The organism is Streptomyces sp. NPDC046915, assembly GCF_040644935.1.
Taxonomy (GTDB): Bacteria; Actinomycetota; Actinomycetes; order Streptomycetales; family Streptomycetaceae; genus Streptomyces.
Genome location: NZ_JBEYXB010000017.1, coordinates 141,033 through 198,703, shown reverse-complemented (window position 1 = coordinate 198,703; position 57,671 = coordinate 141,033). Strand labels below are relative to the sequence as shown.

General features: G+C 72.4%; 40 protein-coding genes and 2 pseudogenes (1 of these 42 only partly in view). 15 read left to right on the top strand and 27 right to left on the bottom strand.

Annotated features, from left to right (window positions below):
• From ABZ915_RS35715 to ABZ915_RS35700, 4 genes are all read right to left on the bottom strand, one after another.
• On the bottom strand, positions 1–1,032 hold the 5' portion of the coding sequence (locus ABZ915_RS35715) for a 1,4-beta-glucanase (protein WP_361812003.1). 1,161 nt of this gene lie to the left of the window's left edge; 1,032 of the gene's 2,193 nt are visible here — the first part of the coding sequence; it begins with the start codon at positions 1,030–1,032; its stop codon lies off the left edge, out of view.
• A 273-nt stretch (positions 1,033–1,305) separates the two neighbouring features.
• On the bottom strand, positions 1,306–2,241 hold the full coding sequence (locus tag ABZ915_RS35710; RefSeq protein WP_361812000.1) for a carbohydrate ABC transporter permease: 936 nt from the start codon (positions 2,239–2,241) through the stop codon (positions 1,306–1,308).
• Complete coding sequence (locus ABZ915_RS35705) at positions 2,238–3,272, bottom strand: ABC transporter permease subunit (RefSeq protein ID WP_361811998.1); 1,035 nt, start codon at positions 3,270–3,272, stop codon at positions 2,238–2,240. Before ABZ915_RS35705 ends, ABZ915_RS35710 begins: the two co-directional genes overlap by 4 nt.
• Before the next feature lie 27 nt (positions 3,273–3,299).
• Positions 3,300–4,985: an extracellular solute-binding protein gene (locus tag ABZ915_RS35700; protein ID WP_361811995.1), complete on the bottom strand. Its 1,686-nt coding sequence runs from the start codon at positions 4,983–4,985 to the stop codon at positions 3,300–3,302.
• A gap of 344 nt (positions 4,986–5,329) precedes the next feature.
• On the opposite strand from ABZ915_RS35700, the gene ABZ915_RS35695 reads away from it, so the two are divergent.
• Positions 5,330–8,179 carry a glycoside hydrolase family 3 C-terminal domain-containing protein gene (locus ABZ915_RS35695; protein WP_361811992.1) on the top strand — a complete coding sequence of 950 codons (2,850 nt, stop codon included), beginning with the start codon at positions 5,330–5,332 and terminating at the stop codon, positions 8,177–8,179.
• 82 nt (positions 8,180–8,261) lie between these two features.
• Here ABZ915_RS35695 and ABZ915_RS35690 read toward each other — a convergent pair whose 3' ends face one another.
• The 3 genes from ABZ915_RS35690 to ABZ915_RS35680 all read right to left on the bottom strand — a co-directional run bounded on the left by ABZ915_RS35690 (position 8,262) and on the right by ABZ915_RS35680 (position 14,361).
• Positions 8,262–9,707 carry an aldehyde dehydrogenase family protein gene (locus ABZ915_RS35690; RefSeq protein ID WP_361811989.1) on the bottom strand — a complete coding sequence of 482 codons (1,446 nt, stop codon included), beginning with the start codon at positions 9,705–9,707 and terminating at the stop codon, positions 8,262–8,264.
• A 522-nt stretch (positions 9,708–10,229) separates the two neighbouring features.
• The gene (locus tag ABZ915_RS35685; protein WP_361811986.1) at positions 10,230–11,816 is read right to left on the bottom strand and encodes a PucR family transcriptional regulator; all 1,587 of its coding nucleotides are present in this window, start codon (positions 11,814–11,816) and stop codon (positions 10,230–10,232) included.
• A gap of 139 nt (positions 11,817–11,955) precedes the next feature.
• Positions 11,956–14,361, bottom strand: coding sequence for an ATP/GTP-binding protein (locus tag ABZ915_RS35680; RefSeq protein ID WP_361811983.1), 2,406 nt, complete (start codon positions 14,359–14,361; stop codon positions 11,956–11,958).
• Between the two features lie 282 nt (positions 14,362–14,643).
• On the opposite strand from ABZ915_RS35680, the gene gabT reads away from it, so the two are divergent.
• A complete protein-coding gene (gene gabT / locus ABZ915_RS35675; RefSeq protein ID WP_361811980.1) occupies positions 14,644–15,978 on the top strand; it encodes a 4-aminobutyrate--2-oxoglutarate transaminase in 1,335 nt (444 codons plus the stop codon).
• 474 nt (positions 15,979–16,452) lie between these two features.
• A pseudogene (locus ABZ915_RS35670) lies at positions 16,453–16,968 on the top strand (hypothetical protein); the annotation flags it as partial.
• Between the two features lie 82 nt (positions 16,969–17,050).
• Here ABZ915_RS35670 and ABZ915_RS35665 read toward each other — a convergent pair.
• The 8 genes from ABZ915_RS35665 to ABZ915_RS35630 form a co-directional block, all read right to left on the bottom strand.
• The gene (locus tag ABZ915_RS35665; protein WP_361811977.1) at positions 17,051–18,865 is read right to left on the bottom strand and encodes a glycoside hydrolase family 18 protein; all 1,815 of its coding nucleotides are present in this window, start codon (positions 18,863–18,865) and stop codon (positions 17,051–17,053) included.
• A 114-nt stretch (positions 18,866–18,979) separates the two neighbouring features.
• Positions 18,980–19,438 (bottom strand): hypothetical protein, encoded by a 459-nt coding sequence (locus ABZ915_RS35660; RefSeq protein WP_361811974.1) that lies wholly within the window; start codon positions 19,436–19,438, stop codon positions 18,980–18,982.
• Positions 19,439–19,559: 121 nt separating this feature from the next.
• Positions 19,560–20,978, bottom strand: a complete 1,419-nt coding sequence (locus tag ABZ915_RS35655; RefSeq protein ID WP_361811971.1) for an FAD-dependent oxidoreductase — start codon at positions 20,976–20,978, stop codon at positions 19,560–19,562.
• A gap of 58 nt (positions 20,979–21,036) precedes the next feature.
• Complete coding sequence (locus ABZ915_RS35650; protein ID WP_361811968.1) at positions 21,037–21,837, bottom strand: ABC transporter permease; 801 nt, start codon at positions 21,835–21,837, stop codon at positions 21,037–21,039.
• Positions 21,838–22,767, bottom strand: a complete 930-nt coding sequence (locus tag ABZ915_RS35645; RefSeq protein ID WP_361811965.1) for an ABC transporter permease — start codon at positions 22,765–22,767, stop codon at positions 21,838–21,840.
• A complete protein-coding gene (locus ABZ915_RS35640) occupies positions 22,767–23,933 on the bottom strand; it encodes an ABC transporter ATP-binding protein (protein ID WP_361811962.1) in 1,167 nt (388 codons plus the stop codon). Before ABZ915_RS35640 ends, ABZ915_RS35645 begins: the two co-directional genes overlap by 1 nt.
• 5 nt (positions 23,934–23,938) lie before the next feature.
• Complete coding sequence (locus ABZ915_RS35635) at positions 23,939–25,186, bottom strand: spermidine/putrescine ABC transporter substrate-binding protein (RefSeq protein WP_361811959.1); 1,248 nt, start codon at positions 25,184–25,186, stop codon at positions 23,939–23,941.
• A gap of 65 nt (positions 25,187–25,251) precedes the next feature.
• On the bottom strand, positions 25,252–26,787 hold the full coding sequence (locus ABZ915_RS35630) for a gamma-aminobutyraldehyde dehydrogenase (RefSeq protein ID WP_361811956.1): 1,536 nt from the start codon (positions 26,785–26,787) through the stop codon (positions 25,252–25,254).
• A gap of 208 nt (positions 26,788–26,995) precedes the next feature.
• Between ABZ915_RS35630 and ABZ915_RS35625 the strand changes: the two genes are divergently transcribed.
• A complete protein-coding gene (locus tag ABZ915_RS35625) occupies positions 26,996–27,556 on the top strand; it encodes an NADAR family protein (RefSeq protein WP_361811954.1) in 561 nt (186 codons plus the stop codon).
• 20 nt (positions 27,557–27,576) lie between these two features.
• Here the strand turns inward: ABZ915_RS35625 and ABZ915_RS35620 are convergent, their stop codons facing one another.
• Positions 27,577–28,338: a DUF4190 domain-containing protein gene (locus ABZ915_RS35620; RefSeq protein ID WP_361811951.1), complete on the bottom strand. Its 762-nt coding sequence runs from the start codon at positions 28,336–28,338 to the stop codon at positions 27,577–27,579.
• A gap of 99 nt (positions 28,339–28,437) precedes the next feature.
• On the opposite strand from ABZ915_RS35620, the pseudogene ABZ915_RS35615 reads away from it, so the two are divergent.
• Positions 28,438–29,558, top strand: a pseudogene (locus ABZ915_RS35615) (adenosine deaminase).
• A gap of 20 nt (positions 29,559–29,578) precedes the next feature.
• A complete protein-coding gene (locus ABZ915_RS35610; RefSeq protein ID WP_361811948.1) occupies positions 29,579–30,286 on the top strand; it encodes a glycerophosphodiester phosphodiesterase in 708 nt (235 codons plus the stop codon).
• Here ABZ915_RS35610 and ABZ915_RS35605 read toward each other — a convergent pair.
• Entirely contained in the window at positions 30,268–31,971 is a 1,704-nt protein-coding gene (locus ABZ915_RS35605; protein WP_361811945.1) for a sigma-70 family RNA polymerase sigma factor, read from the bottom strand. The genes ABZ915_RS35610 and ABZ915_RS35605 overlap by 19 nt on opposite strands.
• A gap of 287 nt (positions 31,972–32,258) precedes the next feature.
• On the opposite strand from ABZ915_RS35605, the gene ABZ915_RS35600 reads away from it, so the two are divergent.
• A complete protein-coding gene (locus tag ABZ915_RS35600) occupies positions 32,259–33,419 on the top strand; it encodes a serine hydrolase domain-containing protein (RefSeq protein ID WP_361811942.1) in 1,161 nt (386 codons plus the stop codon).
• Here ABZ915_RS35600 and ABZ915_RS35595 read toward each other — a convergent pair.
• From ABZ915_RS35595 to ABZ915_RS35575, 5 genes are all read right to left on the bottom strand, one after another.
• Complete coding sequence (locus ABZ915_RS35595) at positions 33,412–33,936, bottom strand: hypothetical protein (protein WP_361811939.1); 525 nt, start codon at positions 33,934–33,936, stop codon at positions 33,412–33,414. The two genes, ABZ915_RS35600 and ABZ915_RS35595, sit on opposite strands and share 8 nt — an antisense overlap.
• Positions 33,937–33,967: 31 nt before the next feature.
• Positions 33,968–34,480, bottom strand: coding sequence for a hypothetical protein (locus ABZ915_RS35590; protein WP_361811936.1), 513 nt, complete (start codon positions 34,478–34,480; stop codon positions 33,968–33,970).
• Positions 34,464–34,955, bottom strand: a complete 492-nt coding sequence (locus tag ABZ915_RS35585; RefSeq protein ID WP_361811933.1) for an RNA polymerase sigma factor — start codon at positions 34,953–34,955, stop codon at positions 34,464–34,466. Before ABZ915_RS35585 ends, ABZ915_RS35590 begins: the two co-directional genes overlap by 17 nt.
• 97 nt (positions 34,956–35,052) lie before the next feature.
• A complete protein-coding gene (locus ABZ915_RS35580) occupies positions 35,053–35,676 on the bottom strand; it encodes a class F sortase (RefSeq protein ID WP_361811930.1) in 624 nt (207 codons plus the stop codon).
• On the bottom strand, positions 35,673–36,050 hold the full coding sequence (locus ABZ915_RS35575) for a sortase-dependent protein (protein ID WP_361811927.1): 378 nt from the start codon (positions 36,048–36,050) through the stop codon (positions 35,673–35,675). The genes ABZ915_RS35580 and ABZ915_RS35575 overlap by 4 nt, the downstream gene beginning before the upstream one ends.
• Before the next feature lie 238 nt (positions 36,051–36,288).
• Here ABZ915_RS35575 and ABZ915_RS35570 point away from each other — a divergent pair, with 238 nt between their 5' ends.
• Entirely contained in the window at positions 36,289–41,334 is a 5,046-nt protein-coding gene (locus ABZ915_RS35570; RefSeq protein WP_361811924.1) for a hypothetical protein, read from the top strand.
• Here ABZ915_RS35570 and ABZ915_RS35565 read toward each other — a convergent pair.
• Positions 41,331–44,138: a LuxR C-terminal-related transcriptional regulator gene (locus tag ABZ915_RS35565; protein ID WP_361811921.1), complete on the bottom strand. Its 2,808-nt coding sequence runs from the start codon at positions 44,136–44,138 to the stop codon at positions 41,331–41,333. The genes ABZ915_RS35570 and ABZ915_RS35565 overlap by 4 nt on opposite strands.
• A gap of 245 nt (positions 44,139–44,383) precedes the next feature.
• Between ABZ915_RS35565 and ABZ915_RS35560 the strand changes: the two genes are divergently transcribed.
• The 3 genes from ABZ915_RS35560 (at position 44,384) to ABZ915_RS35550 (ending at position 47,941) form a co-directional block, all read left to right on the top strand.
• The gene (locus ABZ915_RS35560) at positions 44,384–45,046 is read left to right on the top strand and encodes a response regulator transcription factor (protein WP_361811918.1); all 663 of its coding nucleotides are present in this window, start codon (positions 44,384–44,386) and stop codon (positions 45,044–45,046) included.
• A 154-nt stretch (positions 45,047–45,200) separates the two neighbouring features.
• On the top strand, positions 45,201–45,884 hold the full coding sequence (locus tag ABZ915_RS35555) for a DUF4255 domain-containing protein (protein WP_361811915.1): 684 nt from the start codon (positions 45,201–45,203) through the stop codon (positions 45,882–45,884).
• Positions 45,881–47,941 carry an ATP-binding protein gene (locus ABZ915_RS35550; protein WP_361811912.1) on the top strand — a complete coding sequence of 687 codons (2,061 nt, stop codon included), beginning with the start codon at positions 45,881–45,883 and terminating at the stop codon, positions 47,939–47,941. The genes ABZ915_RS35555 and ABZ915_RS35550 overlap by 4 nt, the downstream gene beginning before the upstream one ends.
• On the opposite strand, the gene ABZ915_RS35545 is transcribed toward ABZ915_RS35550, so the two are convergent.
• From ABZ915_RS35545 to ABZ915_RS35535, 3 genes are all read right to left on the bottom strand, one after another.
• Positions 47,942–49,387, bottom strand: a complete 1,446-nt coding sequence (locus ABZ915_RS35545; RefSeq protein WP_361811909.1) for an RICIN domain-containing protein — start codon at positions 49,385–49,387, stop codon at positions 47,942–47,944.
• Between the two features lie 4 nt (positions 49,388–49,391).
• A complete protein-coding gene (locus tag ABZ915_RS35540) occupies positions 49,392–50,825 on the bottom strand; it encodes a hydrolase (protein ID WP_361811907.1) in 1,434 nt (477 codons plus the stop codon).
• A 110-nt stretch (positions 50,826–50,935) separates the two neighbouring features.
• Positions 50,936–52,603 carry a DUF4157 domain-containing protein gene (locus ABZ915_RS35535; RefSeq protein ID WP_361811905.1) on the bottom strand — a complete coding sequence of 556 codons (1,668 nt, stop codon included), beginning with the start codon at positions 52,601–52,603 and terminating at the stop codon, positions 50,936–50,938.
• Positions 52,604–52,836: 233 nt separating this feature from the next.
• Here ABZ915_RS35535 and ABZ915_RS35530 point away from each other — a divergent pair, with 233 nt between their 5' ends.
• From ABZ915_RS35530 to ABZ915_RS35515, 4 genes are all read left to right on the top strand, one after another.
• Complete coding sequence (locus ABZ915_RS35530; protein WP_361811902.1) at positions 52,837–54,447, top strand: phage tail sheath subtilisin-like domain-containing protein; 1,611 nt, start codon at positions 52,837–52,839, stop codon at positions 54,445–54,447.
• A gap of 68 nt (positions 54,448–54,515) precedes the next feature.
• Positions 54,516–54,959 (top strand): phage tail protein, encoded by a 444-nt coding sequence (locus tag ABZ915_RS35525; RefSeq protein WP_132856017.1) that lies wholly within the window; start codon positions 54,516–54,518, stop codon positions 54,957–54,959.
• Positions 54,959–55,492: a hypothetical protein gene (locus tag ABZ915_RS35520; protein ID WP_361811898.1), complete on the top strand. Its 534-nt coding sequence runs from the start codon at positions 54,959–54,961 to the stop codon at positions 55,490–55,492. The genes ABZ915_RS35525 and ABZ915_RS35520 overlap by 1 nt, the downstream gene beginning before the upstream one ends.
• Positions 55,489–55,647, top strand: coding sequence for a DUF6760 family protein (locus tag ABZ915_RS35515; RefSeq protein WP_165955685.1), 159 nt, complete (start codon positions 55,489–55,491; stop codon positions 55,645–55,647). Before ABZ915_RS35520 ends, ABZ915_RS35515 begins: the two co-directional genes overlap by 4 nt.
• On the opposite strand, the gene ABZ915_RS35510 is transcribed toward ABZ915_RS35515, so the two are convergent.
• Positions 55,596–56,447, bottom strand: a complete 852-nt coding sequence (locus tag ABZ915_RS35510; RefSeq protein WP_361811894.1) for a hypothetical protein — start codon at positions 56,445–56,447, stop codon at positions 55,596–55,598. The two genes, ABZ915_RS35515 and ABZ915_RS35510, sit on opposite strands and share 52 nt — an antisense overlap.
• Between the last annotated feature and the right edge of the window lie 1,224 nt (positions 56,448–57,671).

Genomic DNA, 57,671 nt, shown 5'->3' with positions numbered 1-57,671 from the left:
CCGGAACAGGGTGTCCACGGCCGCCCAGCGGTTGTTGGTGGAGACGACGACGGTGCCGGGGCGGCGGGCGTCGACGGCGGCCCCGCCGTAGCCGAAGGTGTCCGTGCCTCCCGGCTTCACCGGGGTGACCTCGGCCCATGTCCCGGTGACGGTGGCGAGCTTGTGCACACTGCCGTCGGACTGCCCGTTGGGCCCGGGTGCGTCGGCGTACGTCACGTACAGCTCGCGAGTGTGCCGGTCGTACGCGGCCCGGACCGGCACCTTGGCGGCGGTGCCGGCGGGCTGCCCGGGGACGGCCTCCCAACTGGTGCCGTCGGTCGTGCGGTACAGGTTGGCGGAGGTGCCGCCGCCGTCGCCCCAGCCCGCGTACACGGCGCGTCCGGCGGCGACGAGGAGGGTGACGCCCTGCCCGGAGGGGCTGGGCTGCGCCGGGAAGTCGCTGACGGCTGCCCAACTCGCCCCTCGGTCCGCGGACTTGAGTAGTCCGTCGTGGCGGGTGCCCAGCCAGAGGGTGTCGCAGTCGCGCGGGTCCACCAGGAGCCGCTCCCCGGTCCCCCGCCCGTCCTCGTTACCGCCCAGCTTCACGCTCAGGTCGGTGCGCTTCCAGGTGGCCCCCCGGTCCTCGGAGCGCAGCACGGCGCCGTTGCCTGCCCAGGACTGGGCGTAGGTGCCGAGCGCCAGGTACAGCCGGTCCGGGTGCGCCGGGTCGACCGCCAGGGCCTCCACCCCCAGGAGGTTCCAGTCGTCCCAGCCGAGCTGGTCCGTCAGCGGGATCCAGCGGGCCGCACGCCCGTCCCAGCGGTAGGCGCCGCCGATGTCGGTACGGGCGTAGGCGAGGCCGCGTACGGTCGGGTGGAACAGCACACCGGTGACGAAGCCGGTGCCGCCGATCACCGCGTTGCGCCAGCGGTACGCGGGGGGCGTGGCTTCGGCGGCGCGGGCGCTGCCCGGGAGTGCGGGGACCGTCGCCGCGGCGGCCGCGGCCGCCGTTCCGGCGAGGACGGTTCGACGGCTCAGGGGGGAGGCGTGCATGGGGTACCTCGCTGGGTCGGGGTCGGGATCCGGGTTCGGGAGGTGGCCGGGGTGGGTGCTGAGTGGGGCGGTCCGCTTGCCCACGCCGGCGGGGTGCCGCTGCGCCCACCCGTGCCGCCCAAGCGGCACGACTGCACGCAGCTACGCAGGCCGCGCTGCCCGGCGGGCGCCAACCGCACCGACCAAGGGGCGCGGGGAACTGCGCGACCAGCCACGACGGAGCCGCAGACGAAACGCGACCGGCACCCCGACGGCGCCCAACCCGCTCGGGCTTCAGCCCTTCACGGCACCGGTGAGCATGCCCTTCTTGAAGTGCTTCTGGACGAAGGGGGACAGGAAGGCGACGGGAAGCAGGGCCATCACCATGACCGCCATCTGGATGGCCAACCCCGACAACTGACCGGTCCTGATGGCCTGGCCCAGACCGACCGGCTGCTGCTGCCTCTGCACGAGCTGGATCATGACGTTCTGCAACGGCACCTTGTCCTGGTCGTTCAGGTAGATCGAGGCGTTGAACCAGGCGCTCCAGTACCCGACGGCGTAGAACAGCGTGATCACCGCGAGGACGGCCCGCGACAGCGGCATGACGATCTGCCAGAGGATCCGGAATTCACCGGCGCCGTCGATGCGCGCGCTGTCGATGAGTTCCTGGGAGATCCCCGTGAAGAAGCCGCGCAGCACCAGTATGTTGAAGACGCTCACCGCACTCGGCAGGATCAGCGCGAGGTAGGAGTCCATCAGGCCGAGGGACTGCACCAGCAGATAGGTGGGGATGAGGCCGGCGCTGAAGAACATGGTCGCCAGCAGCGTCATCAGGATCCAGCGGTGCCCGAGCGAGCCGCTGCGCGACAGACCGTAGGCACACAGGACGGACACCGTCATCGAGAACAGCGTGCCGACCAGCGTGATGAGGATGCTGATGACCGTGGCCCGGGTGACCTGGCCGCCGCTGAGCAACTCCTTGTAGGCGATGAAGGTGATGCCCTTGGGCACGATCACCAGGCCGCCCGCCTCGTCGATGGTCTTCCGCGAGGAGAGGCTGGTGACGACCACGATCCACAGCGGGAAGAGGACCGCCAGGCAGGCGAACGACAGGACCAGGCCCTTGCCCGCGAGGCCGGCCTTGGACGGCTCCTCCTCCCACGCAGGGCGCTCGGGCGCGGCCCACCGGTTCGGCCTGCTCGCCGGTTTGTCGATGACGGTGGTCACTTCTTGTACACCCCCTGCTCGCCCATGAGATGGGCCACCTTGTTCGCGGCGAGGACCAGGCCGATGCTGACCACGCCCTTGACCAGACCGGCGGCGGCCGCGTAGCCGAAGTTCTGGTTGTGCACGCCGTTCCACCACACGAAGGTGTCGAGGATCTCCCCGGCGTCCGGTCCGACGGCATCGCGTTGCAGCAGGATCTGTTCGAACCCGACGGTCAGGGCGTCGCCGACGCGCAACACGAGGAGCAGGGCGATCACCGGGCGCAGGGCGGGGAGCGTGACGTGCCACATGCGGCGCCAGCGTCCGGCGCCGTCCATCGCGGCGGCCTCGTACAGGTCCTGGGAAACCGAGGCCAGCGCGGCGAGGAAGACGATGATCCCCCACCCGGCGTCCTTCCACACGCTCTGCGCGGTGACCAGGAAGGGGAAGGTGTTCGGGTCGGTCATGATGTCGAGACCGTTGTACCCGTGCTGTCGCAGCAGCTGGGAGAGCATGCCCGCGCCGCCGAACATCTGCTGGAAGACGGCGATGACCAGCACCCAGGAGAAGAAGTGCGGCAGATAGAGAACGGCCTGCGCGACCGCCCGTACCCGGGGCCGGACCACGCTGTTGATGAGCAGCGCGAGGACGATCGGGATCGGGAAGAACAGCACGAGCTGAACGAAGAACAGCACCAGCGTGTTCTGGACGGCGCTCCAGAAGGCGGAATCCCCGAAGATCTCCTGGAAGTTCTGCAGGCCCACGAAGGGGCTGTGCAGGATGGAGACGATGCCATTGTCGCTGATGTAGGGGTCGTAGTCCTGGAAGGCGACGACGTTACCGAGGATCGGCAGGTAGTTGAAGACCAGGAGCAGCACGACGGCCGGCAGTGTCATGAGGATCAGCACGCGGTCGCGTCTGAACCTGAGCCGGAAGCTCAGCTTGCCGGAGCCTTGTTTCTCCCGGATGCCGGTGGCGTCGGCGGACGTCCCCGGGGTCTTCTCGAGCATGCTGGCCTCGGCACCGCTGCGAGGCACCGTGCTGTGGGACACGGCTGTTCTCCTTGCCTCGGAGCCTGATCAGCTCGCCGCCGAGCCGTTCTCGTCGAGCAGCTTCTTGTACCAGTCGCGCAGCTTGTCGCCGCCCCTGCTCTTCCAGTCGGAGATGGCCTGCTGCATGTCGCTGATCTTCTTGTGGCCGCGGACGATGTCGTCCTCGAGCTGCTCGAAGTTGTCCATGAGGTTGGTGTACCGGGAGGGCTCGGTGACCTGTAGGCCCCAGAAGGACGACTTCCTGGTGAAGGAGCCGACCCGCTGCTGCCACTCCACCATGCCCTTGGTGTAGTTGGGGAGGTCGGGGTGCGCGATGGTCGCGGCGGGGCTCGCGACCATGACGAAGGCGTTGAGGACCTCGTTGTTGCCCTTGTCGTTCTTGACGGGCAGACCGTCCTTGACCGTGTAGTGCGTGCCTTCGACGCCGTAGTTGGTCATCATCCATTCCTTGGTGCCGTACGGCGCCGCGGTGATGTTGGCGACCGCCAGCACGTCGTGGATGACGGACTCGGAGGCCTTCTTGTTGACGAAGGCGAAGATGGAGGCCGGGTTCGCGGCCCAGAACTTCGGGTCACCGCCGTCGTGGGCCCAGAGGTCCATGCCCCAGACCTTGAAGTCGGGGTGTTGGGTGATCTGGGAGGCCTGCCGCCCGTACCAGTTGGAGATGTCGTCGTTCCAGATCAGGAACTCGCCGGCGGCGAACAGGGGTGCCGGGTCGCCGATCTGGCTCTTGCCCAGCTTGAACTGGGGATGGACGTAGCCGGCGGCCATCAGCTTGCGCGCCCACTCCAGCGCTTCAAGGTACTCGGGGGTCTCGATCCGGTTGATCATCTTGCCGTCGACCACGGTCCAGCCGAGCGTCTTCTCCCCGCCGCTGATCACGCCGAAGGTGTTGAACGCGGTCCACTTCATGTCACCGCAGGCCCACCGCTTGGCCTTGGGAGCGTTGATCTCCTTGCACAGGGCCGTGAACTCGTCGGCGGACTTCGGGACCTCGTAGCCCTCCTTGTCGAAGATGTCCTGACGGTAGAGGGGCACGATGTTCTGGACATACGGGGCGGGCATCGGCAGGCCCAGCAGCTTGCCGCCGAAGATGGAGCGCTGCCAGGCGTCGCTGGGGATCGCCGCGAGGTTCGCGTACTCCTTGACCTTGTCCCCCGACAGGTAGGGGCCGAGGTCGGCGAACTTGCCGATGATGGCGCTGGGTATCCGGCCGGTCATGTTCCAGCCGGGGATCACCACCACGTCCGGGATGTCGCTGGAGGCGAGCACCGCGCCGAGCTTCTGGTCGTAGGTGTTGCCGTCCTGGTTGCGCCACTGGACGTCGACACCGGTCAGCGCGTTCATCGACGTGTAGTAGGGGTTGTCCTGCTTGGGCGGGGAGCCCCAGAACGGCGACATGATGGTGACCTTGCCGCCCTTGCCGAGCTTCTTCGACACCGAGGTCTTGAGGGTGTCGACGTCGAGCTTGGTGGTGAAGCCCATCGCCGAGCCGTTCTTGGACGGGATGTCCGGCTTCACCACGCTGCTGGCCACGTAGGCGGGCAGGATCTTCTTGGCAGCCTTGCCCGAAGTGGTCCCGTCCCGCGACCCGCTGTCCGACCCTCCGCAGGCCGTCAGCAGCGGCATCCCTCCCGCCACCGCTGCGGCGGCGACCGCCGTGGAGGCGAGGAAGCTTCTCCGGCTGGGAGCGGAGGCGGCGTTCGGCGTCATTGCGTCAACCCTTCATGGCACACCAGGACACCCGGCGGGAGGCCGTCGGCTGCGGTGTCTCGAGTGGAACTGGCTGAGCTGAAGCGGTTCGCAGCTGCTCTGGCGAGTCGTCGAAGCGCTTCGATGTTGCTGCGAGGTTAAGTGAACACCTGGGGGTGCACAAGGGTCGATTCCAAGATTCCTCCGGGGTGCCCGCCGATCCGCACGGCCTCATATGCGGCTTGAAATGTCAGTGAGAAGTCCGAGTTGTTGTCCCAGGGAGTCTTGACACCCACCCGGTTGTCGAATGAGCATCGAAGCGCTTCGAAAGCGCCTTGTCGTTCCATCCCAAGGGGAACCCGCCCGTGACCGAACACCTGCCGCCCGCGCCGCCATTCCGCGATCCGCAACTGCCGTTCGCGAAGCGCATCGACGACCTGCTGGCGCGGCTCACACTGGACGAGAAGGTCGCCTTCCTGCACCAGTTCGCGCCCGCCGTGGAACGGCTCGGCATCGCCGCGTTCCGCACCGGTCAGGAGGCGCTGCACGGTGTGGCGTGGATGGGCCCGGCGACGGTGTTCCCGCAGGCGGTGGGTCTCGGCGCGACCTGGAACCCGGACCTCGTCCGCCGGGTCGGCGAGGCGGTGTCCAAGGAGGTGCGGGCGATGCGCGCCCGCGACGACCGGGTCGGCCTCAACGTCTGGTCCCCGACCGTCAATCTGCTGCGCCACCCGTTGTGGGGCCGCAACGAGGAGGGCTACTCGGAGGACCCGAAGCTGACCTCGGCGATCGCCACGGCGTACACGCACGGCCTGCGCGGGGATCATCCGACCTACTGGCGCACCGCGCCGGTCCTCAAGCACTGGCTCGCCCACAACAACGAGACCGACCGGGCCACCTCCTCGGCCTCCGTCCGCCCGCGCGTGCTGCGCGAGTACGACCTGCGGGCCTTCGAGGAGACGGTCAGGGCGGGCGCGGTGGCCGGGGTGATGCCCGCCTACAACCTGGTCAACGGGCGTCCCAACCACCTCTCCCCGCAACTGCGCGAGCAGCTGCGCGCCTGGACCGACGAGGACCTCCTGGTCTGCTCGGACGCGGGCGCGCCCTCGAACCTGGTCGACGCCGAGCACTACTTCGACACCCACGAGGAGGCCACCGCGGCCGCCCTGCTGGCCGGCGTCGACAGCTTCACCGACCACGGCACGGACAGCTCGCGGATCGTCGCGCGGGTGCGCGGGGCCCTCGGCCGGGGCCTGCTGACGGAGTCCGACATCGACACCGCCGTCCGCCGTCAGTTGTCGGTCCGTTTCCGGCTCGGCGAGTTCGACCCGCACTACGATCCCCACCTGGGCACCGGCGAGTTCGACACCCCGGGACACCGCGCACTCGCCCGGGAGGCGGCCGAGCAGGCGGTGGTACTGCTCAAGAACGACGACGACCTGCTGCCCCTCGCCCCGGACACCCGGGTCGCCGTGGTCGGTCTGCTCGCCGACGAGTGCAAGCTGGACTGGTACAGCGGCACGCTCCTGCACCGGTCCACTCCTCTGGAGGGCCTGTACGAGCGGTTCGGCGCGGAGCGGGTGGAGTTCGCGGAGGGCGTGGACCGGGTCCTGCTCAAGACCGCCGCCGGTACGTTCCTGCACGTACCGCCCGCTCCGGAGACCTCGGACGAGGTGCGCGGCGCCGCGGGCGCCCTGGACCCGGCCCTGCTCGCCGGCCGCACCGACCTGCCCGCGCTCACCACCGACGCCACCGGCACCGAGTTCGCGCTCGTCGACTGGGGCGAGGGCGTGCTGACGCTGCGCGCACCCGACGGCCGCTGTCTGTCGGTCGCCGAGGACGGCCATGTCCGCGCGTCGGCCGACCAGCCGGGCGGCTGGGTCGTGCAGGAGACGTTCCGTCTGGAACCCCACCGGGACGGTCACCTCCTGAAGCACATCGGTACGGGTCGCCAGGTGTGTGTCGCCGCCGACGGCGTGAAGGTTGCCGACACGGCCGGCTCGGCCGGCGAGGTCTTCGAGGTCGTCTTCGCCGAGCGGGGCGAGGAGGCGGTGACCCGGGTGGCCGGCGAGGCCGACGTGGTCGTGGTGGTGGCGGGCAACGACCCGCACATCAACGGCCGCGAGACCGAGGACCGTACGACTCTGAACCTGCCCGCCCACCAGGAGCGGCTGCTGCGCGCGGCGCGGGCCGCGAACCCGAACACGGTGCTGGTGCTGGTCTCGGCGTACCCGTACGCGGTGGACGTCGCGCGGCTGCCCGCCGTGCTGTGGACCGCGCACGGCGGGCAGGCGGCCGGCACCGCCCTGGCCCGGGTCCTGGCCGGTGACGTCTCCCCCGCGGGCCGTCTCCCGCAGACCTGGTACGCGGCCGACGCCGACCTGCCCGACCTGCTCGACTACGACGTCATCGGCGCCCGGCAGACGTACCTGTACTTCGAGGGAACGCCCCTCTTCCCCTTCGGCCACGGCCTGTCGTACGCGTCCTTCACCCATGCCGACCTGGCGGTCCGGGTGGCGGACGACGCGGTGCGCGTGTCGTTCACGGTCACGAACACCGGTGACGTCCCGGCGGACGAGGTCGCCCAGCTCTACACCCGCGCGGTGGACCCGTCGTCCGTCCGCCCGCGCCGTGAGCTGGCCGCCCACCGCCGGGTCACCCTGGCCCCGGGCGAGCGGGCGGAGCTGAGCTTCGAGGTGCCCCTGTCCGCCTTCGAGTTCTGGGACGTGGCGCAGGGCCGGTGGCGCCGGGAGCAGGGCCCGTACGACCTCCTCGTCGGCGCCTCCAGCACGGACGTCCGGCTGCGCACGACCGTTCTCCTGGACGGCGAGCCCGCCGCCCCGCGCGCGGTGCTCCGGCGCGGCCTGGAGGCGGCCGACTTCGACGAGCAGTCCGGCGTCGCTCTGGTGGACCGTACGAAGGTGTCGGGTGACGCGGTGACGCCGGCGGACGGAGGCACCGGCGAACTGGTCTACCGCGACTGCGACTTCGGCGACGGCGTGACGGAGGTGACGGTCCAGGTGGCGGGTGAGGGCGTGGTCGAGCTGTCGCTGGACGGCGGCCCGGCGCTGGCGGCCCTGACGCTCGAGGAGCCCACGCCCGGCCCGTACGACTACATCTCGCTCGGCGCCGGGATCGTCGCCGAGGGCGTGCACGACGTGCACATCGGACTGCGCGGCCCGGTGCGGCTCGCGCGCGTCGGCTTCTCCGGTTGAGGGTCCGGACGAAGCCGGCACAAAGAAGGGGCCCGGCACCGGAAGGCATCGGTGCCGGGCCCCTTCGGGGCGCTCGGGGCGACTAGAGGGCGAGCCCGGTGAGGACCAGCACGCGCTCGTACGTGTAGTCGTCCATCGCGAACCTCACGCCCTCGCGGCCCACGCCGGACTGCTTGACGCCGCCGTACGGCATCTGGTCGGCGCGGTAGGACGGGACGTCGCCGACGACCACGCCGCCGACCTCGAGGGCGCGGTGGGCGCGGAAGGCGGTCTGGAGGTCGTGCGTGAACACGCCCGCCTGGAGGCCGTACTTGGAGCCGTTGACGGCGGCGAAGGCCGCGGCCTCGCCGTCCACCTTCTGCACGGTGAGGACGGGCCCGAAGACCTCCTCGCAGGAGATGGTCACACCGGCCGGTACGTCGGTGAGCACGGTCGGCGCGTAGGAGGCGCCGTCGCGGTCACCACCGGTGAGGAGGGTGGCGCCGGCCTCGACCGCTTCCTTCACCCACGACTCCACACGCTTGGCGGCGTCCTCGCTGACCAGCGGGCCGACGTCGGTCTTGTCGTCGGCCGGGTCGCCGGTGACCTGGGCCTCGACGGCGGCGACGATGCGCGGGAGGAGACGGTCGTGGACGGAGGCGTCGACGATCACGCGCTGCACCGAGATGCAGGACTGGCCGCCCTGGTAGTTGGAGAAGGTGGCGATGCGGGTGGCGGCCCAGTCGAGGTCCGCGTCGGAGGCGTAGTCGCCGAGGACGACCGCTGCGCCGTTGCCGCCCAGCTCCAGGGTGCAGTGCTTGCGCGGCACCGAGTCCATGATCGCGTAGCCGACCTTCTCGGAACCGGTGAAGGAGATCACCGGCAGCCGCTCGTCCTGGACGAGGGCGGGCATGCGGTCGTTGGAGACCGGGAGGATGCTCCAGGAACCGGCCGGCAGGTCGGTCTCGGCGAGCAGGTCGCCGATGATCAGGCCGGAGAGCGGGGTGGCGGGCGCCGGCTTGAGGATGATCGGGGCGCCGGCGGCGATGGCCGGGGCGACCTTGTGGGCGCACAGGTTCAGCGGGAAGTTGAACGGCGCGATGCCGAGGACGACGCCCTTGGGGAAGCGGCGGGTGAGCGCGAGGCGGCCCTGGCCGCCGGCGTCGGTGTCGAGGCGCTGGGCCTCGCCGCCGTTGAAGCGGCGGGCCTCCTCGGCGGCGAACCGGAAGACGGAGACGGCGCGGCCGACCTCGCCCCGAGCCCACTTGATGGGCTTGCCGTTCTCGGCGGAGATCAGCTGGGCGATCTCCTCGGTGCGCTCGGCGAGGCGCTTGCTGACGTGGTCGAGGGCGGCGGCGCGGATGTGGGCCGGGGTGGCGGCGAAGTCCTCGCGGACGGCGTGGGCGGCGGCGACGGCCTCTTCGACCTGGGCGTCCGTGGGCAGGCTGACCTTGCCGACCAGTCGGCCGTCCCAGGGGGAGGTGACGTCGAAGGTGTCCTCGCCGGTGACCTGGCGGCCGGCGAGCCAGAAGGCGTGGGTGGAAGTCATGTGCGTGTTCCGGCCCTTCCGTTTCGGGGGTGTGGCTGGGGTGCTCGGGTCCACGGTAGGGCGGGGGCGGCGGGAGAGCGCTTGTCCGAGTCGTACGGGTGCGGGTTGGCTGTACGCCGGTTTGGCGGGGTCGAGGCCGAGGCCGCGTTTTCCTCGCCCCCGCCGCCCCTGCCCTTCCCGTCCCCAGGGGCTCCGCCCCTTCGACCCCGCCGGGGGCTGCGCCCCCTGGACCCCCGCGGGGCTCCGCCCCTGGACCCCCGCGGGGCTCCGCCCCTGCACCCCGCCCGGGGCTCCGCCCCGGACCCCGTCGGCCTGAGCGGCCTCCTCCTCAAACGCCGGACAGGCTGATAAGAGCGGGCCGCGGTGGGAGAGGGGAGCCGCGCCTTCCAGCCCACTCGCACGGGTGGTGTGTGGGCATAGGCCGGGGGTCCGGGGGCGGTGCCCCCAGCGAAGTGGACCGCCTCGGCGTCGGGCGCCGGACGGGCTGAGAGGGGAGCCGCGCCACCCAGCCCCCCGCACGGCTCACTCCGTCGACGTGGCCTTGAGGGCCAGCCACAGTTCCATGCGGACGTCCGGGTCGTCCAGGGAGCGGCCGAGGATTTCCTCGACGCGGCGCATCCGGTAGCGGAGCGTGTGGCGGTGGACGCCGAGGTCGGCCGCCGCCGCGTCCCACTGGCCGTGCCGGGAGAGCCAGGCGCGGAGGGAGGCGACCAGGTCGCCGCGGCCCGTCGCGTCGTGTTCGTGCAGCGCGCGCAGCAACCCGTCCGCGAAGGCCTTCACCGCGTCGTCGGCCAGCAGCGGCAGTACCGAGCCGGCCGCCAGCTGTTCGTGCTCGACCAGCACCCGGCCCCGCCGGCGGGCGACGGACAGTGCCTGCTCGGCCTGCTTGTAGGCGGCCGCGGCGGCGATCGGCCCGGCGGGGGCGGACAGCCCCACGACCAGCTCGCCGCCGTCGTCGGCGCCGCCCTGTTCCGGCGCGGTCCGCGCCGTCTCCAGGGCGGCCGCGTACTCCGCGCAGGCCGCCACCGCGGCGCCGCCGTCCGCGGCGAGCACCACCAGCCGCTCGCCCTCCGGCACGATCAGCACGGCCTCCCCGGAACGGGCCGCGGCGGACTCCAACGTCTCGGCCAGCCCGCCCAGCGGGTCCCGGCCCGCGTCGGCGGCGGTGAGCGTGGTGGCGACGATCATCCGGAACGGGGCGTCGAGGAGCCCGCCGTACAGGTCGCCTGCGACGGCCCGCGCATGGTCCGGCTCCCCGGCGAGCAGCATGCGCAGCACGGCCGCGCCGACCCGCTGCTCGGCCGCGTGCAGCGACCGGGAACGTTCGGTGGTGAGGGTGAGCAGGGCGATGGCGGAGTGGACGGCGTACCGCTCGGCCGTGCCGAGGGCGGCGGCCGTGCCCACGGCGAGCGCCGCGCGCGGTCGCCGCCCGGTGCCGAGGGTGTGCAGCTCGACCCGGTCGTCGTGGTCCGGGAGGCCGACCACCGAGGAGGCGGGCGCGGGCCGGTCCCGCAGCCGCTCCACGTCCGCGGTGAGCCGGGTGGCCCGCCGCCCGGCCCACTCCGGCGCGGTGGCGACGACGGCGCCCGAGGCGTCGTACAGCGCGGCCCAGCCGTCGACCTGTGTGGCGAGCGCGCCGAGCAGCCCCTCGGGGCCGGCGTTGAGCGTTTGCCTCGTCAGTTCCCGCTGGGCGGCGAATCCGGCGGTCACCGCCCGGTACTGGTCGGCGGCGATGGCGGCGGACACCGCCTTGCTGATCGCGAGGAAGGGGGTGCGGCGGGGCACCTCCAGCAGCGGCAGCCCTTCCTCTTCGGCGGCGTCGACGAGGGCCTTGGGGATCTCGTCGTAGTTCACGCCGACGGCGAAGCCGAGCCCGACGACGCCCGCGTCGGCCAGCCGCTTCACATATCGCCGCATCGTGTCCGGGTCCTCGGCGTCCAGCTTGAGCGCGGTGATCAGCAGCAGCTCCCCGCCCTCCATGTAGGGCACGGGGTCGGCGAGCTCGCTGACGTGGGCCCAGCGGACGGGCACGTCCAGGCGGTCCTCGCCCGCGCGCACGGTGAGCTTGAGCGCGGAGTGGTGGACGAGCGAGGCGAGCGTCGGGGGCATGAGGCCTTCAGGTCTGGGGAGATCGGGTGATCGTTGTGATCTTTTGGCCGTGACGTATGAACGGCCTATGCCGATTCTGCCTCACCGTACGGTCACCCGCTGACCTTATGTACGTACCTCTGGCGCCTCTGGACGGACGTCAACCACGCAGATCCACCAGCAGCGGCGGGGCGTGCTCGCCCCTCACGTCGGTCAGCGACAGCACCGCGTGGCCCGGGGGCACCTCGTGGGCCAGTTGGGAGGCCGACCAGCGCTCCCGCTCCACCTGCTTCACGGTCACGGCGTCCGTGGTCACGGCCTTTCCGGTGACGAGCTTGCGCAGCGAGTGAAGAGCCCGGGTCATCGGCTGGTCGGCGAAGACGGTGTGCTTGGCGACCTCCTTCGTCTCCACCCATTCGGTTCCCCAGGAGTGCGCGAAACGGCTGCCGTCCCAGGTGGTCACGCCGGAGAAGGCCATGCGGCAGCCGACGGCACCCAGCAGCGGGCCGTGCAGCGCCTCGGGCACGTCGGCGATGGTGCGCAGGGACAGGACGACTCCGGCGTTCAGGGAGCGCAGGCGCTGGATGCGGCGCACCGACTCGCCGGTGATCGTCCCGGTGGCGTCGTCCAGGACGAGACAGGCGAAGTGGGCCGGCCGGGTCTCCCGTACGACGGTGCTGAACTGGGCGAGGACGAGCCGGGTGATCAGGCGGGCGGCCTCCTCGTGACCGCGCTCGGGCAGGTCGATGCGGACGCGCAGCGGGTGGTGGGCCACCGCGCGCAGGGAGAAGGGACGGATCTGGTCCCCGGCGCCGAAGAACTCGGCGAAGACGGGCCGGTCCAGCAGCGCGAGCCGGTCGGCGAGGACCGGGCCGACGTCGACCGCGCCGCCGGTCTGCCGCATCCGGGCGTCGAGTTCGCGGCGCATCGCGGCGTGCCCGTCGCCCATGAGCGCGTCGCGCAGGGCCGACAGTGCCGGCTGGTCGCCCTCCAGCAGGTCGCGCAGGACCGGCAGCGGCGGGAAGTGCCCGTGCACGGCGCGGTAGGGGCCGATCAGCTGGGCCAGCGCGGTGGCGGCGCTCTGGCTGCTGACGGTGTCGAGGTCTCCGACCAGTGCCTCGGCGAGGAACGCGGCGGCTTCGTCCGGGTCGTCGGCCTCCGCGTAGGGGTCGAGGTCGTGGAAGGAGGTGGGGTCGCCGATCCGGACGACGACGTCGAAGGCCGCGTCCGGGGCGAGCGGGGAGCCGGTGGCGGAGACCGCGACCATCGCGCACCGGCCGGTGAGCGCCTGGAGCGCCAGCGCCTCGGTCACCGGTTCGATCACATGCCGGGTCTTGCCCGCTCCCGGCGGCCCCACCAGCAGGAGGGAGGTGCCGAGGACGTCCGGGCCGACGGCCGCGCCGGCTCCGTGGTAGGCACGTGGCGTCCGCTCTCCGGGCGCCCATCGTCCGATGCGCACCTGGCCTTCGAGCAGGTCGTGCCGTGCGGTGCGGCCGGGCAGGTCGCGGGCCCCGGAGGGGTGGGTCCAGGCCGCGGCGCCCTGCCGGAGCACGGTGTCCGTGAAGTGCGCGAGGCGCGCCCCGCTCCTGGACCCGGCCCAGACGCGTTCGATACGGGCGCAGTCCACGTCGTTCATCCGGCCGTCGGCCGCTTCGGCGGTCAGCACGTCGGCCGCCTGGTGCTGTCCGGCGTCGCGCAGCTCGGGCCACTGCGACCGCGGCAGGTCCGGGGGCGGTGGGGCCGTCGGGTCCGCCGCGGCCCGGCGGCGCGCCGCGCGCTCCTTCGCGTACGCCCACCAGCCGCCCACACGGGCGAACGGCCACAGGACCAGCAGGGTGATGAGCGCGTACAGCCCGTCGGTGAGGAGCTGCGAGGTGAACACCTCGTAGCCGCCCGCGATCAGGACGATGAGGGAGAACACCGGGTCGACGACCGGCACGGCGTCCCAGCCGGCGCCGAAGGCTCCGGGGAAGACCAGACTCAGCGCACCGAGCGCGCCGAGGGCGGCGAGCAGGGCCCGCACGGGCTGCGGACGCCGGCCGACGACGTGCCGTACGACCTCGGGCCAGCCGCCCAGCCGGCCGACCGCGTAGACGAGCAGGGCGAAGAAGACGCCGTCGTAGACCACGATGGCCTCGTGGCCCTGCATCCCCTTGGGGGAGGTGGTGCCGCCCCACCACCAGTCGGACGGAGTGAACAGCCGGAGCACGGCCCACTGGTAGGGAATCCCGCTGTGCCGCCACAGCGACCACACGAGCAGGGCGACGACCAGCGGGATCAGCAGGCCGACGACCGTGATCGGCGGAAGCCGGTCGGGTGACCGCGCGCCCTTCGGGGGGCGGAAGCCGAACCGCCAGATGCCGAGTCCGGTGGCCGGGCGCGGCTCGTCGAGCCAGTCGGCGACGGCCGAACGCTGCGGCGCCGGCTGCTCGAAGCCGTGCGGGCCCGTTGCCCGCGGGGGCCCCGCGGGCCGCGGCGGCACGGCGGGGCCGTCTTGCGGTCCCGCCGGACGCGGCACAGGATTCGCATGCGTACCCCGCGCGTCCTGCGTCCCGTCGCTGTCCATCTCCCCTGCCCCCTGAGCAGCCGTTCCGTCCACCATCAGCGATGTCAATCTAACGCCCCGGCCTGGGGAGTTCACCGCTTACGCGGCCGAGAGAAGGCCAAGATTGAGGGGTGGATGCCCCTGGGGCGCCTCGCGGGCGGGCCCGGACCGCCATGTCCACCACGGACAACACCATCCCCTGACAACGCCCACATGGAGCATGCCGACCCCCCTCTCACCGACCTAGCCTGCGAGAAGAGAAGGCAAGAGTCGTCAAGGCCGTAGAACCACCAGGAGCCCCCCATGAGCGCACTTCCGCAGGAGCGCCGCGTCGTCACCGCCATCCCCGGTCCGAAGTCGCAGGAGCTGCAGGCCCGCCGTACCGCCGTGGTCGCGCAGGGCGTGGGCTCCGTGCTGCCCGTGTTCACCGCGCGCGCGGGTGGCGGGATCATCGAGGACGTCGACGGCAACCGTCTGATCGACTTCGGTTCCGGTATCGCGGTGACGAGCGTCGGCGCGTCCGCCGAGGCCGTCGTACGCCGGGCCTCCGCCCAGCTCGCCGACTTCACCCACACCTGTTTCATGGTCACCCCGTACGAGGGCTACGTCGAGGTCGCCGAGGCCCTCGCCGAGCTCACCCCGGGTGACCACGCCAAGAAGTCCGCCCTGTTCAACTCCGGCGCCGAGGCCGTCGAGAACGCCGTCAAGATCGCCCGTGCGTACACCAAGCGCCAGGCGGTCGTCGTGTTCGACCACGGCTACCACGGCCGTACCAACCTGACGATGGCGCTGACGGCGAAGAACATGCCGTACAAGCACGGTTTCGGCCCCTTCGCGCCCGAGGTCTACCGGGTGCCGGTCGCCTACGCCTACCGCTGGCCGACCGGCCCGGACAACGCCGGCCCCGAGGCCGCCGCGCAGGCCATCGACCAGATCACCAAGCAGGTCGGCCCGGACAACGTGGCCGCGATCATCATCGAGCCGGTGCTCGGCGAGGGCGGCTTCATCGAGCCGGCCAAGGGCTTCCTGCCCGCGATCCGCAAGTTCGCCTCGGACAACGGCATCGTGTTCGTCGCCGACGAGATCCAGTCCGGCTTCTGCCGCACGGGCCAGTGGTTCGCGTGCGAGGACGAGGGCATCGTCCCCGACCTGATCACCACCGCCAAGGGCATCGCGGGCGGCCTGCCGCTCGCCGCCGTCACCGGCCGCGCCGAGATCATGGACGCCGCGCACGCGGGTGGCCTGGGCGGCACCTACGGCGGCAACCCGGTCGCCTGCGCCGGTGCGCTCGGCGCCATCGAGACGATGAAGGAGCTCGACCTCAACGCCAGGGCGAAGAACATCGAGGCGATCATGAAGGGCCGCCTGACCGCCATGGCCGACAAGTTCGACGTCATCGGTGACGTCCGCGGGCGCGGCGCCATGATCGCGATCGAGCTGGTCAAGGACCGCGCCACCAAGGAGCCGAACCCGGAGGCGACCGCCGCGCTCGCCAAGGCCTGCCACCAGGAGGGCCTGCTGGTCCTGACCTGTGGCACCTACGGCAACGTGCTCCGCTTCCTGCCCCCGCTGGTCATCGGCGAGGACCTCCTGAACGAGGGCCTCGACATCATCGAGCAGGCCATCGCGCGGATCTGAAGCCGCTGGTCCGTACCTGTGACGGACAGCGGACGCACAGCTACGGCAGGCGGTGTGAAGAACGTGTGCGAGGTGGATGACGGGACGCGATTGGACCTGTCCTGGTGCCACCCGCTGCCGTAGGTTCTAACCAGATGAGAGATACACCCCGCCCACAGGGGACTGTGGGCGACATCAGGCCGGGGCCTCCCCAGCTTCGACCTGGTCGTGCCCTCGCGCACACAACCGGGGCCTTTGGTTCCGGATCTCCTCACCGATCGGACAGTCGCCCGCCCCAAACCCCCCGGGGCGCGCGACGTTCCGGTCCGGACGGCCGCCCCGGAACTACCCCCCCTGTTCCGGGGCGGCCGACCTCCTTCCTTTCTTGCTGCCAGAGCTGACGCAGCACGTACCGGCGCCGGAGCGCCTCCGTGAATCGTCCGGTGGAATCATCCGGTGGCCACATGGTCCGCCCGTGCTGGCAGGCTGTCCCCCATGCCCCTCCTGTTCGGCCTTCCCGTCGTGCTCTTCGCGCTCATCACCTGGCAGGTGCTGGTCGACGGTCCGCTGATCGGGGTGGACGAGCGCCTGAGTGCGGCTCTCGTCCATCCGGACAGGTTCTCCGCGGCCCTGGCCGACCTGGGCAACGTCCAGGTCGCCGTCCCGGTGCTCGTCGCCGCCGTGGCGTACACGGCCTGGCGGGGGCGCGCCACCGGTATGGACCGGTGGTGGCTGCCGCCCCTGGCCGCGGCGGTCCTCATGGCGCTGGTCCCGGCGATCGTCGTACCGCTGAAGGACTGGACCGCGCGGCCCGGGACGCCCGTGGTGCTCCCGGGGGTCGGCTACTTCCCTTCCGGTCATACGGCGACGGCGGGGATCGCGTACGGTTCCGCGACCCTGCTCCTCCGCCCCTGGCTCGGCTCCCCCGCCGCCCGCCGGATCCTCGTCGGCGGCTGCGCGGCCCTCGTCCTGGGCGTCTCCTTCGGCCTGGTCCGCCGGGGCTGGCACTGGCCGCTGGACGTGGTGGCCAGCTGGTGCCTGTGCGCGGTGCTGCTGGCCGCCCTGTCCCTCGTGCTCGGCCGATACGGCCCCCTCAGCCGAAGTAGGCGTCGAAGTTCTTCTGGAACTCCCAGTTCGAGTAGCGGTCCCAGTTCACCGACCACGTCATCAGGCCGCGCAGGGACGGCCAGGTCCCGTGGGTCGCGTACGAGCCGCAGTTCGTCCTCTTCGTCAGGCAGTCCAGGGTCTTCGTGACCTCGGACGGGGAGACGTAGCCGTTGCCCGCGTTCGTCGAGGCGGGCATGCCGATCGCGACCTGGTCGGGGCGCAGGGGCGGGAAGACGTTGTTCGGGTCGCCGGCGACCGGGAAGCCGGTGAGCAGCATGTCGGTCATGGCGATGTGGAAGTCGGCGCCGCCCATGGAGTGGTACTGGTTGTCCAGTCCCATGACCGGGCCGGAGTTGTAGTCCTGGACGTGGAGCAGGGTCAGGTCGTCGCGCAGGGCGTGGATGACCGGGAGGTACGCGCCGCAACGCGGGTCCTGGCCGCCCCATTTGCCGGTGCCGTAGAACTGGTAGCCGTTCTGCACGAAGAAGGTCTCCGGCGCCATCGTCAGCACGAACCTGGAGCCGTACCTGGCCTTCAGGGTCTTCAGGGCCGAGATCAGGTTCACGATCACGGGGGTCGTGGGATTCTTGAAGTCCGTGTCGTTCGCGTTCAGGGACAGCGAGTGGCCCTCGAAGTCGATGTCGAGGCCGTCGAGGCCGTAGTCGTCGATGATCTTCGAGACGGAGGAGACGAAGGTGTCCCTGGCGGCCGCCGTCGTGAGCTGGACCTGGCCGTTCTGGCCGCCGATCGAGATCAGCACCTTCTTGCCGGCCGCCTGCTTGGCCTTGATCGCCGCCTTGAAGTCGGCGTCGCTCTCGACGTTCGGGCACTCGGTGACCGGGCAGCGGTTGAAGCGGATGTCGCCGGAGGTGACCGAGGTCGGCTCCCCGAAGGCGAGGTCGATGACGTCCCAGCTGTCGGGTACGTCGGCCAGGCGGGTGTAGCCGGAGCCGTTGGCGAAGCTCGCGTGGAGGTAACCGACCAGGGCGTGGCCGGGCAGACCGCCCGAGCCGCCGCCGGTGCCGGCCGTGGTCGTCGCGGTCACGGCGGCCGATCGGGCGGACTCGCCGGCGTCGTTGGTCGCGGTGACCTGGAAGCTGTACGCGGTGGAGGGGGAGAGCCCGGTGACGGTGGCCGAAGCGCCGGTCACCGTCTGCACCTTGGCTCCGTCACGGTAGACCGCGTAGCCGGTCGCGCCCGTCACCGCCGACCAGGACAGGGCGACGGAGGACGAGGTGACCGTGCCGGCCTTCAGGCCGGTGGGCGCGGCGGGCGGCTGCCCGGTGCTCGCGCCCGGGCCGGTCAGGGAGATGTCGTCGGCGTAGTAGGCGCCGGTGCCGTACCAGCCGTGCGTGTAGACGGTCACCTTCGTCGTGGCGGCGCCGGTGGTGAAGCTGGTGGTCAGCTTCTGCCAGTCGGGGGCCGACTGGGTCCAGGTGGAGACGTCGGTGGTGCCGGTGCCGTTCGCACCGAGGTAGACGTAGGAGCCGCGGACATACCCGGACAGCGTGTACTTCGAGTTCGGCAGAACGGATACCGTCTGCGCGCACTGGGCGTTGTCACTGCCGGCCGGGGTCGCCTGGAGTGCGGAACTCCCGCTGTGCACGGGTGAGCCGACGGTCGTGCCGGCCGTACAGGCCCACCCGTCGAGACCGGATTCAAAACCGCCGTTCCTCGCGAGATCCGCGTCAGCCGCTCGGGCGGCCGACGCGAGCGTGGTGATGCCGGGTACGGCCAGCAGCGCGGCCGTGAGCAGGGCGAGAACGGATCTGGGACGTCGGTCGGGTCTGGCGCGGTCCACAAGGGCCTCCGGAGGTGGGGGTGTTGGAGGGTGGAGCGCACTCAACTTGGTCCAGACCAATCCTGTTGTCAAGGTTTTGGTCCAGACCAATCTTGTTGTCAGGGTGCCAGGCCGCTACCTGCCCCCTTCCTCGCCCCTGGCCAGCTCTGCCGCCGCCTCGTGCATCGCCAGTTCCAGCAGCGTGGGGTCGGTCAGCGTGCCGGAGCCGTCCGGTGGCACCAGCCAGCGCACGGTCCGCGGCGCCCGGCCCGGGTGCGGCACGACGATCCAGGTGCCGGGCCCGGCGGTGCGGATGCCGGTGCCGAGCCAGCGCGCCGCGGTGCCGGGCGGCACCAGGAAGCCCACCCGTGAGTCCCCGAAATCGGCGAGCACCGGGCCGAGTCGGTCGAGGAGGCGAGTGAGCACGTCCAGCGTCGGGTAGCCGAGCCCACCCGGCAGTATGAGCACGTCCCAGGCCTTGCCCGCGGGCAGCAGGGCGACCCCCAGCGGGTTGCGCTCCCATTCCCGGCGGCAGGCCTCGGGATCCGGTGCGACGGATGCCAGCCACTCGACCGCCGTCTTGGCCCCAGTCATCAGAAGACCTCCCTCTCGTCCGTGGTTCACGAGGGAGAGGGAGGTCTTCTGGGAGCATTACGCGGGTTCCGGCACCCCGTTGGAGTGAACCGGGCCACACCCGCCCGCCGACCGCCGGCGGTCAGCTGTCGAAGCCCAGCCCCAGTCGGTCCATCGTCCTCAGCCAGAGGTTGCGACGGCCTCCGTGGGCGTCCGCGCGGGCCAGGGACCACTTGGTGAGGGCGATGCCGGTCCAGGCGAAGGGCTCGGGCGGGAAGGGCAGCGGCTTCTTGCGGACCATCTCCAGCTCCGTCCGCTCGGTGCGCTCCCCGTCCAGCAGGTCCAGCATCACATCGGCGCCGAAGCGGGTGGCGCCGACGCCGAGGCCCGTGTAGCCCGCCGCGTACGCCACCTTCCCCTGGTGGGCGGTGCCGAAGAACGCCGAGAAGCGCGAGCAGGTGTCGATCGCGCCGCCCCACGCGTGCGTGAAGCGGACGCCGTCCAGCTGCGGGAAGCAGGTGAAGAAGTGCCCGGCGAGCTTGGCGTAGGTCTCCGGGCGGTCGTCGTACTCGGCGCGGACCCGGCCGCCGTAGTGGTGGATCGCGTCGTAACCGCCCCACAGGATCCGGTTGTCGGCGGACAGCCGGAAGTAGTGGAACTGGTTCGCCGAGTCGCCGAGGCCCTGTCTGTTCTTCCAGCCGATCGACGCCAGCTGGTCGGCGGACAGGGGCTCCGTCATCAGCGCGTAGTCGTAGACGGGAACCGTGTAGGAGCGCACGCGCCGCAGCAGGCTGGGGAAGATGTTCGTGCCGAGCGCGACCCGGCGGGCGCGGACCGTGCCGTACGGGGTGCCCACGGCCATGCCGCTGCCGTACGGCTTCAGGGTCAGGGCGGGTGTGTGCTCGTAGACCCGCACGCCCAGCCGGAGGCAGGCCTGCTTGAGGCCCCAGGCGAGCTTGGCCGGGTGCAGCATGGCCACGCCCCGGCGGTCGTGGAGGCCCGCCTCGAAGGTGGGCGAGTTCACCTGCTCGCGCACGGCGTCGGCGTCGAGGAACTCGAGGCCGTCGGCGAGGCCTTTGTCCTGGAGCTCCTTGTACCAGTCGCGCAGTTCCCACGCCTGGTAGGTCTCGGTGGCGACGTCGATCTCGCCGGTGCGTTCGAAGTCGCAGTCGATCCCGTGCCGGGCGACCGCCGCCTCGATCTCGTCGAGGTTGCGCTCGCCCAGCTTCTGGAGCGTGTGGATCTCGTCCGGCCAGCGGGTGAGGCCGTTGGGCAGTCCGTGCGTGAGCGAGGCGGCGCAGAAGCCGCCGTTGCGGCCCGAGGCGGCCCAGCCCACCTCACGGCCCTCCAGCAGTACCACGTCCCGCTGCGGGTCACGCTCCTTGGCGTTGAGCGCGGCCCACAGTCCGCTGTACCCGCCGCCGACGACCAGCAGATCGCAGGTCTCGGTGCCGGTGAGAGCGGGCTCGGGGTGGGGCTTGCCGGGGTCTTCGAGCCAGTACGGGACCGGCTGTGCTTCGGAAAGAGACTTGATCCAACGGGTCATGGCGCTTGGGGCCATGATTTTCAACTCCCTACAGAGTTATTCCGATTCTACCGGCACAACCGGTTTCTTCCGGTTATGCCTTTTGCCGGTTACGGCGGTTGTTGATGAGCATCGAGGTCAGGACGAGCAGCACGGCGACCAGGAACATGGCCGTGCCGATGACATTGATCTGGACGGGCGTGCCGCGCTGCGCCGAACCCCACACGAACATGGGGAAGGTGACGGTCGAGCCCGCGTTGAAATTGGTGATGATGAAATCGTCGAAGGAGAGCGCGAAGGACAGCAGCGCGCCCGCGGCGATTCCGGGTGCCGCGATGGGCAGGGTGACCCGCAGGAAGGTCTGCGCCGGCCCGGCGTAGAGGTCGCGGGCGGCCTCCTCCAGGCGCGGGTCCATCGACATCACGCGCGCCTTGACCGCGACGACGACGAAGCTGAGGCAGAACATGATGTGCGCGATCAGGATCGTCCAGAAGCCCAGCTGAGCGCCCATGTTGAGGAACAGGGTGAGCAGCGAGGCCGCCATGACGACCTCCGGCATGGCCATCGGCAGGAAGATCAGCGAGTTCACGGCCGACCGCGCGCGGAAGCGGTAGCGGACCAGCGCGAAGGCGATCATGGTGCCGAGAAGCGTGGCGCCGACCGTCGCCCACACGGCGATCTGGAGGCTGAGGGACAGCGAGCCGCACATGTCGGCGACACCGCACGGGTCCTTCCAGGCGTCCGTGGAGAACTGCTGCCATTCGTAGTTGAAGCGGCCCTTCGGTTTGTTGAAGGAGAACACCGTGACGATGACGTTGGGCAGCAGCAGATAGGCGAGGGTCAGCAGTCCCGCGATGACGACGAGATGGCGCTTGAGCCAGGTGACGAGTGGCATTTAAAGCAGATCCTCCGTCCCGGACCGGCGAATGTAGATCGTGACCATGAGGAGAATCGCGGCCATGAGGATGAAGGAGAGGGCGGCGGCCGTCGGGTAGTCCAGAATGCGCAGGAACTGCGTCTGGATGACGTTGCCGATCATGCGGGTGTCGGTGGAGCCGAGGAGTTCGGCGTTGACGTAGTCACCGGCCGCCGGGATGAAGGTCAGCAGCGTGCCGGAGACCACGCCCGGCATCGACAGCGGGAAGGTGACCTTGCGGAAGGTGGTCCAGGGCCTGGCGTACAGATCGCCGGCCGCCTCGTGCAGCCGCCCGTCGATCCGTTCGAGGGAGGTGTACAGCGGCAGGATCATGAAGGGCAGGAAGTTGTACGTCAGACCGCACACCACCGCCAGCGGTGTGGCCAGGACGCGGTCGCCCGCCGTCCAGCCGAGCCAGTCGGTGAGGTCGAGGATGTGCAGCGTGTTGAGGGCGCCGACGACCGGGCCGCTGTCCGCGAGGATCGTCTTCCAGGCGAGGGTGCGGATCAGGAAGCTGGTGAAGAACGGCGCGATCACCAGGATCATGATCAGGTTCCGCCAGCGGCCCGCACGGAAGGCGATCAGGTAGGCCAGCGGGTAGCCGAGGAGCAGGCACAGGATCGTCGCGGCGGCCGCGTAGAAGACCGAACGCAGGAACTGCGGCCAGTACTCGGAGAGCGCGTCCCAGTAGGTCGCAAAGTGCCAGGTGACCTTGTACCCCTCCTCCAGGGAGCCCGTCTGCACGGACGTGGAGGCCTGGTAGATCATCGGCAGGGCGAAGAAGACGATCAGCCAGAGGAGGCCGGGCAGCAGCAGCCAGTACGGGGTGAACCGGCCGCGCTTGCGCGGGGGCTTCTGCTCGGGGGTGGCGGGGGCGAGAGGCGGGGGCGCCTCGGTGAGCGTCGACATCAGGCGGCGACCTCTTCCTCGGTGCCCGCGGAGCCCACCGTCCCAGCAAGCAGGGACTGCGCCGCATCGAGGCCGAAGGTGTGCGCCGGGCTCCAGTGCAGAACCACGTCGGCGCCCGGGACGAGCCGCCCGTCGCGCTCGACGTTCTGCACGTACACCGCGAACTCGTCGCAGATCGGGGTGTCGATGACGTACTGCGTGGAGACACCGATGAAGCTGGCGTCGGCGATCTTGCCCGTGATGCGGTTGCGGCCCTCGGGGATCTCCCCCGCGTCGTCGGCGTGCGTGAGCGAGATCTTCTCCGGGCGGATGCCGACGAGCATCTTGCCGCCGGCCGTCGCCGGGGCGGAACACCGCGCCTGGGGCAGCACGAGCTTGCCGCCGCCCGCCTTGAGGACGATGTCGTCGCCGTTCTTGGTGTCGACCTCGGCCTCGATCAGGTTGGAGGTGCCGAGGAAGTTCGCGACGAAGGTGGTCTGCGGGTTCTCGTACAGGTCGGCGGGCGAGCCGAGCTGCTCCACGCGGCCCGCGTTCATCACGGCGACCCTGTCGGCCATCGTCATGGCCTCCTCCTGGTCGTGCGTGACGTGGACGAAGGTGATCCCGACCTCGGTCTGGATGCGCTTGAGCTCCAGCTGCATCTGGCGGCGCAGTTTGAGGTCGAGGGCGCCGAGGGGCTCGTCGAGGAGGAGCACCTTCGGGTGGTTGATGAGCGCGCGGGCCACGGCGACGCGCTGCTGCTGGCCGCCGGAGAGCTGGTGCGGCTTCTTGCGCGCCTGCTCGCCCAGCTGGACGAGGTCCAGCATGTCCTCGACCTGCTTCTTCACGCTCTTGATGCCGCGCCGGCGCAGGCCGAAGGCGACGTTCTCGAAGATGTCGAGGTGCGGGAAGAGGGCGTAGGACTGGAAGACGGTGTTCACCGGCCGCTTGTACGGCGGCAGGTGGGTGACGTCCTGGTCGCCGAGGTGCACGGTGCCGGAGGAAGGTTCCTCCAGACCGGCGATCATGCGCAGGGTGGTGGTCTTGCCGCAGCCGGAGGCGCCGAGCAGGGCGAAGAAGGAGCCCTGCGGGACGGTCAGGTCCAGCGGGTGGACGGCGGTGAAGGAGCCGTAGTTCTTGCCTATCCCGGAGAGGCGGACGTCGCCGCTGCTGTCAGTCGTCTTCATCGTCGTCACGCCCCTGTGAGCTTCGCGAACTTCTCTTCATAGGCCGTCTCTTCCTTCTGGCTCAGCGAGCGGAAGGAATGGGACCTGGCCTGCATGGCCTTGTCGGGAACGATCAGCGGGTTGTTCGCCGCGTCCTTGTCGATCTTCGCAAGATAGGGCTTCACGCCGTCGACGGGCGTTGCGTAGTTGATGTACGCGGCGAGCGCGGCGGCCTGCTCCGGCTCGTAGTAGAAGTCGATCAGCCGCTCGGCGTTCGTCTTGTGCCGCGCCTTGTTGGGCACCAGCATGTTGTCGGTCGACGTCATGTAGCCGCTGTCCGGGATGACGAAGTCGATGTCCGGGCTGTCCGCTTTGAGCTGCACCACGTCGCCGGCCCAGGCGACGCAGGCCGCGATGTCGCCCTTGGTCAGGTCCGAGGTGTAGTCGTTGCCGGTGAAGCGGCGGATCTGGCCCTTGTCGACGGCCTTCTGGAGCCGGGCTATGACCGCGTCGAAGTCGTCGTCGGTGAACTTCGCCGGGTCCTTGCCCATGTCGAGCAGGGTCATGCCGATGCTGTCACGCATCTCCGACAGGAACGAGACGCGGCCCTTGAGCCTGGGGTTGTCGAGCAGGTCGGAGACCGACTTCACCTCGATGCCGTCGAGCGCCTTCTTGTTGTAGGCGATGACCGTCGGGATGCCCTGCCAGGGGTACGAGTAGGCACGGCCCGGGTCCCAGTCGGGGTCGCGGAACTGCGCCGACAGGTTGGTGTAGGCGTGCGGCAGGTTGGACGGGTCCAGTTTCTGGACCCACCCCAGGCGGATCAGCCGGGCGGCGAGCCAGTCGGTGAGGACGACGATGTCGCGGCCGGTGTCCTGGCCCGCGGCGAGCTGCGGCTTCACCTTGCCGAAGAAATCGTTGTTGTCGTTGATGTCCTCGGTGTACTTGACCTGGATACCGGTCCGCCTGGCGAACGTCTCCAGCGTGGGGTGGTGCTTGCCGCTGTCGTCGATGTCGATGTACTCGGTCCAGTTGGAGAAGTTGACGACCTTCTCCGCGGCCGAGTGGTCCGCGGCGGACGTGCCGCCCTGCGTCTTGCCGGCCGCCGGGATCCCGCAGGCGCTCAGCGCCCCGAGACCGCCCAGGGTGAGCGCGCCGCCCGCGGAGGCGCGCAGCAGCGACCGGCGGGTCATCGCGGCCCGGCCGTTGCGGAGGCTGCGCCGCATCGCGGCCACTTGGACCGGCGTCAGGCGGTCGGGCTCGTACTGCTCCATGCGCGTGGTGCCCTTTCGGAAGGATGGATGGGGCCCGCCGTGGTCTCGGCAGGGGCCGGTCTGCGCTATCGGTCCCCGAAGATCGTGCGGTGCCAGTCCTTCCGGGCCACCGCCGTGTTGTCGAACATGACGTGCTTGACCTGGGTGTACTCCTCGAACGAGTACGCCGACATGTCCTTGCCGAAGCCGGACTGCTTATAGCCCCCGTGCGGCATCTCGCTGATGATCGGAATGTGGTCGTTGACCCAGACGCACCCGGCCTTGATCTCGCGGGTCGCGCGGTTCGCGCGGTAGACGTCCCGGCTCCACGCCGAGGCGGCGAGACCGTACGGGGTGTCGTTGGCCAGCCGGATGCCCTCGTCGTCATCGTCGAACGGGAGCACGACCAGCACGGGCCCGAAGATCTCCGCCTGGACGACCTCGCTGTCCTGCGGCGCGTCGGCGATCAGGGTGGGCCGGTAGTACGCGCCGTTCGCGAGGTCCCCCTGCGGGGCCTCGCCGCCGGCCGCCACGCGCGCGTAGCCACGCGCCCGTTCGACGAAGGCGGCGACGCGGTCCCGCTGGACGTGCGAGACGAGCGGGCCGAGGTCGGTGCCGTGGGCGAACGGGTCGCCGAGCCGGACGCTGTCCATGAGGGCGGCGGTCTGCTCGACGAACGCCTCGTAGAGCGGGCGCTGCACGTACGCGCGCGTGGCGGCGGTGCAGTCCTGCCCGGTGTTGATGAGCGCACCCGCGACGGCGCCGTGGACGGCCGCCTCCAGGTCGGCATCGTCGAAGACCACGAAGGGTGCCTTGCCACCGAGTTCCAGGTGGAGGCGCTTGACGGTGGCGGTGGCGATCTCGGCGACCCGCTTGCCGACGGCGGTGGATCCGGTGAAGGAGGTCATGGCCACGTCCGGGTGGCCGACGAGGTGCTCGCCGGCTTCCCGTCCGGTGCCGGTGACGATGTTGATCACCCCGTCCGGGATGCCCGCGTCGGTGGCCGCCTGCGCGAAGAGCAGGGAGGTCAGCGGGGTCAGCTCGGCGGGCTTCAGCACGATGGTGTTGCCCGCGGCGATCGCCGGGAGGATCTTCCAGGCGGCCATCTGGAGCGGGTAGTTCCAGGGCGCGATGGAGCCGACGACACCGATGGGCTCACGGCGGACGTACGAGGTGTGGTCGCCGGAGTACTCACCGGCGGACTGCCCTTGGAGATGCCGGGCGGCACCCGCGAAGAAGGCGGTGTTGTCGATGGTCCCGGGGACGTCGAACTCCCGGGTGAGCTTCAGCGGCTTGCCGCACTGGAGGGACTCGGCGCGGGCGAACTCCTCGGCGCGGTCGGCGATCACGGCGGCGAAGCGGTGCAGCGCGTCGGAGCGCTCGCCCGGGGTGAGCGCGGCCCAGACCGGGAAGGCCTCGCGGGCGGCGGCCACGGCGGCGTCGACGTCGTCCGTCCCGGCCAGCTCGTACGTGTACACGTCCTTGCCGCTCGCCGGGTCGACCACGGCGTGCGTGCGGCCGGAGGTGCCCTGGGTGAGGCGTCCGGCGATGAACTGCGCGCCGTCCGCGAGGCGCTCCTGCGCGGGGAATCGTTCCGGGGTAACGGTGCCCGGTTTGTGCATGTCGCTCTCCTCGGCCGTCGCCCCGTCCCGGGGGGCGGGTGGCGTAGCTCCAGCTCGATTTGAGTGCCGATCCTGACAGAGCTAAGGGACTCCAACAAGTGATTCCGTTGTTGCCTTTTGGTTACGCGACGGAATCTGTCGACCAGGTGTCGAGTCGGCACGGTAAAGGGGGGACGGAGTGTCAGTGGTGCGTGCCAGACTCGCGTGCATGGGGAGGATCGATGGTGTGGAAGCCCTGGTCAGGGAGGTCCACACGGGGGTGAGGGTCAAGTACCTGCACTTCTGGGGGCACCGGCCGCGGCCGGACGGGCGGGTCGGCGCGAGCTGTCTGAGCCAGTGGTGGCCGTCACCGTTCGTGGTGGACGGGGTGGAGTACGCGACGGCCGAGCACTGGATGATGGCCGGGAAGGCGCGGCTCTTCGAGGACGCGGAGGCGGAGCGCCATGTGCTGGCGGCGGGGCATCCCTCGCAGGCCAAGAAGGCGGGGCGGCTGGTGCGCGGCTTCGACGAGGCGATATGGGAGCGCGAGCGGTTCCGGATCGTGGTCGAGGGCAGCGTCCACAAGTTCTCCGCGCACGACGATCTGCGGGAGTTCCTGCTGAACACCGGGGAGCGGGTCCTGGTGGAGGCGAGCCCCGTGGACCGGGTGTGGGGCATCGGTCTCGCGGCGGAGGACGAGGCGGCGGCGGACCCGGAGCGCTGGCGGGGTCCTAACCTGCTGGGGTTCGCGCTGATGGAGGCGCGGGAGAGGCTGACGCACGGGGCCTGAGGGTGCCCGGCCGTCCGGTGTCAGGGGCCGGCCGTCGAGACGTAGAAGGCGATCATCACCAGGCCGAGGACGATGCCGGCGGCGCCGCAGATGATGCCGGCCAGGGCCTGGCCTCCGTTGGTCGCCTCCCCGCGGCCGGCCTTGCCGCGGCCGATGACGCCGAAGATCACCGCCAGCACGCCGAGCAGGATGGCCAGCGGCCACAGGCAGAAGCAGAGGGCGGCCAGGATGCCCAGCGACAGCGCCGCCGTGCCCATTCCGTTGTTCTGCGTCGGCTGCATGCCGGGCCAGCCGTAGCCGGGCCCGGCCGGATAGCCGTACGGGAGCTGTCCGGGGCCGTCGGGGGCTATGGGCGGCGGCGGGACGGGGGCGTACAGGGGCTGCGGGGCGGTCGCGGCGGGCGGGGCGAAGGGGTTCGGGGGCGGGCCCGCCCCCAGGGGCGGCGCCGGGACCGGCGACGGGGCGGCGAAGGGGCCGGCCCAGGCCTGCGGCGGGTCCGGAAAGGAGGTGACGGTCTGCTGGTCGTGCATGAAGGGCGGCGCGGGGGTGCCCGCGGCGCCGGAGACGACGGTCTCGCCCGGTCCGGGGTAAGAGGCCGGGGCCGCCCAGGGGCCGGGTCCGGTCCGAGGGGCGTCGGACGGTGCGGGCGCGGGCCGGTCCGCGGCTCCCGGCTTGTCCAGGGGCACGCCGGATATCCGGTCCGCGGGCACGGGGTCGCCCGCCCCCTGCCCCGGGAGGGGCCCCGCGGTGTTCCCCGGAGCCTGTGGCGCCTCGTCGGACATGGTCGGCGGTCCCCTCTCCTCGGCGTGCCGTCATGGTAAGGCCGGTCCACGCTCGCCACGGGCCCGTCCTACGATGATCCCCGAGTCACCGATCAGCCGATCACCCGCGCCCGGACCACGGTCCGTGGGCGCCGTTCCGGGGAGGAACCTTGACCGACTTCAGCGCCGTACCCGCCACCGGCACCGCCGACCGCGGCCTGCACGCGTTCATCGCCGGGCTGCCCAAGGCCGAACTGCACGTCCACCACGTCGGCTCCGCCTCCCCCCGCATCGTCTCGGAACTGGCCGCCCGCCACCCCGACTCCAAGGTCCCCACCGACCCCGAGGCCCTGGCCGACTTCTTCACCTTCACCGACTTCGCGCACTTCATCGACGTGTACCTGTCGGTCGTGGACCTGATCCGGAACCCGGAGGACGTCCGGCTGCTGACGTACGAGGTGGCCCGCGACCTGGCCCGGCAGCAGGTGCGGTACGCCGAGCTGACCATCACCCCGTTCTCCTCGACCCGGCGCGGCATCGACGAGGCCGCCTTCATGGACGCCATCGAGGACGCGCGCAAGGCGGCCGAGGCCGAGTTCGGGACCGTGCTGCGCTGGTGCTTCGACATTCCCGGCGAGGCGGGCCTGGAGTCGGCCGAGGAGACGGCACGGCTGGCCACCGACGACCGGCTGCGCCCGGAGGGCCTGGTCTCCTTCGGTCTGGGCGGGCCCGAGATCGGCGTACCGCGCCCGCAGTTCAAGCCGTACTTCGACCGCGCCATCGCCGCCGGGCTGCGCTCGGTGCCGCACGCGGGCGAGACCACCGGCCCGCAGACGGTGTGGGACGCCCTCACCGAGCTGGGCGCCGAGCGCATCGGGCACGGCACCAGTTCCGCGCAGGACCCGAAGCTGCTCGCCCACCTCGCCGAGCACCGCATCCCGCTGGAGGTCTGCCCGACCTCCAACATCGCCACGCGCGCGGTCCGCACCCTCGACGAGCACCCGATCCGGGAGTTCGTGCGGGCCGGGATCCTGGTCACGGTCAACTCCGACGACCCGCCCATGTTCGGCACCGACCTCAACAACGAGTACGGGGTCGCCGCCCGCCTCCTCGACCTCGACGAGCGCGGCCTCGCCGGCCTTGCGAAGAACGCCGTCGAGGCGTCCTTCCTGGACGCGCCGGGCAAGGCCCGGATCGCAGAGGAGATCGACGCCTACACCTCGGCGTGGCTCGCTCCCTGACTCCCCCCACAATGGGGTCCATGCAGACAGTGACCGCCGTGGCCCACCGCGGCGACCCCTACCGCTTCCGCGAGAACACGCTCGACTCGCTGCGTTCCGCGCTCGACCAGGGCGCGGACGCCGTCGAGTTCGACGTACGGCTCACCCGTGACGGGGTGCCCGTACTGCTGCACGACGACACGCTGAAGCGGCTGTGGGGGCACGACCGGCCGCTGCGCTCGCTGTCGTCCGACGAGGTGCGCGGCCTCACCGCGGGCGGGGTGCCGACGCTGGTGGACGCGCTGGCCACGACGGACGGCAGCCGGGCGATGATCGACCTGCCCGGGCGCGCCGACCCCCGGGCGGTGCGGGAGATCGTGGGCGTCGTACAGGAGTGCGGGGCGCGGGACCGCGTGTACTACTGCGCGGGGGCCGAGATGATGCTCGCGGTGCGTGCCGCGGACCCCTCCGCCGAGATAGCCCTGACCTGGACGACGCTGGCGCCGCCGCGGGCCGGCCTGCTCGACGTGGTGCGGCCGCGCTGGCTGAACTACCGCTTCGCGCTGGTCGACCACGCCCTCGCGGCCCGCGTCCACCGCGGCGGCCACCTGCTGTCCGTGTGGACCCCCGACACCCGCCGCTCCCTGCGCCGCCTCCTCGGCCTCGGCGTCGACTCGATCACCACGAACCGCATCGACCTGCTGTGCACGCTGCGCACGGGCACCGCCGGCTACACCCTGGAGCGCTGAGCGACCGTCGCCGGGTCGGCCGGGGCGGCGCGGGTGACGTACTGGGGAACCGGGGCGTCGTCCTCGCCGGTGTCTCGGACGAGACCGTAGCGCTTGGCTCCCTGGCCGGGGCCGGTCGTCACGTCCTTCTCCACCGCGTCCCGGGTCGTCGGGAAGACGTTCAGCCCGTAGTCGGCGCCGCGCTCGTTCACGGTGAGGGTGACGCTGCCGTCGACGTAGAAGTACTCGTTCTGCCACATCTGCTGGGTGCCGGACGGCAGGACGTCGTAGCCGGTGGCCGAGTCGCCCATGCCGGTGGCGGAGGCGTCGGTGTCGCTGACGGGGTCGTCCATGCGGCGGCCACCGCCCGAGGCCACGTGGAAGAGCTTGCCCTTCAGACCGGTCCAGCTCGGCATGACCAGGCTGCCGGACCGGTACTGCGGTGAGATCTGCCAGCGGACGAGGACATAGCCCTGGCCGCTGAGCGTCACGCTGTCCCCCCGGTGGTTCATGGTGGCGTGCGCCCCGCCGCTGCTGGTGACGCCGGACGCGGGCCGGTGCGCCAGGGCCCCGGGCGGGGTGTCCGGGTCCGGGGCGCGGTCGACGGCGTCGACGACCGTGCCGTACCGGTCCGTCCTCTTCGAGGAGGTCGGTTTCGGCGAGGGGGAGGCGGTCGCGGACGGCGGGCGGGTGGTGGCGGCCGGGGGCGCGGTCGCGGTGTGTGCCGTGGGGGCGGGCGCGGTGCGCGCGGGCGGGTCGCCGGGGGTCTGGACGACGACGTACGCGCCGCCCGCGACGATCGTCGCGCCCGCCGTCATCGCCACGGCCGGCTTGGTCAGCACGCCCAGCACCTTGGCGGACCAGCCGGCCGAGCCGGCCGTGGTCGCCGTGGTGGCCGTGGTGGCCGCCACCGCCGTCTTGCCGCCGAGGGCCAGCGACAGCGCGAAGCCCGCCGGGACCGGCACCAGGGCGATCCCGGCGAGGAGGCGCGCCGCCGGTACGACCGACTCGCGGGTGTCGCCGCAGTAGCCGCAGCCCCTGATGTGCCGGGCCAGCCGCTTGCGCCAGACCGAGTCGGGGCGGCCGTCCCAGCGGACGGTCAGCTCCCGCAGTTCGGCGCACGCCCCGTCCAGGGCGCGCACGATGTCGCGCGAGGTCTCCAGCCGCTCCTTCATCCGCTGCACGCGCACGGCGGCGTGCTGCCGGCTGATGCCGACGGCCGCCGCCAGTTCGCGCCGGGTCAGCTCGCCGGCGACCTCCAGCCACCACAGCGACAGCAGTTGCCGGTCCTCGGGGTCCAGCCAGCGCACCGCCTCCGCGACCTCCCGCCGCTGCCCCTCCAGTTGGAGCTTCAGCACGGTGAGTCCGGCGAAGTCGGCGGCGTCCTCGGGCACGTCCTCGTCCAGCCGCCGGTCCGGTCTGCGGCGGGCCCGGTCCCGTATCTGCCGCATGGCGATGGCCATCAGCCAGGACCGGAAGCTGTCCGGGTCCCGCAGGGCGTTGAGGTTGCCGACGGCCCGCAGCATGGTCTCCTGGACGACGTCGTCGACGTCGGCGTGGCCGTTCAGCGCCCGGCCCACGACGTTGTACACCAACGGCAGCCAGCCCTGGACCAGTTCGTCCATGGCCCGCCGGTCGCCGTCCTGTGCCGCCGCGATGGTCGAGCGCCACTGCCGCCCGGCCCTGCCGCCCGCGTGCGTCCTCATGCCCGCACCCTCTCAGGCGGGGTCGTGCTGTTGGCAATGTCGGGGATCACAGTGCGGAGACGCGAACCGCGGGCCGGGGATAACAGTTTTTCACGGGCCAGGGTGGGCGCGGATCACCGCTCCCCAGGAGATCCCTAGGGGCGAGCCCCGACAACTACCCCATTTCCAATGGCACTTGATGCGGGTCACGTCAGGGACGGTCGCCCTCCTCGCCGACGATCCGGGGACCGCCGAACCCCACGAGGATGATCACGAGCCTTCCGCCGATCCTCTCTCAGGAGCACCCGATGCGCGCTCGTCGCCGCACCACCCTCCTCGCCGCCTCCGTCGTCCTGGCCCTGGGCGCCGGTCCGCTGGCCGTGCCCGCCTTCGCCGCCACGCCCTCCGTCTCCGCCGACGCGCACGAGACGGCCGGTCCGGACGCCGCCGCCCTGCGCGCGGCGATCGCGGGCCTCCCCGACGACGACGCGACCGCCGCGCTCGTCCGGGTCGGCGGCACCGACGGCACCTGGCGGGGCAGCGCGGGCGTGCACGACCTGGCGAGCGGCCGGGCGGCGGACCCCGACGCCCGCTTCCGGGCCGGTTCGACCACGAAGGTGGTGACGGCGGCGGCCGTGCTGAAGCTCGCAGCCGAGGGCCGCGTCGACCTGAACGCGTCGATCGAGCGCTACCTTCCTGGGCTGCTCGGCCCCAAGTTCCGCGAGCCGGTCACCGTACGGCAGTTGCTGAACCACACCAGCGGCATCCGGTCCGGCGACGGCTGGGGCGACTCCTTCGAGGACCAGTACGCGCACCGCTTCGACACGATCACCCCGGCCCAGGTCGTGAAGTCGGCGGTGGCGAAGGGGCCGGAGTTCTGCGCGGGGAGGAAGCAGGACTACCTCAACATCAACTACACGATCCTCGGCATGCTGATCGAGAAGGTGACGGGCCACTCGTACGCGGCCGAGGCCACCCGGCTGGTGCTGCGCCCGGCCGGGATGCGGGACACGTACTTCCCGGGCACCGACCCGCGCATCCTCGGCCCGCACAACCACGGCTACCAGAAGGTGACGAAGGCCGACGGGACGACGGAGTTCGTCGACGTGACGGAGTGGAACCAGGCGGACCGGTGGGCGGCCGGGGACATGATCTCCACGACCGCCGACCTGGAGCGGCTGATCACGGCACTCTTCCGGGGCCGTATCGTGCCCGGTCCGCAGCTGGAGGAGATGTTCACGGTCCCGTCGGGGATCGACGGCGCCAGCTACAGCGCGGGGCTCCAGCGCTTCGCGTACGAGGGCCGGGTGTACTGGCTCAAGAGCGGGGGCCGGTACGGCTACAACAGCGTCGTCGCGGCGACCAGGAACCTGAGTCGTACGCTCGTCTACTCGGTCGGCTCGACGGACGCCAAGGGCGAGGACATGAACCCGGTGGCCCGGCGGATCGCCCTGGCCGCCCTCAAGTAGCCGGAACCGGCGCGACATCCGGCGGCACCGACGCCTCCAGCCGCTTGATCTTCCGCCGTACGACGTACAGCGGGACGACCCCGAACACCCCGAACGACATGTCGATCAGGCTCCACCAGAAGGGGATGTGGCGGATCGGGCCGCAGATCAGCGCGAGCGGGATGATCCCGGCGCAGGCGATCATCCCGAACTCGACGACCCAGATGTTGCGGACGGGGTCGCGGTACGGCCCGTAGAAGGCGACCGCGATGACCAGGTGGGCGAAGGCCAGCCAGTCCGTGCCGTAGAGGAGGAAGGGGTATTCGGCGTCGGCGGTGTCCAGTCCGCGCCGCACGCGCGAGATCCAGTCCATGAGTCCCGGCAGGTGCTCCGGCACGGACAGCGAGCGCAACACGTCCTCCGTCCAGCGCAGTTCGTGGACCAGGGGGAAGGCGGTGGCGCCGCTGAGCACCAGGCACACGACGAAGCAGACCAGCCAGACGCGGATGCCCTTGAGTTGGGCGGCTCTGTCGCTCATGGCAGGAGCGTACGCCCAGAGTTGAACGTGTTCAAAACTGGGCGCGCGAGGTCCGCTCCGGGCCCACCGACGGCTCCGCGTCGGGCACGCTCGACGGCGCCGACGGCGAGCGGCTGGGCTCGCTCGTGGGGACCTTCTCGGTCGCCCCGCGACCGCGGGTCGGGCTCGTCGCCGTGGGCCGGGGGGTGGGACGAGGGCTCGGGGCGGTGGTGTGGCCTCGGCCGGGCGGGACCGACGGGGACTGCGCGGCCGACGGACTGCTCGCACCCGACGGACTGCTCGCGGGGGGTGGGGCGAGCGGGACCACAGGCGACGCGGGGGGCTCGTGGCTCGTCCGCAGGAACGGCAGCGCGAGGACGGCGGCGACCGCGCAGGACGCGCCGACCCCGACCGCCGCGCGGAGCACCCTGCGGCGGCCCGCGGTCCGGCGGATCTCCTCGAACCGGCCCGGGGGCGCGGCGAGATGCTCGGACGGCGGGCGGAGGATGACGGCGAGGGGGTCGTCGGGTTCGAAGTCCGGACCGTCGTCAGAGTGTGTGATCAAGACTTCTCCTCAGGTGGGCGCGGAGCAGTTCACGGGCCGCGTGCAGGTCGGCCTTGACGGTTCCTTCCTTGCGCCCGGTCAGCACGGCCACCTCCCGGATCGGCATGTCAGCGTAGTAGTGCAGCAGGATCGGAGTGCGCAGTCGTTCCGGCAGCGCCTGCACGAGCAGCCGGACCGACGGGTCGGCCTGCTCGGCGGGCGGGCGGACGGCCGCTTCGACTCCGGCGCGGTGCACGGCCCTGCGCTCACGTTCGAGCTTGCGCCAGTGGTCCCGGACCAGGTTGGCGGCGGTGACGTAGAGGAAGCCCCGGGGCTCCGCCACGGACGTCCAGCGGGCCCAGAGCCGGGCGAACGCCTCCGAGGCGACCTCATGGGCCGTCTCGTCGTCGTCGACCAGACGGCGGCACCAGCCGGCCAGGCGCGGATAGAGGGCGGCGAACAGCTCGGCTGCTGCCTTCTCGCGGGACCGTTTCAACGCTCTCCATGGGGGGCTCGGGGCACTCGTGGGGAAGACCCCGGGCCGGCGGCGTGGGTTCCACCGGCCCGGGATCGGGGTGTCCGGCCGGGACGGGTCAGGAACTCGCGGCGCTCAGCGCGGCGAAGACGATCACGTTGTCCAGGTATCCGTCGCCGGTACGGGCGCCGCCGCAGGTGATGAGCCGCAACTCGGGCCGGTCCACGTCCCCGTAGACCGACTCGGTCGGGAAGTGGGCCTTGGCGACGGTCCGTACGGTGGTGACGGTGAACTCGGCCGAGGTGCCGTTCTCCAGGCGCGCCACGATCCGGTCGCCCCGGCGCAGCCGGTCGAGGTGCCGGAAGACTCCGTCCCCGTAGGCGCCGACGGTGACGTGACCGAGGATCACCGACGGGCCCACCTGACCGGGCGTCGGCGAGTGCCGGTACCAGCCCGCCCGGTCGTGGGCCGTGATCGGGGGCACCTGCACGCTGCCGTCGGAGGCCAGTCCCAGCCGCAGCACCGGGGTGTCGACCCCGATGGACGGTATCCGCAGCCGCACCGGGACCGACCGGGCCAGTGCCCGCACGGCGCCCGCGGAGGGCCGCGCGGGCGCGGACGCGCCGGCGGAGGGTGCGGTGGCCGAGGGTTCGGTGGCGGCCCGGTGGGGCGTGGATCCGCAGCCCGCGAGCAGCGCGGCGGTCGCCGCGGTGACGAACGCGCGCCTGGAGAGCGAGGTCATGCCCCGGTCGCCCGTCGGCGGCGCACGACCAGGAGCGCCGCACCGCCCACGGCGAACGCGCCGGCGGCACCTCCGCCGATCAGCATGCCGTTCGACCCGGAGTCCTTCGACTCGGGGGCCACGCCGGTGTCGGGCGCACCCGACGGCACGACGCCGACCTGGCCCCGCCGCTTGCCCGGCACGGCGCTCGGCACGGGGGTGGCCGCCTCGGTCGGCTCCGCGGACGGAACCTTGCTCGGCCTGGCCGAGGGCGCGGGGGTGGACCGCTGCGCGGGCGTCGGGCTCGCGTTCGTCCCGGCGGCGAACGCGGGCACCGTGCTCGCCAGCACGGCGGCGCACGCGAAGGCTGCGGCACTGAGGACAGTTCGGCGCATGAATCGCTCTCTTTCGTCGGTCGGCCCGCCCGTCGCGGGGCGGGCCGTGTCATGGATCGAGCGGAGAGACGAGGGAGCGGCCGAGCAGGTTGTAAAGGGATGGCAAAGTCATCGGGCGTGCGTCTTTCGAGGCTCTTCGGTTAACGGGAGTTGACGTACCGGTGTGGCGGGAACGGCGAATGCGCCCGGTGTCGGTCCACCACCCGCCCGCGGTCCCGACGGTGATTACTTTTGGGCCGTGCGGACACAGCAGCAGTCAGGGGACGGCCGGACGGCGGGTTCCCAGCGGGCGCCCCTGACGGCTCGCACCCCCGGACCCCCCTCGCAGCCCCTGCTCGCCTTCCAGCAGTCCGCGGGCAACGCGGCCACCGCGCGGGCGCTCAGGCACCGGCAGGACGGGATGTCCCGGCCCGCGCCCCGGCAGCGGCCGGCCGCCCCGCCGCCCGGCGTCCAGGAGAGCGAGCGGGGATTCACCCTGCCGCCGTACCTGACGGACCTGACGGCGGCCGGGCTGTCCACGGCGTACGGGCTGACCGGGCACGACTTCGTCCGCACCACCGTGGCCGCGGCCGTCGGGCACGAGGACGGCACGGTCGCCGACATCGCCGCCGAACTGGCCGGGCGGCCGGAGAGCTTCTTCGGCCGGGGCCGCGCCTTCGCCGTGCGGGGCAAGAACGGCAAGGAGTGGTTCGACGTCACCGTCACCGTCTCCCCCGCGCCCGACGACCGGCCGCCGGTGTTCCACCCCGGAAGCGTCCTGGGCGAGGTCGGACCGGACCCGGACGGGGCACCCCTGGCGGAGCTGGACGACGCCGAGGGCAAGGACACCAAGGTCGACGTCCAGCACAACACCGCGGCCACCGTGAGCAGCACGGCCGGCGGCTCCTCGGGCAAGGGCGCGGGAGGCATGGCCTTCGGGCTCGCGCCGGTCGTGCCGGGGCTGTGGCTGGGCGGCGCCGCCACCGGCACCGTCCAGCCCTGGCAGTCCTCGCGGGAGTCCCGCGGCCAGAAGAACGTGGCCGAGCCGCGGGTGCTGCGCAGCGACAAGGGCTCGGTCGAGGTGCCGCGAAGGGTGCGGTACGGGGTACGGATCAAGAAGCACGGCGGGCGGGACGAGCAGACCTCCCAGGGCCCCGGCACGCTCACCCAGCGGGTGCCGACCGAGCATCTGATCCCGGCCGGCACCGGGGCGCCGCGCACACCGCGGCCCGTCGGTGAGGACACCGCCCGGCAGGTCTCGCTGGCCGACTCCATGGCCCCGGTGGGCGTGGCCGACACCGCCGCCCCGCACCAGGGCGGCGGCGGGCTCTTCGACGCGGTCGCCTCCGTCCTGCACCCCTCGCTGACCGCGCCGGGCGCGCCCGGCCGTGCCCGGCTGTACGAGGCGACCTCCACGGCGACCGTCCTGGAGGACCTGCCCCGGCTGCTGCGGGACGGCGTGACCGGCGAGGACCTGCCGTCCAAGGACGGCGGTACCGTGGGCAGTTACCGCATGCGGGCCGCGATCACCGGGCTCTCCCCCGCCTGGGGCACCGGCAAGACCCAGCTGCGTACCCACCAGCAGACCCAGCACTCGGTCACCGAGTCCGCGGGCAAGGGGCGTGCGGCCGCCGGCGGGCTGGGGCCGGCGATCGGCGTCGGCGCGGCCGGGAACGCGGCCGTCGTACGGGGCACCGCCATGCCGGTCGCGGCCGCCCGCAGTGCGCGGTTCACCGTGAACGAGCAGACGGTGTCCAGCCGGCAGGGCGCGGAGGTCCGGGGCGAGAAGGTGCTCTACTTCGCGACCGTCAGGCTCACCGTGGAGGGCACCGGCCCCCGGACGGCCGGGATGGTCCTCGACCCGCGCTCCCGGGTCGCCGGGCACACCATGAACGTATGGCTCGGTCTGCGCGCCGACGAGGCGCGGTCGCTCGGGCTGCCGCTGCCGCCGGGGGTGACGGCGGGCGAGTTCGTCAAGAAGCCGGACGGGGAGGACGCCGAACGTCATCTCCCCTTCGGCGGCATGGGATCGAGCGTCACCCTGAGCCGGCTGGACACCGGTCCGATGGTCAGGGCCGTCGAGGAACTGTTCGCGACCGATCCCCGGCTGGCCGGCTATCTGCCCGCGTTCGGGGCCACCCCTGCCAAGTCGGTCCCGAGCAGGGAGGAGGCGGAGACCCAGCGGCGCAACCACCGCGAGCTGATGGCCGCCCTGTCCGAGACCAACCTGCGGGTCAACAAGGACCAGTTGCTGTCCACCGGCATCCGGGTGCGGCTGCGCCGCAAGACCACCCTGCACGCGCACGACGTGCGGATACGGGTCAAGGGCGCGCTGCGCGAGACGGGCTACCTCGGCGAGATCGACGACTGGCTGGTGCGCAGCCATTCCGGTGTCACCAGCAACGCGCAGAGCGGGCGGGGCAGTTCGCGGTCGATCGGCGGTCTGGTCCTCGCGCAGGCCCGGCTGGTGCCCGGTGTGCTGACCGGGTCGGCCCGCTACGAGAGGCACAGCGCCGGCACGCGCCGCAACCAGGCCGGCCCCACCACCCGTACGGACGTCCTCACCAACGGCTCGGAGAAGGCCGGCGCCTTCGGGGCGGCCCTGCGCCTGGACGTGGACGTCACCATGACCTCGCGGCAGCGCAAGCTCGCCCGCGGCATCACCCCGGGCTCGCCGGGTCAGGACGCGCCGGAGCCGAAGCTGCTGGCGGGCTTGAGCATGGGCGAGCAGGACGTACGGCTGCTCACGCCGGCGGAGTTCACGCTGGACGCGGAGGGGCAGCGGCGCCAGGAGGCGGTGCGGGAGCGGCGTACGGCTCGGGCCGCCGCCCCCGAGCACGACTTCGCCGCCGCGGGCATCGGCGACCTGGCCGCGCTCACCCCCTGGCCGGCCGTCGGACGGGCGCTGCGGGACTGGCAGCTGGTGGAGACGGTCGGCGACGGGCAGCCCGTCCGGGACCTGGCGTTCCAGCTGCTGTCCCGGGCCGCCGCCCGCGACAGGGGCCTGCGCGAGGATCCGGCGCTGGCGACGGAGGGGCTCGCCCCGCGGCAGACGATCGAGGAGCGGTTCAGCGCGCAGGCGATCACGGCGTCCCTGCGGCAGGCCGCGTCCTCGGGCTGGGTGGTCAAGAACCTGCGCTACCCGCGCCGGCTGGCCGCGCTGAACGGGGCGGTCGGCACCCGGCTCACGCTGACCAACCCGAAGTTCCTGCACCGGGGCGCGGGCCCCGGCACGGAGACCTTCGTGCTCGGCGGCCACCAGTCCGCCGGACAGCAGGGGCACAGCACCACCAGCACGGTGCAGTTCGGGGCGACGGGCTCGGAGAACGGCCCGCAGTGGCGCACCGGCCAGGGCCTCGCGACGTACCGCACCTCGGGCCGGGGCGGCGCCGAGGCCGCCGGCGTGTCCGGCACGGTCGAGCGCAACGCCCACACCCCGAAGAAGGCCCCGCTCTACCTGGTCCAGTGCGACCTGCTGGTCAACATGGTCGCGGAGGTGAAGGTCACCGGCGGCGGCCCCTATGTGACGAAGGCCGCCCGGACCCTGCCCGCCGCGGCCGCGGTGTGGCTGACGGAGGCGCAGTTGCCGGCGGCGATACGCCGGCAGCTCGGGCTCGACGCGCAGCCGGCTCCGTCCGGCCAGGACAGGGCCGCCGCACGGGACGCGGGTACGTCCACATCGCCCTCTTCATCCTCCTCGGCCGCGCCGGTCCGCTCCCGCCCGTCCCTCGCGCGGAACCTTCCCCTCGGCTTCGGCATGATCGAGGACCTGCCGAACTTCGTGCCGCTGCTGGAGCGGCTGCGGACGAGGCTCGCGCAGTCGAAACGGCAGGACCTCGCCGACGACCTGCTGCCCAGGCAGCAGCTGGGGGACCGCAACGACAACGTGCAGCGGCTGCTGCGCGTCCTGGACCGGGACGGTTCGGCGGGGCTGCTGTCCAGTGCCATGGACGGCGGGGTCACGGTCGAGCTGTTCGACGGGCGCAGGACGCCCTACTGGGCGGTGTTCAGGGTCGACCGGGTCGGTGACGGCGGCCCCGGGGGCACGGCGGACGACGGCCGGGACATGGAGTACATCACCTCGGCCGTCGCCCAGCGGGCCCGCTCCCGCGACGAGGGCGTGGTCACCGGGGTCGAGGGCGTCCTCGCGGGGTCGGGCCGGCCGGACGGCGGGGCGGGCCAGTTGAAGAGCATGGGCGGTGCGGCGGGCCTCGGCGTCGCCTCCGCCGGTGCTCGGCGCGACGGTGCGGTGAGCCGGGGCCAGCTCGGCATGAAGACGGTCGCGGAGGCGAAGACCGCCAAGGCGGCCAGGATGAACGTGCCGATCCGGGCGAGCCTCGAACTCCACCGGGGCGGCACCCGGGTGGAGACGGCCCAGCTGGCCGGTCTTGCGCTGACCCACCGGGTCCTGGAGAAGGACCTGGCGGCGCTCGGCCGGGTGGCCGCGCCCCGCCAGGACGCGCCGGACGCCGCCCACGGGTCCCGCGGCGGCCCCCCGGCCGACGCCGGCACCTGGCGCGCGGCCGGCCTGCGGCTGCCCATGGAGGCCCAGGTCAACGGATTCCAGGGGGCGCCCCGGGTGCGGGAGCTGGTCACCTCGGCGGTCCGCGCGGCGGGCGGCGGTGACCGCTTCCGGGACAAGGGGCAGGCCGCCGCGTACGCCCTGAACGAGGCGGTCTCCACCGAGTGGCTGATCGCGGCGCTGCCGCTGCTGACCTTCGCCGGGGCGGACCTGCCGCCCGTCCACGCGACCGGTGTCGAGGGGCAGGACCTGCGTGCCTCGCTGCACGCGCGGCTGCGCGCCGGGCGGGTACTGGGCACCGGCGACAAGATGACCTTCGAGACGGTGGGGCAGAGCCACCTGGACGCGCCCCGTCCCACCCAGACGGACGGCCAGAGCTCCGCCGACCACGGCAGGCAGGGGCGGGGGCTGTTCGGCGCCGGTCTGCTGAACGCCGACGAGTTCCGGCTCAACCAGCTGATGGGCAACACCGGCGGCTCGGGCGGCGCGACCGACGCGGCGGTGAACTCCTCCGGCTCGATGCCGCTGCACAAGCCCAAGGCGACCTCGGTCCTGGTGCAGTTCACGCTCGACGTCAGGGTGGTGGCCGAGGTGACCGACCGGGTACGGTCCCGCCGCAGGTCGACCGCCGTCCGGGAGATCACCCTCCCGACGCCGGTGGTGATCCGCATGCCGGAACCGGTGGTCCGCCGTCTGCTCACGGCCCAGGGCGCCCTGCTCCAGGACCCCGACGACCGGCTGGGCCTCCGGAAGGCGGCGGCACCGGCCCCGCCGGTGAGTTAGGGCCCGGACAGGCCCTGGGACCGGAGCCGGGAGTCCGCGTCCAGCGCGGCGCGCAGTTCGCCCCGCCGCCGTATCCCCAACTTCTTGTAGACGTTCGTGAGATGGGTCTCCACGGTGCGCCGGGCGAGGTGCAGCAGGGCGGCGATCTCCGTGTTCGTGCGGCCGTCCGCGGCCAGTTGGGCGATGCGGCGCTCGCTGCCGGTGAGGGCGCCGGAGCCGGTGCGGGCGGTGCCCGTACGGCGGGCGCCGCCCTCGCGCAGGGCCTCCTCGGCGAGTGAGCGCAGGCGTGGCACGGCGAGCCGCTCGGCGCGTTCGGCCGCCTCCCGCAGGCCCTCCCGGGCCCGGACGCGGTCGCCGGCCGCGGTCAGCTGCCGGCCCCGCGCGACGAGCGCGGCGACCAGCTCCGGTTCCGTGCCGGTACCGGCGTCCCGCAGCAGGCGTACGGCCTCCTCGGCCAGCTCCAGACCGCGCCGGCCCCCCGTGACCGTGCCGAGCACCCGTACGGCGCGGCCCACCGTGCGGGGCGTGCCCCACACCCTGGCCAGCCGCAGCTCCTCCTCGGCGAGCGCGAGCGCCTCCCGGGGGCTGCCGAGGGCGAGCCGGCACTCGGCGGCGGCCGAGCGCCAGGGGGTGACGACCGGGCTGACCACCTCGCGGGCCGACTGGCGGCGGCCGCACTCCAGGAAGTCGTGCAGTGCCCCGGCGGCATCGCCCGCGGCGGCCCGCTGCACGCCCCGCGCGTACAGGAACCGGTTCAGCTCCCAGGAGTCGGGCGCCGCGTGCAGGTCGAAGCCGTCGGCGAGCCGCCGCGCCTCGTCCGTACGGCCCTGTTCCACGAGTGCGATCAGGGTGAGGGCGTGCGCGTTGGCGGGCCCGGTGTCCGCGGTCACGGGCGGTTCGGCGGGCAGCCGCCCGTACTCGCCGCGGGCCGCCGCGATGTCGGCCCGTGTGTTGAGCAGCGCCTCGTGCATCGGGTGCAGCAGATCGGGGCGCTGACCGGCCAGGCCGCGGTCCACGAGCCGGTCCGCCTCGTCGAGTTCGTCGGCCCACTGGGCGACCGCGGCGGCCGTGCCCAGCAGGAAGGGCTCGGTCAGCGGGTCGGCGGGCTCGGCGAGCAGGGCGCGCACCTGCTTCATCGCGTCGTCCGCCGAGGTGAGCCCGGCGGTGGCCGCGTGCCGGACGAGCAGGGCCCGGGTGGCCGGCCCGATCAGCTCGGGCGAGCGTCCGGCGGTGTCGCACAGCCCCCGGTAGACGTCACGGCGGATCGTCTGGTCGTGGTCGGAGAGCAGCGCGGAGGCGCTGTGCAGGAGACCCGCCAGCTCGGGCCGGTCGGTGAGCTGGCCGTCCATCGTGCGCAGCACCTCGACGGCGGCGCGGGCCCTGCCGCGCCCGGCCAGTGCGGTGCCGAGGGCGAGGGCCGCCCGGACCCGGTCCTGCGGGGCGCCGGGCAGGCGCAGGGCCTCGCTGAGCCGGGAGATCCCGGACGCGGTCCCGGGGCCGGCGCACTCCAGGGAGCCCAGCTCGGTCAGCAGCCGCTGCCGACGCTCGTCGGGCAGCGGCTCGTCGAGGGCCCGGCGCAGGTAGGCGACGGCGGCGTCGGAACGGCCGTCGCGCAGGGCCAGGGCGGCGGCGTCCTGGAGCACGCCCGGTGCCCAGGGGTCGCCCACCGGGCCGGACAGCAGCAGTTGCCGGGCGACCGTCTCGGTGGGGACGCCTCGGTGCAGCATCCGCTCGGCGGCCTGCCGGTGCGCCGCGCGCCGCCGGGCCGCGGGCACGCCGGTGAGCACCGCGTCCCGCAGCAGGGGGTGGGCGTACCGGGCGCGGCCGTCGGCGTCGGGGGACAGCACGCCCAGGCCGGTCATCGCGGTGAGCCAGCCCGTCACCCGGGCCGGGTCGGTGTCCGCGAGCTCGGCGAGCAGACCGCCCAGGCCATCGCCGGTGCAACCGGGGTCGCCGCCCGCCGTGCCGTCCCAGCCCTCGTCCAGGGCGGCGAGCGCCCGCGCCACCTCCGCCGTGCCGGGCCCCGCGCTGTCCAGCCACCACGACACGGCCGCCGGGTACGCGCCGGGGTACAGCGCGGCGGCGGTCTCCGGCACGGCCGGGTGCCGGTCCGGGTCGCCGAGGTCGTCGAGGAGGGCGTGCAGCAGCATCGGGCTGCCGGCGCCGGCCCGTACACAGCCGTCGACCCATGCCCCGGTGGCCGCCGGGACCCGGGTGCGTACCAGTCCGGCCGCCGCGTCCGCGGTGAGCGGGGCGAGGGTGTGGGTGTGGACGAGGGCGGGCGAGAGGGTGTGGGTGAAGCCCGGTGCGGGCGGGTCGATGTCGTACTGGCTGCGTTCGGTGACCGCCAGCAGGACCGGCATACGTAATCGGTCCACGTGCCGGGCGGACTCCACCAGCCAGCGGTACGAGGGGGCGTCGGCGAGGTGGACGTCGTCCACGGCGATCAGCAGCGGGGACTCGTCGGCGTACTCGCGCAGGACCCGCCACAGCAGGGCGGCCTGCTCGCGCTCGTCGCCGGTGCCCTCCGGCTGCCCGAACCGCTGGAGGGGGCAGAGGAGTTGGTGCGCGATGGCGAAGGGAACGGTGGCGTCGCCGGGTGAGCAGCGGGCGCGCAGCACCCGCATGCCGTGCCCGGCGGCGGCCTGGGATGCGGCCTCCAGGACGGTGGTCCGGCCGGTGCCGGTGGCCCCGCGCAGCAGCACCAGGCCGCCGCTGCCGGCCCGTGCGCGCGCGACCCCGGCCGCGAGCAGCGCGGTGGCCTCGCGGTGTTCGCGCGGCTGGTCAGCGTGCGGTCCGGACATCCCTGCCTCCTTGCTCGGACGGGTCACCGTCGTAGACGTCGTGGTCGTCACAGATGTCACGGAGGGCATCCGGGTCTCGGACGTGGCGGCCGTCACAGACCTCGTGGTCGTCGTACCGCCGATCTCGTGGTGCCGCTCGTGGTGCTCCACGATTGCGCGCGTCCCTCCCACCCCAGGAGTGTGGGGAACGCACGCCTGCCACCGGTCCCACAGAGGTGGCACGCACGTGGACATGGGGGAAACGCTTGCTCAGCTCATCGCGGACCACGCATCCCGGCACGGCCGGCTCCGCCGAGCGGATACCGGTGGCGGTGCACGCCCCGGACCCGATCCTGCGCGAGGGGGTGCTGAGCCAGTTGCGCAGATACCCGGAGATCGAGCTCAGGGAGGAGTCGGGGCCGGGCACGGTGGCGCTGCTCGTCGACGACGTGCTCGACGAGGCCGCGCTGACCCGGCTGCGGCGGCTGGTGCGCAGCGAGGGGGCGCGGGCGGTGCTCGTCGTGCGGGCCCTGCGGGAGGCCGAGCTGCTCGATGTGATCGAGTGCGGGGTGGGCGCGATCGTGTGGCGCCACGAGGCGACCGCGACCCGGCTGGTGCAGGCCGTGCTGGCGGCTGCCCGCGGCGACGGCGACCTGCCCGCCGATCTGCTCGGCCGGCTCATCACCCAGGTGGGCACGCTGCACCGCGGCGCGGCCGGCCGGCCGGGCGCCCCCGCCTCGGGCCTGACTTCGCGTGAGGTGGACGTGCTGCGGCTGGTCGCCGAGGGGTTCGACACCGGAGAGATCGCCAGCAAGCTGTCCTACTCCGAACGGACCGTCAAGAACGTCATGCACGGGCTGACCACGCGGCTGCACCTGCGTAACCGGGCACACGCCGTGGCGCACGCCCTGCGTGAAGGCTACATCTGACCGAACGGGCATCCGATACCGACCCCTTGGGCATTCCGCTCTGCCCCGGGGCCGTCCCCGGCGTGCCTGCGGGGACGGCCGTCTCGGAGGGCAGGATCGGGCAGGGCGGCAGGCGGACGGGCGAGACCGGGTACGGCAGGGCGGGAGCACGACGGTGATCCACGAGGTGGACGAGGTACTCAAGACCCTGCTCGGCGGTGGCGCGCTGACCGGTTCCGGCATCGACGTCGCCTTCGACGCCCCCACCCGGGACTGGGCCGCCCGCCGCAACGCCCCCACGATCAACGCCTACCTGTACGACATCCGGGAGGACGTGAACCGCCGCCAGCGCGGGCACATCCCCGTGCTCGACGAGCGTGAGGTGGTCGTCAAGCGCCGCCAGCCGCCGCGCTGGTTCCGGCTGTCGTACCTGGTGACGGCGTGGACCAAGCAGCCGCAGGACGAACACCGGCTGCTGTCCGCCGTGCTGGCCACCCTGATCCCGCGCGAGCTGCTGGCACCGTCCGAACTGCCCGGTGCGCTGGGCGCGCTGGGCATGGCGGTTCCGCTGTCGGTGGCGGGTATCCAGACGGAGTCGCGTTCCCTGGCGGAGATCTGGTCCGCGCTCGGCGGTGAGCTGAAGCCGTCCCTCGACCTGGTGGTCACCGCGCCCTTCCCGGCCTTCCCCGAGTACGACGCCGGGCCGCCGGTCACCGAGGGCGCGGCGGTCCGCGTGCGCACCATGGACGGCGTCCCGGCCGAGGCGGAGGAACGCGCGCACCGGCCCCGGCAGGTGTCGGCGGCCCGGGACGCCCGGAAGGCGGCCAGGCGTCGTGGCGGGGCGGGCCGGGCGACGTGACCACGTGGACCCCGGCGTACGACGTGCCGGCACCGGCGTCCGACCCCGCCGCCCCGCTGCTCGCCCGCCTCGCCGTCCTGCGCGACCGGGTCGCCCTGCTGGTCGAGCACCGCTCGGCCGACGACCCCACGGCCACCGACCCCTTGCGCGGCCTGTACCTGTCGGAGGAAGCGGTACGGCATCTACTGCGCCCGGCGGAGCCCCTGCCGCCCGGCCTGCCCGGCCCCGCCGAACCACCGGACGACCGCCTGGCGGCCCTGTCCGCCCGCCTCGGCCTGACCGAGCTCGACGCCGCCCTGCTGCTGATCGCCCTCGCCCCCGACCTGGACCGCACGTTCGAGCCGCTGTACGGCTACCTCAACGACGACGTCAGCAGGCGGCGGGCCACCGCCGCCCTCGCCCTCGACCTGTGCGGGATTCCCGCCCACTCGGCGGGCGCCCGGGGCCGGCTGCACCCCTCGGCCCCGCTGTGCGCGCTGGGGCTGCTCGTGGTGGAGGAACCCGAACGCCCCTTCCTCGGCCGCTCGTTGCGTGTGCCCGACCGGCTCGTGGCGCACCTGCTGGGCGACGACACGCCCGACGCCGTGCTCGCCGGACAGCTCCATCCGCTGCCGACGCCCCCGCCCTCGTACGACGACGATCCCGGCGACGACCCCGGCGACGGCTCGGGCGACGGCCCCGGCGACGAGGGCGACTTCACCCGTTTCGCGCACCGGCTGGCCGCCCGGCTCGCCTCCGGTCCCCCGCTCACCGCCTATCTCCGCGAGGGCCGCGAGGGCGACGGGCTGGTCTGCGTCGCCGAAGCCCTGGACAGGGCGGGCCTGCCCGCGGTGCGCTTCTCGGGATCCGAGGACCGTGTGCCCGAGCTGCTGCGGGAGGCGCGGCTGGCCGGGCACGCCGTCGTCGTGTCCGGGCTGCCGGACCGGCCCGGCGCGCTGCTCGGGGAGTTGCGGGCGGCGTCCGACGTCACCGTCCTGATCACCGGCCCACGACCGTACGATCCCCAGTGGTGCGACCACGACCCCCTCGTCCTGGAGGTGCCCCGGCGCCACGCGGGGGCGGTCGGCACCTGGTCGGCGGTGCTCGGGGAGGAGCCCGGCTTCGACCTGGCGGCCACCGTCGCCCCGTACCACCTTCCCGACGACCGGATCGCCCGCGCCGCCCGCGCCGCCCAGGGCCTCGCCGGTTTCGAGGGCGCTCCGCTCTCCCCCACCCACCTGCGCGTCGCCGCCCGCCAGCAGTCCGCCTCCGGCCTGGAACAGCACGCCCGCCGGATCCGCCCCGCCGTCGACTGGACCGACCTCGTGCTGCCGGACCGCCCGCTGACCCAGCTGCGGGAGCTCGCCCTGCGCGCCCGGCACCGCGACCGGGTCCTCGGCGACTGGCGGCTCAGCGCGGGCGGCGGCCGGGGCCGGGGCGTGCTCGGCCTGTTCGCCGGCGAGTCCGGCACCGGCAAGACCCTCTCCGCGGAGGTCGTCGCGGCCGAACTGGGCCTCGACCTCTACGTGGTCCAGCTGTCGTCCGTGGTCGACAAGTACGTCGGCGAGACCGAGAAGAACCTCGAACGCATCTTCACCGAGGCCGACCGCACGGACGCCGTGCTGCTCTTCGACGAGGCCGACGCCGTCTTCGGCAAGCGGTCCGAGGTGAAGGACTCCCACGACCGGTACGCCAACATGGAGAGCGCCTACCTGCTCCAGCGGCTGGAGTCCTTCGACGGCATCGCCCTGCTCACCACCAACCTGCGCGCCAACATCGACGAGGCGTTCACCCGGCGGCTGGACCTGGTGGTCGACTTCCCCTTCCCCGACGCCGGGCAGCGCCTCGCCCTGTGGCGGCACTCCCTGACCCACGTGCCCTGCGCCGACGGCATCGAACCCGGCCCGGTGGCCGCCGACTTCGAGCTGGCCGGCGGCTCCATCCGCAGCGCCGTGGTGACCGCCGCGTACCTCGCCGCGGGCCGCGGCGGCACCGTCACCGCGGCCGACCTCCTGGAAGGCGCCCGCCGGGAGTACCGCAAGGCGGGACGCCTGCTGCCCGGCGAGGGCGCCTGGTGATCAACCGGCGGTGGGGTGCACGATCAGCCACTCCTGGTCGTCCTCGTTGGAGCAGTCGAAGAGCGTGAGGTTGGTGTCGTCGCCACCGGTGCTGTAGCCGGCCACGTCCAGGCACTTGTTGTCGCTGGCGAAGTTACGGATCCAGTAGGCGCCGCTCTGCTGCTTCTGCACCCACCACAGCTGGTTGTCGGCGGTCGTGCCGTCGCAGGTGAACTCGGTGATCGCGGTCCTGGTGGGCTCGGCCCCGTAGTAGGGCAGGTCCATGCAGAGCTGGTCCTTGACGTTGCGGATCTGGAAGAGGGCACGGCCGCCGGGGCCGCCCTTCGCGTACTTCACCTCCAGGTTCCACAGCTGGTTGTCGTGCGTGGTGCCGTCGCAGGTGAACTCGCGCACGGGGCCGTTGATCGTGCCCTTGTCGTAGTTCGGGATGTCCGCGCACTTCTTGGTGGTGGTGTTGCGCAGCAGGATGTTCGTCGCCGGCACCACGGGCGTCGCGGGCTTCTTGGACGGGGCCGGTGCGCTGCCGCCGCCACCGCCGCCACCCGAACCTCCGCCGCCGTCGCCGCCCTTGTCGCCGTCGTCGGCGGCGGCCGGTGTCCCGGCCGCGGCGGACTCGGGCGGGGCGGCCGAGGTGAGGGCCGGGGTGGGTGTCGGCGACGGGGCGAGGGTGGTGCCAGCCTCGACGGTCTTCTCGGTGGCGCCGGTGCCCACATTGGGTTTGTAGGCGATCCACAGCATCACGAAGGTGACCGCAAGGGCCGTGAAGACACCGAAGAAGGTGGCCAGCCAGCGCGGCAGGAACCCCCGCTGGACGTAAGTCCCCTCCACGGGAAGCGGGTTCGCGCCCGAACGCTGGACGGCGAGCGTGTACGGGCGTTGCTCCTTCGCCCCGAACCAGATGATCTTCCGCGGCTTCAGCGTCGCCTTCACGAACGCGGCACGGCCCGGCTCGATCTGCACATTGCTCGGGTGGATGTCGTACGACAACTGATCACCGTTGTCACTGCCGCTGACCGAAGCCGTCAGCTTGCTGTTGCCGAGGTTGTCGATCGCCAGGCGGGGCCGCCCACGGAAACGGCCCTTCACCGTCGGCGGCACCAGCTCCGCCCGTACCTCCGTGAAGGGCGTGATGGTGAGGTTGCCCTCCGGAACGGTCGTCGCCTCGGGGTGCTCGGTCGGCGTGATCCGCACCGCGTACGGGTTCGGTCCCGCCGTCGCGTCCGGGGTGCGCGGCGGGGCGAACGTCAGCTCCACCGTTCCGGTCGTCCCCGGGTACAGCCGCAGGGTCTGCGGTTCCACCGTCGTCCAGGGAGCGACCGGCCCCACCGGCTCGAAGCGGTACTCGTCGACCACGTCACCGGTATTGCGCAACCGCAGCCGCACACGCGTACTGCCACCCGGATCCACCGTCGCGGAAGCGGGCTCGAGAGAGGTCCAGAGAGTCATGCCTTCACACCGTCAGCTTGATGGCTTCGAGCCGACGCGAGTTGTCGAAGTGGCCGGCGGTGTTGAGGTCGGGGCGCGCGTTGTTGCAGGTCTGGTCGTCCCAGTTCTGGTCGCTGATCTTGACCGTGCTACAGGCCTGCCCGGAGCCGACGTTCCATACGAAGGTCACCATGTACGGGTCGTCCGCCTTCGTGCTGCCGATGTAGTTGTCCTTGCCGTCGGCGACGATGGCCGTCCAGCTCGGCTTCCACTTGCCCTGGCCGTTGGTCGACTGGGGGTCGTACACCATGGCGGTGCCGGCGGAACCCTGGACGCCGTACACCGCGACGTTGAGTTCCTTGATCGCCTTGCCCTGTCCGACCGTGCCGGCGACGGTGCCGTCGCACACCGGCTTCTGCCAGCCGTCGTCCTGGACGTAGGCGCGGTAGCAGACGTGCCGGCCGCTGGGGTCGCTCGTCGCCAGCCGGTTCACCGCGGTCGCCGCCGTGTCCGCCTTGGGTTTGGCCGTCACCGTGGCCTTGGCGCCGCCCCCGCCGTCCCCGCCGCCGGACCCGCCCGCCCCGGCCGTGGCACCGGCGTCGGGGGCCGGCGGCGCGCTGGTCATGGCGGGGGCCGGCGGCAGCGCCGGCGACGCGGTCGCCGAGGGGCTGGGTGCGAGGGTGGTGCCGGCCTCGACGGTCTTCTCGGTGGCGCCGGTGCCCACGTTGGGCTTGTAGGCGATCCACAGCATCACGAAGGTGACGGCGAGGGCCGTGAAGACACCGAAGAAGGTGGCCAGCCAGCGCGGCAGGAAGCCGCGCTGGACGTAAGTCCCCTCCACGGGAAGCGGGTTGGTCCCCGACCGGAGCACGGACAGCGTGTACGGCCGCTGCTCCTTCGCCCCGAACCAGATGATCTTCCGCGGCTTCAGCGTCGCCTTCACGAACGCGGCACGGCCCGGCTCGATCTGCACATTGCTCGGGTGGAGGTCGTACGACAGCTGGTCGCCGTTGTCACTGCCGCTGACCGAAGCGGTGAGCTTGGTGTTGCCGAGGTTGTCCACCGCCAGGCGGGGCCGCCCACGGAAACGGCCCTTGACCGTCGGCGGCACCAGCTCCGCCCGCACCTCCGTGAACGGGGTGATCGTCAGGTTCCCCTCGGGGACGGTCGTCGCCTCGGGGTGCTCGGTCGGGGTGATCCGCACCGCGTAGGGATTCGGACCGGCGGTCGCGTCCGGCGTACGCGGCGGGGCGAAGGTCAGCTCCACCGTCCCCGTCGTGCCCGGATAGAGCCGGAGCGACGGGGGCTCGACGGTGGTCCAGGGCGCTATGGGCCCCACGGGCTCGAAGCGGTACTCGTCGACCACGTCACCGGTATTGCGCAACCGCAGCCGCACACGCGTACTGCCACCCGGATCCACCGTCGCGGAAGCCGGTTCCAGAGAAGTCCACAGGCTCACGCCGCGACGCTAGTCCGGGTGCGGTGCGGGCACAGCGGACGCGTGGGCAGAGTTCGCGGCACAAGGGCCGTGGACATTGCCCTTGCGGACATCCGGAGTGCCGCCCCGTCTCAGGTCCGCGGCGCGCGCGTTCCGGTGGCCGTCAGGATGAACTGTGCGTAGGAGTCTGCGTTCATCAGTGCGCGCTGTCCCATGGCGTACCAGTTCGGCTGCTTCGCCGGGGAGGGCTCGTCCTTGCCGGTGTAGGTGCCCGGGTCGCGGACGGCACGCTTGCCGAGCATCGCCGCGTCCCGTGCCGCCGCCTGGTCCGGCATGACCGTGGCGAGGTCCGCCTCGTACCCTTCCTCCTCCAGCTCCTGGTCGTACGGGCTGTACTGGTAGTCCAGGGTGCCGGCGAACCGGTGCGTGGCCTCGTGGATGACGTACCAGGCGTTCTGGCCCTTCTCCGTCAGGTTGATCGGGCCGGAGCGGGCGTCCGTGCCGGGCAGGTCCTCGCTCTTCTGCTGGTTCGGATTGAACACCCGGTTGGAGATGTCGCGCGCGCTGGGGGCGACCCAGCCCGCGACGTCCTTGGGGGTGCCGGTTCCCTCGCCGATCAGGGTGATCTCCGCGCCCGCGGAGTTCAGGCCGGCCTGGATGCGGCGCACGACCTCGATGACCCGGGGCACGAACACGGCGATCTGCTGGGGCGTCGCACCGCGGAACGCGGGGAAGCCCGACCGGAGTCCGGCCAGCAGCGGGCCGCTGGGGCTGCCGTGCGCCGACTGGAGCATGGCCAGCACCGCCGCGATCTTCTCCTTGGCCTCGACGACGGCCCGGCGGGTCCGGGACTCGTGCCGCGCGTAGTCGGCGTCGGGGAAGAGTGCCCTCTTCTCGGCGGAGGTCTCCGACTTGTCGGGGAAGGTCCCCTTCTTGGCGAACGTGACGTTCCCGCTGCCGTGGTGCTGCCGGGTGACGTCGTCGTACCTGTCGCCCGCACGCGGTGTGACATCGGCGCCGATGCCCAGTTGGGCGGAGGTGCGGACGTCGGCGTGGTTGGTCTCGTTCTGCCAGCGCACCTGGAGGCCGCCTTGCGGGTCCTGGAAACTGGAGCCGGGTACGAACTCCCAGACGGTGCGCTGGATCATCGGCGTGGCGTGCCCGCTCCCGGCCGCGGGTCCGGCCGTGGCGTCCGCCCCGGGGGCGCGGATCGGCTGGACGGGCACCGGGCCGCTCATCACCTGCCGGGCCTTTTCCACCGCGTGCTGTTCGCCCGCGTCGTTCTCGTCCGACATGCGCACCCCGAAGCCCGTGTCGGTGCCGGGCACCGGGCCCGCCGTCTGGTCCTCGACATGGGTGAGCTCGTGCGCCCAGTCCTCCTTGGTCATGGTGTCGCCGACCACCACGTTGTTCCCCGACGTGTACGCCTTCGCCCGCAGCTCCGCCGCCGACTCGCGCGCCAGCGTGCCCGTGTGCACGCGCACGCCGCTGAAGTCGGCGCCCCCGAACCGGGCTTCCATCTCCCGCTGGATCGTCGGGTCCATGCCGTGGCCGGGGGATTCGAGCACCTTGTGCACCAGGGCGCGGCGCTGCACCGACGGCACGTGCCCGCAGCCGGCGTCGTGCTCGTGCCGTTCCTCCGCGACCGCGCGCGACACCGCCGCGTTGCCCGCGGTGCGCTGGAGGGCGATCAGTCCGGCGGCGGTGCCGCTCACGGGAGCACGCGAGGTGACCGGGCGGGCCGGACGGCGGGAACCCGCGGCCGGGGTGGTCTGCTTACGGTCCTCCGGTGCGTGCATGAACTACCTTTCGGCCCTGCGGGTATCGGCTTCTCCACGGGTACGTGCCCGGATCCCGGAGGGCAAGGGCCGCGAGGGCAATCCCGGGGGCACTCTTCGCCCGAGCTGCCCCAACGGGCACGTACGGGGGCAACGGCTGTGCCCCCGGGAGGGAACCGGCGGCCGTTTCCCGGGGTGCCGCGCGCGCGTGAGGCTGGGGTCGTTCCTGTCTCGTACCCCGAGGAGAGCAGAGCATGCCGTCCTACCTGTCGCCCGGCGTCTACGTCGAGGAGGTGGCCAGCGGCTCGCGCCCCATCGAGGGGGTGGGCACGTCGGTCGCGGCCTTCGTGGGACTCGCGCCGACCGGTCCGCTGAACGAGCCGACGCTGGTGACCAACTGGAGCCAGTACGTCGCCTCCTTCGGTGAGTTCACCGAGGGGTACTACCTCGCGCACTCCGTCTACGGCTTCTTCAACAACGGCGGAACGGCCGCCTACGTGGTCCGCGTCGGCGGCTCCGCCGAGGGCGCGCCCGTCGACGGCTCGGCCGGCACCGCTCCCGCCGCCGTGGCCGGTTCCGCCGCCCCGGCCGCGCTGCCGCCTGCCGAGCCGCGGCAGCTGGGCACGTTCGCGGTGACGGCCATCGCCCCGGGCAGCAGCGGTTCGCTGAGCGTCGAGGTCGCCGACCCGGAGGGCGAGGGCCCGGCCGAGCGGTTCAGGCTGATCGTCAAGGACGGCGACAAGCCCGTCGAGAGCTTCGACGTGACCGCCAAGAAGGGCGGCCGCAACTACGTCGTCACGCAGGTCAAGGAGCGCTCCAAGCTCATCACCGTCACCGAGGCCACGCCGGCCGCGCAGCTGGCCCGCCCGGACAACCAGACGGTGGCCCTCCCGGCCCCGGCCGCCGCTCCCGTACCGTCGTCCGGTGCGTCGTCCGGCGCTCCGGACGAGTCGCACCCCGGCCCGGCCACGTACCTCGGCGACTCCTCCGACCGCACCGGCTTCGGCGGCCTGGAGGCGATCGACGAGATCTCCATGGTCACGGTGCCCGACCTGATGGCCGCCTACCAGCGCGGCGCGATCGACCTGGAGGCCGTCAAGGCGGTCCAGCTCGGGCTGATCGCGCACTGCGAGCTGATGGGCGACCGGGTCGCGATCATCGACCCGCCGCCGAGCATGAACGCCCGGCAGATCCGCGTCTGGCGGCAGGAGACGGCCGGTTACGACTCCAAGTACGCGGCCCTGTACTACCCGTGGATCAAGACCTTCGACCCGGCGAGCGGTCAGTCCCGGCTGATCCCGCCGAGCGGACACGTCGCCGGCATCTGGGCCCGCAACGACTCCGAGCGCGGGGTGCACAAGGCGCCCGCCAACGAGGTCGTGCGCGGCGCGGTCGACCTGGAGATCCAGATCACCCGCGGCGAGCAGGACCTGCTCAACCCGATCGGCGTCAACTGCATCCGCGCCTTCCCGGGCCGCGGCATCCGGGTGTGGGGCGCGCGCACCCTGTCCTCCGACCCGGCCTGGCGCTACCTGAACATCCGCCGGTACTTCAACTACCTGGAGGAGTCGATCCTCATCGGCACCCAGTGGGTGGTGTTCGAACCGAACGACCACGCCCTGTGGGCCCGTATCCGGCGCAACATCTCGGCGTTCCTGGTCAACGAGTGGCGCAGCGGCGCGCTCTTCGGCCAGCGGCCCGAGGAGGCGTACTACGTCAAGTGCGACGAGGAGACCAACCCGCCGGAGTCGGTCGACGTCGGCCGGGTCGTCTGCGAGATCGGCATCGCGCCGGTCAAGCCCGCCGAGTTCGTGATCTTCCGGCTGGCCCAGTTCACCAGCGGCAACGGGGAGTTGGAGGAGTAGGACTCCCCCGTCGTAGGCGCTTTTCGTACGCCCTTCCCCAGTAGGACCCTCACAAGGACAGCGAACACATGAGTCTCCAGCCGGGTGACGCCCTCACCTCACACAATTTCGGCCTCCAGATCGACGGCGTGATGGTCGAGTACCTGGCCGAGGTCAGCGGCCTCAGCATCGAGCAGGACGTCATCACCTACCAGCAGAACACCCCCAACGGCCAGAACGTGGTCAAGAACCTGCCGGGTGTGAAGAAGAACGGCACCTGCACGGTCGTCCGCGGTATGACACAGTCGGCCTCGTTCACCCAGTGGATCAACGAGTCCATCTCGGGCCAGATGACCACGGCCCGCAAGAACGCCTCCATCATCATGATGGACTTCCAGAACAACCCGGTGAAGCGCTACCACCTGCGCAACGCCTGGTGCAACAAGATCGACGCGAGCACGGTGAAGGCGGGCGAGGCGTCCGCCCTCACCGAGACGGTGACCATCGCGTTCGAAGAACTGGTCATCGAGTAATGCGGCGTACGGCTGCCAGGGCCGGCGGCGCCGTCTCCTACTCCGGCGCGGAGGCGCCGGGGGCGGAGACGGGTGCGGACGTGTCCGGGCCGGGGCCGGAGTCGCTGCCGGCCCCCGCTCCGGGGCACGCTTTGGGGCCCGCCCCCGTGCAGCAACAGGAGTCGCTGCGCACGGAGTTCCCCTTCCAGCTGCCGCGCGGGTACGTCGACGAGGCGGGCACCGTCCACCGGGACGGGGTGATGCGTCTGTCGACGGCGCGGGACGAACTCGTCCCGCTGCGCGATGTGCGGGTGCAGGAGAACCCGGCGTTCCTGTCGGTGGTGCTGCTGGGCCGGGTCATCACCCGGCTCGGCACGCTGCCCATGATGCACGACGGGATCGTGGAGAACATGTTCGCCTCCGACCTGGCCTTCCTCCAGGACTTCTACCGCCAGATCAACGCGGAGGGCCACACCCGGGCCGCCGTGCGGTGCCCGCACTGCGCGGAGCCGTTCGAAGTGGAACTCGGCGGGAGCCGCCTGGGGGAATCGTGACGTACGCGACCGACCGGCTGCACGAGGAGATCGCGTACGTCGCCTACCACTTCCACTGGAGCCTGGAGGAGATCCTGGACCTGGAACACCACGACCGCCGCCGTTACACGGACCAGATCGCGTCCCTGGTGACGCGGGCCGGCGCGGAGGGCTGAGCGGTGGGTTTCCTGGACCGGTTCCGCAAGGGGACGCCTGCCGAGGGCGGGGCGTCCGCGGAGAGTGGGGCTACGGCCGCCGACGCCGCGGTGGGCCCGGCGCCCGCGAGCGGTGACGTACGGGCGGGTGGGCGGCCGGTGGTGGCCCCTTCCTGGCCTGGGCTGCCACCGATCCAGCGGGCCATGGCCCCCAGCCCGGCCGGGGTCGCCGATGCCCGATTCGGCGGGCGGCTGCCGACGTGGCAGAACCCGTCCTTCATGGGCGCGGCGTCCCATGCGGTGCTGGACGGGCGGTCGAGCGCGATGCTCGGCGACACGTTCCGCTCGTCGGCGGCACGACCCGTGTCCGGCCTCGAGAACCCGGCCGGCGCCCTGCCGTTGGCCGGCCCTCCCGGGCAGCCGGTGGTGCAGCGGGCCCCGGCGGTACCGCTGCGGCTGCTTCCGCCGCGGGGGCCGGAGGCGGTGGGTACGGCTGGTACGGCGGGTGGATCGGCCTCGCCTGCCCGTGCGGCCGCGCCGAGGGGGCCGGTTGTTCCCGGCGGTCCTACCACCACGTCCGCGTCCGCCCCGGCCGGCGGTGCCGTGCGTACGGGAGGGCAGGCGCCCTCGGTCCAGCGGGCGAACGCCGGCGGCTCTGTGCCGCCCGCGTCGGGGCGGCCCGCCACGGTCGCCGGCCCGGATGTCCCGGTGGTGTCCCCCGAGCCGCCGTCCGCCCCGGCGGTGAACGCGCCGCTCCCCGTCTCCGGTCTCCGGGTGACACCCGTGCCGGCGGGCTCTTCGCCCCGGCCGAGGTCCCTCACGCGCACGCGCACCGGGGCGACGGCGGTTCAGCGGCGCACACTGCCGGTGGCCCGACGGCTCCCCCCGCCCGCGAGCGGCACGTTCTCGGAGCCGCCGCCGTCGAAGGACACGGGCGGATCACCCACGTCATCCCCGGACAGCGGCCAGGACACGGCCACTCACGCCGCCGAACCCGCGCCCAGTGACCAGAACAGCCCGGCTCACCACACCGAGCCCGCCCCCACCGTCCAACGCCGGCTCGCCACACCCACGAGCGGACCACTCGCGACCCCGACGCCCGGTGGCCAGGACAGCACGGCTCACCGCGTCGAACCCGCGCCCGCGAACGACACGGCACCCAACGCGGCAGCGACGCGGCACCCGAGCCAGCCACCCACGCCACCGCCGAACCACACCCCGGCTGGGGCAGCGCACCACGCCGAAACCGCCGCCACCGTCCAGCGACGACGAGCCGCGCTCACCGGCGGATCACCCACGTCGCCCGCGCCCGGCGGCCCGAAGGGTGCTGCTCAGCGCACCGAGACCGCCCCACCCGTCCAGCGCAGGCGTCCCACACCCACGAACGACACGACACCCAGCGCGCCAACAGCGCGGCACACGAGCGAGACGCCCCCGGGCCACACCCCGCCCGCTACGGCTCACCGCACCGAACCCGCGCCCACCCACCGGCGAACGGCGACGCCGTCCGGGGGCGTCTCGGCGTCCAGCCCTGCGGCGGCCGGTGACATCCCCGTACAGCGATCCCTGTCCGGCGGCCCTGCCCCCGCGTCTACCCCGGGCCCCCGGCCCAGCGCCCCGGCAGCGGACAACGATCACACCGCACCGGCAAAGCTGACCCAGGGTGCGGGCTCCGCCGCCGAGCATGCCCACGGAAGCCTCCCCGTCACGGCCACCCCGTCCCCGGCTCCGCCCGCACCGACCGGCGGCCCCGACGAAACCCTGCCCGTCGTCCAACGAGAGCCGGGCGCCAACACCCCCCTGCCCAGCACCGCTCCGGCGAACAACCACCACGCCGGCACCCCCCACGCCCAGCAAGACCGCCCCACCACAACCGCCACCCCAGCCCCCTCGGCACCGCCCCCGACGACCACCCACCCCGCCGCAACACCTCCCGTCGTCCAACGACAGCCGAGCGCCAACACCCCACTGCCCAACCCAGCTTCGGCGGACAGCCACCACGCCGGCACCCCCCACGCCCAGGCAGACCTCCCCGCCACAACCGC

Coding starts and splice junctions, on each gene's coding strand:
- ABZ915_RS35700 (WP_361811995.1), bottom strand. CDS start 4,985: ATGACGCCGAACGCCGCCTCCGCTCCCAGCCGGAGAAGCTTCCTCGCC.
- ABZ915_RS35690 (WP_361811989.1), bottom strand. CDS start 9,707: ATGACTTCCACCCACGCCTTCTGGCTCGCCGGCCGCCAGGTCACCGGC.
- ABZ915_RS35685 (WP_361811986.1), bottom strand. CDS start 11,816: ATGCCCCCGACGCTCGCCTCGCTCGTCCACCACTCCGCGCTCAAGCTC.
- ABZ915_RS35680 (WP_361811983.1), bottom strand. CDS start 14,361: ATGGACAGCGACGGGACGCAGGACGCGCGGGGTACGCATGCGAATCCT.
- gabT (WP_361811980.1), top strand. CDS start 14,644: ATGAGCGCACTTCCGCAGGAGCGCCGCGTCGTCACCGCCATCCCCGGT.
- ABZ915_RS35660 (WP_361811974.1), bottom strand. CDS start 19,438: ATGACTGGGGCCAAGACGGCGGTCGAGTGGCTGGCATCCGTCGCACCG.
- ABZ915_RS35655 (WP_361811971.1), bottom strand. CDS start 20,978: ATGGCCCCAAGCGCCATGACCCGTTGGATCAAGTCTCTTTCCGAAGCA.
- ABZ915_RS35650 (WP_361811968.1), bottom strand. CDS start 21,837: ATGCCACTCGTCACCTGGCTCAAGCGCCATCTCGTCGTCATCGCGGGA.
- ABZ915_RS35645 (WP_361811965.1), bottom strand. CDS start 22,767: ATGTCGACGCTCACCGAGGCGCCCCCGCCTCTCGCCCCCGCCACCCCC.
- ABZ915_RS35640 (WP_361811962.1), bottom strand. CDS start 23,933: ATGAAGACGACTGACAGCAGCGGCGACGTCCGCCTCTCCGGGATAGGC.
- ABZ915_RS35635 (WP_361811959.1), bottom strand. CDS start 25,186: ATGGAGCAGTACGAGCCCGACCGCCTGACGCCGGTCCAAGTGGCCGCG.
- ABZ915_RS35630 (WP_361811956.1), bottom strand. CDS start 26,787: ATGCACAAACCGGGCACCGTTACCCCGGAACGATTCCCCGCGCAGGAG.
- ABZ915_RS35625 (WP_361811954.1), top strand. CDS start 26,996: ATGGGGAGGATCGATGGTGTGGAAGCCCTGGTCAGGGAGGTCCACACG.
- ABZ915_RS35620 (WP_361811951.1), bottom strand. CDS start 28,338: ATGTCCGACGAGGCGCCACAGGCTCCGGGGAACACCGCGGGGCCCCTC.
- ABZ915_RS35610 (WP_361811948.1), top strand. CDS start 29,579: ATGCAGACAGTGACCGCCGTGGCCCACCGCGGCGACCCCTACCGCTTC.
- ABZ915_RS35605 (WP_361811945.1), bottom strand. CDS start 31,971: ATGAGGACGCACGCGGGCGGCAGGGCCGGGCGGCAGTGGCGCTCGACC.
- ABZ915_RS35600 (WP_361811942.1), top strand. CDS start 32,259: ATGCGCGCTCGTCGCCGCACCACCCTCCTCGCCGCCTCCGTCGTCCTG.
- ABZ915_RS35595 (WP_361811939.1), bottom strand. CDS start 33,936: ATGAGCGACAGAGCCGCCCAACTCAAGGGCATCCGCGTCTGGCTGGTC.
- ABZ915_RS35580 (WP_361811930.1), bottom strand. CDS start 35,676: ATGACCTCGCTCTCCAGGCGCGCGTTCGTCACCGCGGCGACCGCCGCG.
- ABZ915_RS35575 (WP_361811927.1), bottom strand. CDS start 36,050: ATGCGCCGAACTGTCCTCAGTGCCGCAGCCTTCGCGTGCGCCGCCGTG.
- ABZ915_RS35565 (WP_361811921.1), bottom strand. CDS start 44,138: ATGTCCGGACCGCACGCTGACCAGCCGCGCGAACACCGCGAGGCCACC.
- ABZ915_RS35545 (WP_361811909.1), bottom strand. CDS start 49,387: ATGACTCTCTGGACCTCTCTCGAGCCCGCTTCCGCGACGGTGGATCCG.
- ABZ915_RS35535 (WP_361811905.1), bottom strand. CDS start 52,603: ATGCACGCACCGGAGGACCGTAAGCAGACCACCCCGGCCGCGGGTTCC.
- ABZ915_RS35530 (WP_361811902.1), top strand. CDS start 52,837: ATGCCGTCCTACCTGTCGCCCGGCGTCTACGTCGAGGAGGTGGCCAGC.
- ABZ915_RS35525 (WP_132856017.1), top strand. CDS start 54,516: ATGAGTCTCCAGCCGGGTGACGCCCTCACCTCACACAATTTCGGCCTC.
- ABZ915_RS35520 (WP_361811898.1), top strand. CDS start 54,959: ATGCGGCGTACGGCTGCCAGGGCCGGCGGCGCCGTCTCCTACTCCGGC.